Below are 57,289 nucleotides of genomic sequence, written 5' to 3'. Positions count from 1 at the left end.
GACCGGCTCGACCAGCTACCCGGGATCCGGCGCCAGGTCGACGGCGCGAGCCCCACCCCGCTCGACGTGATCGACGGCTACAGCGAGATCGCCGACGCCTCCTTCCGCATGTACGACGCCATGATCCTCATGCCCGACATGGCGCTCTACCGGCAGGCGCGGGCGGTCACCATGCTCGGCGAGGCCAAGGACCTGCTGTCCAGAGAGCGGGCGCTCATCATCGTGCTCCTGGCCAGGGGCAAGGTGAGCACCCTTGAGCGCCGGGAGTTCACCGGCATGGTCGCCACCAGGCGGCTCCTCTACACCCAGGCGCTGTCCCACCTCGACCCCGGGTTGCGCGGGCCGTACGAGCAGCTGATCTCCTCGCCCGCCTACCGCGAGTTCCTTGAGGCGGAGGACGCCATCACGGGCCAGGCCACCAAGAACGGCCTGCCCGCCACGGCGGCCACCTGGCCCATCGACGCGAGCAACGTGTGGACGGTCGTCGAGCGCGACCAGCTGCAGGCCGTACGGGGGATCACGCAGCGCGTCACACCCGCGGCCGTCAACGTGCTGATCAAGATCGGCGTGGCGGGCGGCGTCGGCCTGATCGCCGTACTCGCCTCCGTCCTGCTCTCGCTCCGCTTCCGCGGCCGCCTGGTCCGCGAGCTCGCCGGGCTCCGCGACGCCGCCACCGAGCTGGCGGAGGTACGGCTGGTGGCGCTGGTCAAGCGGCTGCGCACGGACGTCGGCCCGCCGACGCCCGACGAGCTGCCCACGCTGGAGGTGAAGGCGGAGACCAGCGAGGTGCATGACATCGTGCAGGCGTTCAACAACGTGCAGTCCACCGCCGTGGCGACCGCGCTGAGCCAGGCCAGGCTGCGGCACGGCGTCAGCCAGGTCTTCGTCAACCTGGCCAGGCGCAACCAGACCCTGCTGCACCGTCAGCTGCTGCAGCTCGACAGCATGGAACGCGGCGCGGAGGAGCCCGAGACGCTCGAAGACCTGTTCAAGCTCGACCACCTCACGACCCGCATGCGCCGGCACGCCGAGAGCCTCATCATCCTGTCCGACCAGGCGCCGGGGCGCGGCTGGCGCAACCCCGTGCCGATCCACGACGTGCTGCGCGCGGCGGTGGCCGAGGTCGAGGAGTACCCGCGGGTCGAGGTACTGCAGCCGCCGCCCGTCTCCCTGGTCGGCCAGGCGGTCACCGACGTCGCTCACCTGATGGCCGAGCTGATCGAGAACGCCACCCTCTTCTCGCCGCCGCAGACCCGGGTGGACCTGCGGACGACGATCACCCCGCACGGGGTGAACGTCGAGATCGAGGACCGCGGTCTCGGCCTGACCAGGGAGGAGCTCGACGAGCTCAACACGCGGCTGGCCGAGATGCCGGAGTTCGACCTGGCGCAGAGCGATCGGCTGGGGCTGTTCGTGGTGGCCAGGCTGGCCGCCAGGAACGGGATCAAGGTCGCGCTCGGCGCCTCGCCGTACGGGGGGCTGACCGCGATCGTCAGCCTCCCCGCCGACCTGCTGGCCGACCTGCCGGTCCCTGCCTGAGGCGAGACGCTCAGAGCTCCAGGAACGGGTCGCTGAAGTGCGCGGTGGCGAGCACCGCGCGCTCGGCCCGCAGCCCGCCGAGCACCTCGGCACGCGTGGCGGCCGCCTTCACGGGGTCGTCGTCGTAGAGGTAGTGAACGCTCGGATCGGCGAGCTGCGCCGGATGCAGCACCAGGTCGCCGGTCATCGCCAGCTCGCCCAGCCGGACGATCTGGTGACCAGGGGTGTGCCCCGCCGCCAGATGGACGTGCACGCCCGGCGCGACCTCGGCATCGCCGTCGACGACCTGTAGCTGCCCCTTGATCGGGGTGAGGATCTGATCGAGCATCGCGCCCTGGGCCGCGTCGGCCTCGGCCTGCTGCAGAACGTACCTGGCGTTCTCGAACAGCGGGCGGCCGTCCACGACCGCGCCACTGGCGTGGTCGCTGTGCAGGTGGGTGAGGATCACGGTGCCGATCTCGGCCGGATCCACTCCGGCGGCCGCCAGCTCACCGGGCAGAGTTCCCGGCACCGGCGCCCAGCTCGACGCCGGTGAGTCCGTGCCACCGATGCCGGTGTCGACGAGCGTGACCCGGCCCGCCGGGTCACGCAGCAGATAGCAGTGAAAGTGCAGGATCCACGGCCCGTCCGCGAGCCCTCCCCCCGGGAACATCTCGGTGAGCGGGCGGCGGATCGTCGGTCCCATGGGACCCACGGCGTCGCAGAGAGGCGTCACCTCGACGCCGGAGATCGTACGCGGCTTGTGCGGCATTCGCCCAGACTAGGCGGCCACGCGCTGGCGCGGAACGTACTCGTTCTCGAGGTCCGCGGCGTAGACGGCGCGGCAGCAGTGCGCGCACCGGTACATGATCGGGCCCTCGTCGAGCTCGTTGTCACACCGCGGGCAAAGGGTGCTGGTCTTCATCATCGTGATCCCCCAAGGAGTCGTGTCTCTATGAAAGCCTCATCGGATTGCAGTGGCCCTGCATCCCGCTTGACAGGATGCCGGTGCGTTGATGGGCGATCTATGTCGTCGTGCACACCAGCTGCGGTAATTCGCAGCACTCCGTGCCGAGAAGAACATTGTTACGTCGCGCTCCGCGCGCCGAGGCGGAAGACGCGAGAACCCCCCGGGAATAGCCCATGAGGGCTAGGTGTTGTATGGGCCGGAACGTGTGATACGTTGCCAGCGGCGTTGAGCTTCTTGCTCCGCCACTTCCCCCATCGCCCCGCCCGGATTCTCGGGCCAGGCTCATTCTTCACTCGCCGGTTTCTTCGGCGTTGCCCTCGAGGAGGGTTCATCATGTCTGTTCAAACCATTCCCAAACCGCGCGCCGCCGCGCCCACTCGACAGGTCACCGGCCTGCTCGACATCCGGGAGAAAGGCGCCTTCATTCGCGCGGGGCACCTGCCCGGCCCGGATGACACCCGCTTGCCGCCCGACCGGGTCAAGCAGTTCGGCCTGCGCCCCGGCGACCAGGTCGTCGCCACCGTCGCGGGTGGCAAGCTGATCGAGATCGAGTCCGTCAACGGCACCACCGAGTGGCGGCACCGTCCGCACTTCGCCGACCTGACGCCGATCCATCCCACCGAACGCCTCCGCATCGAGACGGAGTCGCTCAGCACTCGCGTCATCGACCTGTTCGCGCCCATCGGCAAGGGCCAGCGCGGGCTCATCGTGGCCCCGCCCAAGGCCGGCAAGACCATGGTCATGCAGGCGCTCGCGGCGGCCATCGCGCGTAACCACCCGGAGACGCACCTCATGGTCGTGCTCGTCGGGGAGCGCCCCGAAGAGGTCACGGAGATGCGCGCCTCCATCCAGGGCGAGGTCTTCTACTCCACCTTCGACCATCCCGACCGCGACCACACCGCGATCGCCGAGCTGGCCATCGAGCGCGCCAAGCGCCTCGTGGAGAACGGCCAGGACGTCGTGCTGCTGCTCGACTCGCTGACCCGGCTCGGGCGCGCGTACAACAACCTGGCCCCCAGCGGTGGCCGCGTGCTCACCGGTGGCATCGACGCCACGGCCCTCTATCCGCCGAAGCGCTTCTTCGGCTCCGCGCGAAACGTGGAGGGCGGCGGCTCCCTGACGATCCTGGCCACCGTGCTGGTCGACACCGGGTCGCGCATGGACAACAGCCTGTACGAGGAGTTCAAGGGCACCGGGAACATGGAGCTGCACCTGGCCCGTGACCTGGCCGAACGCCGCCTTTTCCCGGCCGTGGACCTGGGCATATCCGGGACCCGCCGCGAGGAGATCCTGCTACCGGCCGGTGAGCGGCAGGTGGTCTGGAAGCTCCGCCGGATGCTCACCGCACTGGACCGGCAGCAGGGACTGGAACTACTGGTCGGCAAGCTCCGCGAGACACCGTCCAACGCGGCCTTCCTGCTCCAGGCCAGCGCCTGACCCAGTGCCTGTGCCGGATCTTGCGTATATCGCCCGGCACCCATTCTTGTACGACATACACCTTCGGGCGTGACTCCACCGCCCACCCTCTCCTTTGTCAGCCCGTCCTACCGGTGGCGCGTCAAGTGCCCGGCGACCGTGAGAATGGGCGCATGCTGGCTGACATCGTCGAATACCTGGCCTGCCCGGTCTGTGCGCATGAGATGCGGTTGGCGGGTGACACGCTGCGCTGCGCCGAGGGCCACGCGTTCGACGTGGCCAAGCAGGGCTACGTGAGCCTGCTGGTCGGGTCGCGGACGCCGGGGACGGCTGACAGCGCGGCGATGGTGGCGGCACGGGCCGAGTTTCTGGGAGCCGGACACTACGCTCCGCTCGCCGACGCTCTCGCCGAGAGTGTTCGGTTGCGGATACAGAGCGCCAATGGCCGGGAAGGCGACGCTTTCCGTAGGGATAGGTTCTCAGCACTGCCGGACGCGGCGGCCGAGAAGGCGTACCGTAGTGCCGCAGTGGCTCGCGAGGCGAGGTCGGCGCGGCAGGAGGCCGGCCACGCGGAGGAGCCGGTGATCGTTGATGCCGGAGCCGGGACCGGTTACTACCTGGCGACGGTGCTGAGAGCGGTGGACCGTGGCATCGGGATGGCATTCGACGTGTCCAAACACGCTGTGCGGCGGGCGGCTCGGGCGCACCCGAGGGTGGGGGCCTTCGTGGCCGATGTGTGGCGGCCGTTGCCCATCAGGGACGGGGTGGCCGACATAGTGATCGACGTGTTCGCGCCCCGCAACGGCCCCGAGTTCCGCCGCATTCTGCGGCCCGGCGGCGTGGTGGTCGTCGTGACGCCCGCTCGGGCGCATCTGAGCCCGCTCGTCCAGGAGCTGGGGCTGCTCTCGGTTGACGAGGAGAAGGAACGGCGACTGGCCAGGAGCCTTGCGGGGTTCGAGGAGGCCGACCGGCGGATGGTCGAGTTCGACCTGGAGCTGGATCCCGGCGAGATCGCCGGGGTGGTGGGGATGGGGCCGAGCGCGTGGCACACTGAGGCGACCGAGCTGGCGAACCGGATTTCGAGCTATCTCTCTCGGGATACCGCGAAAAAGCGAGAAAAAGTGGTGGCTACGGCTGCGTTCCATCTGTCTATCTTCGAGGCGTCACCATGATCAAGGGCTGTTCCTTGACGGACATCTGGGACTCGTGTTAATGATGGGGCATTTAGTCCGAAATTCCCCCACATTCTCGGAGTATTTCCGCGAGACAGGCGCAATACTGGACGGCAACCCACGCCCAGAGGCGGGGTGAGAGAGGGAGGGGGGCGCGCCGGATGAAGGCCGAGGAACGCTGGCAGGCCAGGTTCCGGGCGTCACGCATGACGTTGCCGTCCTGGGCGCGGCTGGCCCCGAGCCGTTCCATCTATCGCTCCAACGCCACCGGCACCTGGGAGGTCTACGCCTGGGACCGCGCCAGCGGCGCCAACCGCCAGGTGACCGACAGACCGAAGGGCACCGCCCACGCCGCGATCGATCCCACCGGCCAATGGATCTACTGGTTCGCCGACACCGAGGGCGACGAGTTCGGCCTGTGGTGGCGCCAGCCGTTCACCGGCGGCGCCGACGAGCCGGTCGCCCACGACCTCGGCCCCGGCCAGCCGGGTGGCATCGCCCTGTCCACAGCGGGCGTCGCGGCGATCAGCCTGGCCAGTGAGGGTTCGTTCAGGATCCATCTGGTACGGCCCGGCGAGCCGTCCCGCCTGCTCTACGAGCACGCCGAGGCGGCCTGGGTAGCCGACATGTCCCTCGACGGCGCACTTATCGCGATAAATCATGCGGAGTACGGCGACTTCCGTCATCCGGCGCTCCGTGTCGTCCGCCCCAACGGCGAGGCCGTCGCCGAGCTCTACGACGGCCCCGACAAGGGCGTGATCGGCCTCAGGTTCGCCCCGGTGCCGGGCGACCGCCGCATGCTCGCCCTGCACGAGCGCCGCCAGCGCCAGGAGCCCCTGGTCTGGGACCCGGTGACCGGCGAGCAGCGCGAGATCTGGATGAAGGACTCCGGCGAGCTGACCGCGGACTGGTACGACGACGGCCGCGGCCTGCTGATCACCCGCGACAATCGCGCCCGCAGCTACCTGCACCGCTACGACCTCGCGGGCGGCGGCCTGACCCTGCTGGAGACGCCGCACGGCGTGATCGACGCGGCGGGCCCGCGCCCCGGCGGCAACGTCGAATACTCGTGGTCCAGCGCCTCCCGCCCGCCGGTGATCCGCTCCAGCAACGGCCAGGTCGTGCTCAACCCCAGCGGCCCCTCGGCGCCGCCGAGCGTCCCGGTCGAAGACCTCGACGTGCCCGGCCCCGGCGGCCGGATCCACGCGCTGGTCTCCCGGCCCGAGATCGGGGCCGCGCCCTACCCCACCGTGTTCCTGCTGCACGGCGGCCCGACGACGCACGACCGCGACGCCTTCTCCCCCGAGGTCGCGGCCTGGGTGGACGCCGGTTTCGCGGTGGTGCGGGTGAACTACCGAGGTTCGACCGGCTACGGCACGGCCTGGCGCGACGCGCTCCACAGCGACGTCGGCCACATCGAGCTGGCCGACGTCGCCGCCGTACGCGAGCACGTCGTCGAGCGCGGCATCGCCGACCCCACCAGGATGCTGCTGGCGGGCACCGCCTGGGGCGGCTACCTCACGCTGCTCGGCCTCGGCACCCAGCCCGAGCTGTGGACGGCCGGCATCGCGGCGGTGCCGATCGCCTGCCACCAGACCTCCTACGAGGACGAGGCCGAGAGCCTGCGCGCCTACCACCGTGCGCTGCTGGGCGGCTCGCCCGACGAGCAGCCCGAGCGCTACGCCGCCAGCTCCCCCATCACCTACGTGGACCGGGTGGAGAGCCCGGTGCTGATCCTGGCCGGCGAGAACGACAGCCGGTGCCCGCTACGGCAGATAGAGAAGTACGTGGCGAAACTGGCCGAGCATGGCCGGGAGCACGAGGTGTACGCCTACGACGCGATCCGCGGTTCCCTGGTCATGTCCGAACGGATCGCGCAAATAGCACTACAGCTTGAATTCGCCCGCAAGCACGTAAACCCGCTCTGATAATCGACTACTTGCAAAGTCACTTAGTCAACATCGGGAAATAGGTTCAGCGGGCCCGGAGGACGACGATCGCCAGGTCGTCCGCGCTCGGCTCCGTGGCGAAGTCGGCCGCCCCCCTGCGGATCCGCTCCGCCACGGCGCGGGCCGACAGCCCGGCGCACTCGGCGAGCAGCTTGGCCAGACCGCCGTCGTCGTCGAGCAGCCGCCCGCCCGAGCGCCGCTCCGTCACCCCGTCGGTGACCGCTAGCAGCACGTCACCGTGGTCGAGATGCAGCGTGTCGGCCTCGAACACCACCTCGTGGAAGACGCCGAGCAGCGACTGCGGGGTCGTCACCGTCTCGACCACGCCGCTCGGCTTCAGCCGCAGCGCCTCCGGATGGCCGGCCGACACGAGGCGTATCTCCAAGCCGGTCGCCACCGGCGTGATGTCGCCGTGCAGCAGGGTGAGGAACCTGGCCCGTTCGCCCTCCTCCAGGATCGCCTGGTTGAGCCGGCCGAGCACGGCCGCCACTCCGTAGCCCTCGCGGGCGAGCAGGCGCAGGGTGTGGCGGGCGAGGCCCGTCACGGCGGCGGCCTCCGGGCCGGTGCCGCACACGTCGCCGATCGCGAACCGCCACGAGTCGTCGCCGGCCTTGAACAGGTCGTAGAAGTCGCCGCCGACCTCGTTGGCCTCGCCGGCCGGCTCGTAGACGACGCCGTAGTCGAGGCCGGGCACCTCGGGCTCGTTCGGCGGCAGCAGGCTGCGCTGGAGCGCCCGGTTGGCCGCGGCCTGCTGCGCGTAGACGCGGGCGTTGTCGGTGGCCAGCGCCGCCCGCCGGCCGATGTCCTCGGCGAACTGGATGACCTCGTCGGTGAAGCGGTCGGGCCGGCCCAGGCACATCATGCCCAGGCCCCGGCCGCGCGCGGTCAGGGGGACCGCGAGCACCTGCGAGTCGGCCAGGTGGATGGTGGAGGTGACCCGGGCGTCGGCGATCATCGCATCCATGTCGCCGAGTTGCTCGCGCAGCCCGTCGATCCTGGCCTCGTCGGCGTGCCAGAGGTAGACCAGCCGCAGCGGACCGACAGCGGTGTCAGAGGTGTAGACGGCGCACCAGCTCGCCAGCCGCGGCACCACGATCTGGGCGATGATGGCGGGCACCATGTCGGGGTCGAGAGTGCCCGCGAGCAGGTCACTGGCGTCGGCCAGGAACCCCAGCCAATGCGGCCCCCTGGCGCTCTCCTCCAGCCACTCGGATGACACTTTGTCCGTAGAGCCGGGTAGCGTGAGTCTTGCCCAATGGACACGAGACTCGCCCGCGAAGGTGATGCCCCACTCCTCTACCCCCACGGACGGAGCCTTCGGGTCGCCGTGTGAGCTGCTCCGCTGTCTCAACTCGACCTGCACGGCATCGCCGAAGTGCTTCCAGATGACTTCGAACGGCTCGTCTATCGCCTGTTCGGCCAGGTCAGCGGCGACCTGCTCGGCCACATGCAGCACACTGCCGACTGCCCACGCGGTCAGGACCTCACGGGTGAACCTCATCGCAGCCGTCACAGCGGTGTCGCCGGGCGCGAACGTGGCGGCCAACACCGCATGGGGAGTACCAGTCATCGCAACGTGCCTACCACACTTCCTGGTGGCTTGGGGTAAATCCAAGGGACGGGACTAGGAGCTACTCATCGTGACAGACTTGTACCTACTCGCGGTGGCACCCCGGGAGTGAAGGAGGTCCCATGACAACGGCCAAGGCCGCATTGAGCTCTGAGGAGAGGACTTACACCGAGTCGGATCTCGTCCCGATCCTAGAGACCCTGTTCTCCTGGCGAGACGGCGATTTCCGCCGCCGGGTCCCCCATGCCCCGGCCGGCATCCTCAGTGAGGTGCGGTTGCTGCTCAACGAAGTGGCCGACCGTCGCGAACACCTCGCCAATGAGTTGGTGCGCGTACGCAAGGAAGTTGTCAAGGAGGGCCGGTTCGGCGAGCGACTGACGCCGGGGCCGGGGGTCGGCGCCTGGGCGGAGAGCGTCGAGTCGGTCAACATGTTGATCGACGCCCTGGTGAGCCCGGTGAGCGGCGCCGCAGACGTGATCGACGCGGTGGCCAAGGGCGACCTGTCGCGGCGGATCGATCTCGACCGCTCGGCCCGCGGCGAGGTACGCCGTCTGGGCAAGGCGATCAACGGCATGGTCGACCAGCTCGCGCTGTTCAACTCCGAGGTCACCAGGGTGGCCCGGGAGGCCGGCACCGAGGGCCGGCTGGGCGGCGGCGCCAACCTGCGCGGCATGTCCGGTAGCTGGCGCGACCTCACCGAGGCCGTCAACACGATGTCCTCCCGCGTGGCCGCGCAGGTGCGTGACATCGCGGTCGTGACCACCGCCGTGGCCAAGGGCGACCTGAGCCGCAAGGTGACGGTCGACGCCGTGGGCGAGATGTTCGAGCTGAAGAACACCGTCAACACGATGGTGGACCAGCTCTCCGGCTTCGCCGAGGAGGTCACCCGAGTCGCCCGCGAGGTCGGCACCGAAGGCCAGCTCGGCGGCCAGGCCCAGGTGACGGGCGTCTCCGGGGTCTGGAAGGACCTGACCGACAACGTCAACTTCATGGCCAACAACCTCACCAGCCAGGTACGCAGCATCGCGACCGTGGCGACGGCGGTGGCCCAGGGCAACCTGTCGAAGAAGATCACCGTCGACGCCGAGGGCGAGATCCTCCAGCTCAAGGACACCCTCAACACGATGGTCGACCAGCTCTCGTCCTTCGCCGACGAGGTGACCCGCGTGGCCCGCGAGGTCGGCACCGAGGGCAAGCTGGGCGGGCGCGCCGAGGTGAAGGGCGTGTCGGGCGTCTGGAAGGACCTCACCGACAACGTCAACTCCATGGCGTACAACCTCACCTACCAGGTACGCAACATCGCCCAGGTGACGACGGCCGTGGCCAACGGCGACCTCACCCGCAAGATCGACGTGGACGCCCAGGGCGAGATCCTGGAGCTCAAGTCCACCATGAACACGATGGTCGAGCAGCTGTCGTCGTTCGCCTCCGAAGTGACCCGGGTGGCCCGCGAGGTGGGCACCGAGGGACAGCTGGGCGGCCAGGCACAGGTACGCGGCGTCTCCGGGGTCTGGAAGGACCTCACCGAGAACGTCAACTCGATGGCCAACAACCTGACCTCCCAGGTGCGCCAGATCGCGGCGGTCTCGTCCGCGGTGGCCCAGGGCAACCTGTCGAGGAAGATCACCGTCGACGCCCAGGGGGAGATCCTCCAGCTCAAGGACACCCTCAACACCATGGTCGACCAGCTCTCGTCCTTCGCCGACGAGGTGACCCGCGTGGCCCGCGAGGTCGGCACGCAGGGCCAGCTCGGCGGCCAGGCACGGGTGCAGGGCGTGTCGGGCGTCTGGAAGGACCTCACCGACAACGTCAACTTCATGGCCAACAACCTGACGTACCAGGTGCGCAACATCGCCGAGGTGACCACCGCGGTCGCCAACGGCGACCTCACCCGCAAGATCGACGTGGACGCCCAGGGCGAGATCCTGGCACTCAAGACGACCATCAACCGGATGGTCGACCAGTTGTCGTCGTTCGCCTCCGAAGTGACCCGAGTCGCCCGCGAAGTGGGCTCGGAAGGCCGGCTGGGCGGCCAGGCGCGGGTCGAGGGCGTGGAGGGCACCTGGAAGCGGCTCACCGAGAGCGTCAACGAGCTGGCCGGCAACCTCACCACCCAGGTACGCGCGATCGCCACCGTGACCAGCGCCGTGGCCAGGGGCGACCTGACCCGCTCGATCGCCGTCGAGGCGCAGGGCGAGCTGGCGGAGCTCAAGGACAACATCAACTCGATGGTGGCCAACCTCCGCGAGACCACCCAGGCCAACCAGGAACAGGACTGGCTCAAGTCCAACCTGGCCCGCATCTCCCGGCTCATGCAGGGCCACCGCGACCTGTTCGAGGTGGCCAAGCTGACGATGAGCGAGCTGACACCGCTGGTGTCGGCCCGCTATGGCGCCTTCTACGGCGTCGATCCCGAGGGCGAGCACGAGCTGCTGCTGATCGGCGGCTACGGCGTACGCCCCGACCGCGGCCCGCGTCAGCGCTTCGCGGTCGGCGAGGGCATCGTCGGCCAGGCCGCGGCCCAGGGCCGGCACATCGTCCTCGACGACGTGCCGCCGCGGTTCATCACCATCGACAGCGGCCTCAGCCAGTCGACGCCCGCGCAGATCGTCGTACTCCCGATCCTGTTCGAGAACCGCGTCCTGGGCGTGCTGGAGTTGGCCTCGTTCACCCCGTTCGGCGAGGTGCATCTCGACTTCCTGACCCAGCTCGTCGAGACCATCGGCGTCACGATGAACACCATCATCGCCAACTCGCGCACCGAGGACCTGCTGACGGAGTCGCAGCGACTCACCCGCGAGCTGCAGGAACGCTCTGACGAGCTGCAGCGCCAGCAGGAGGAGCTGCGCAGGTCCAACGCGGAGCTGGAGGACAAGGCGGCGCTGCTGGCCAAGCAGAACCGCGCCATCGAGATCCAGAACTTCCAGATCGAGCAGGCCCGCCGCACGCTGGAGGAGCGCGCCGAGCAGCTGGCCGTGTCCTCGCGCTACAAGTCCGAGTTCCTCGCGAACATGTCCCACGAGCTGCGCACACCGCTCAACAGCCTGCTCGTGCTGGCCAAGCTGCTGACCGAGAACGCCGAGGGCAACCTGACCTCGCAGCAGGTCGAGTTCGCCAGGACGATCCACGGCGCGGGGTCGGCGCTGCTCCAGCTGATCAACGACATGCTCGACCTGTCCAAGGTCGAGGCGGGCCGGATGGACATCCATCCGATCCAGGTGTCTCTGCCGAAGATGGTCGATCTCCTGGAGGCGGCGTTCGCGCCGCTCGCCCAGGACAAGGGGCTGGCCTTCGCGGTCGAGGTGGACAACGACGTGCCGCAGGAGCTGCGCGCCGACGAGCAGCGGCTGCAGCAGGTGCTGCGCAACCTGCTGTCCAACGCGGTGAAGTTCACGCCGAAGGGCGAGGTCAAGCTGCGGGTCACGCCCGTGCCCGCCGGGGTCGAGTTCGACGACGACACCCTGCACGGCGCCCACGACCTGCTGGCCTTCCAGGTGATCGACACCGGCATCGGCATCGCGCCCGACAAGCGCGAGGTCATCTTCGAGGCGTTCAGGCAGGCAGACGGCACCACCAGCCGTAAGTACGGCGGCACCGGGCTGGGCCTGTCGATCTGCCGCAAGATCGCCCTGCTGCTCGGCGGTGAGATCCACGTCGACAGCGAGCTGGGCAAGGGGAGCACGTTCACCCTCTACCTGCCTGCCTCCTACACGGGCCCGCTCGCGGAGGTCGAGAGCGGCATCGAGCGCAGGCAACTGCTCTCCGTGCCGGTCGAGGAGCCGACGGCCGCGCTGCACGAGCCGCCGATCCCGCTCGACCTGCCGCTGCCCGAGCTGATCGAACCGCCCGCCGAGACCAGCCAGTGGCACGGCGACGACCCGCTCAACGGCGCGAAGATCCTCATTGTCGACGACGACATCCGTAACGTGTTCGCCCTGACCAGCGTTCTCGAACGGCACGGCTCCACCGTCGTCTACGCTGAAAACGGCCGCGAAGGAATCGAGCAGCTCGAACGGAACGAGGACGTCGCTCTCGTGCTGATGGACATCATGATGCCGGAGATGGATGGCTGGGCCACCACTTCGGCCATCAGGCGCATGCCCCAGTTCGCCGATCTCCCGATCATCGCGCTGACCGCCAAGGTCATGCGGGGCGATCGCGAGAAGAGCATCGCCTCGGGTGCCTCCGACTACGTGCCCAAGCCCGTCGACGTCGACCGGCTGCTCGAACGCCTGCGCGGCTGGCTCGGCCGAGGGCGATCCACTGGCGAGTCATCAGCCGAAGGGGCGTGATCGATGCCTGATCGTGCCAAGATCCTCCTGGTCGACGACCGCGAGGAGAATCTGATCGCCCTTGAGGCCATCCTCAGCTCGCTCGACCTGGTGCCCGTACGCGCCAGGTCCGGCGAGGAGGCGCTCAAAGCGCTGCTCAACACCGAGTTCGCGCTCATCCTGCTCGACGTACGGATGCCGGGCATGGATGGGTTCGAGACCGCCGCCCACATCAAGCGGCGGGAGCGGACCAGGAACATCCCGATCATCTTCCTCACCGTGGTCGACAGCGCGCCCGACTACGCCTTCCGCGGCTACGCGGCGGGCGCCGTCGACTACCTGACCAAGCCGTTCGACCCGTGGGTGCTGCGGGCCAAGGTGTCGGTCTTCTCCGAGCTGTACAACATGAACAAGCGGCTGGCCGAGCAGGCTTCGATGCTGCGCGAGCGGCTGACCGCCGAGCTGCCGCCGGGCGCGGGCGACCAGTCGGCGATCCTGCCCGAGCTGTCCCGGCGGCTGACGGCGGCGGAGGACGAGCTGGCCAGGGTACGGGAGTTGGCGCGCAAGTCGCCGGACCCGGGGGTGGCGGCCCCGCTCTCCGACCTCGCCGACCGGCTCGCCCACCTCCGCGCCGGTTTCGACGCCCTGTCGTGAATTCGCCCCACGGCCGGTCAACAGGTTGTGGATAAGAGGGCGCTCCGGATGTGGCGGTCGTCGCCGGGGCGCGCCCTGCCGTCCGTACCGGAGCGCTGAGGCGGGCTGTCCGTGTACGAGGCGTCTCAGGCCGGCGGCGCGGGCGCCAAGTCGTCCGTACGAGGCGCGGAGACCAGTACGGCAATCCCACCGGCCCCTCCAGCCGCATGGGCCTCAGGCTGGTGCCTGGCCGCGCCTGGCTAGTGCCTGGCGCGCTCCAACGCGTCCCAGAAGCCGCGACGCAGCGCGTGGCGTACCTCGTCGTGCAGCAGGAAGTCGATCGGCAGCGACGAGCCCTGCAGCAGGCGGGCCTCCAGATCGGAGGGCATCCGTGGCTTGCGCGCCAGCACGGCTTCCAGCCACAGGGCCGGAGCGTCGCGGGCCACGGACTCGCCGAAGTCGTGCCCTTCCCGGTGGGCGGCCTTGACGGCGTCGGACAGCGTGGTGGCCCCGCCCGTGGCGGCCGGGGGCTGCTGGGAGACGGGCGCGGGCTGCGGGCCGGTGTAGGCGCCGAGCTGCGAGGGCTGGTAGGTGCCGTTGGACGGCGAGTTGAACTGCCCGGTCGTCGGCGCCTGCGACTGCTGCGGGATCGGCCCGGTCACCGGAGCCGCCGACGGCGGGTCGGGCTGGTAGTCGGAGTAGGCGGGCAGCGACGGCTGTGGCGACTGACGGCGCCCCACCGACGGCGGCATGCCGTTGGCGCGCGTCGAGTTGGCGGAGTGGCCGCCCCCGCTCGACTCGGCGGGCGGCAGCTCCCGCTGCGCGTGGCCGCCGTGGCCGTTGCTGACCGGCTGGTGGTGGCCGTTGGTCACCTCGATGGCGCCGGTCACCAGGTTGACGTAGGGGCGCAGGTGAACGCCGCCCAGCTCGATGAGGTCGTCGCTCTCCTGGGTGAGCGAGCGGGCGACGGCCCAGCCGCCGTCGGTCGCGATGTGCACGACGGTCACCCTGATGCCGAGGTCCTGCGCGTCGCAGACCACCTGGGCCAGGTCCTCGTCACCGCTGACCACGACGGCGTCGCAGATGGCGCTGTTTCGGGCGAGCGTCATCAGGTCGCGGTGAACCTGGGCGTCCACGCCTTCGCGCCGTCCTGGACGGATGCGCGAGAGGCGGAGCTTGAGACCGGGGATGTCGGCGAGCACGTCGTGCTCTGGCGTGCGACGTCCTTCGACGGTCGCCTCGTACCAATAGCACCGCAGCAGCGGCAGCCCGGTGCGTTCGCGCGAGAGGCTTGACATGAGCTGCAACAGCCCTGGATAGTCCCAGGCCACGGCTTCACGATGGCGGGTCCCATGCACGGCCATCGCGCCGTCGGCCAGCAGATAGCCAGCGTCCACGAACAGCGCGCAGCGATCCACTGACACGGCCCCTTTCCTGGTGGTCCGACCTAGCAGACTCGTGCACCGTCAGAGCCGGACGCGGCGGCCCTGTCTCAGGGTAATGAAAGCAGGTGATCGCGCGAGGGTTAATCCCGACGATTCGCCCCTGCCCCGACCATACGCCGGTGCATTCGGGCTGACCGTACCAATATGTCGGACTTTGGTCACGACCGGGCACGAACGCACACAGCGGCAATCGCGAACAGCACCACATCCTCCCGCGTCGCGATCGCCAGTGCCGGGTCATTGCCGAGTTCGGCACCGAAAGTATCGACGTCGACACCGAACGTCATTCCCTTGGCGCCGTTGGACGAGCCGTCGAAGACGTTACCCGAGTCTCGATCGCCCCCCACCGGAGTGAGCGCCCCCGACCCCAGCGAGAGCCGATCCCCGTCGAGGTCGGCATCGCCTTCCCAGGTCACCATCTCGATCCGCGCGGCCGAACTCCTGCGGTCCGCCCGCCCCAACGCGATCCGCCCGGCCGACCCCGTGGAAACCGACCCACCCCGACGGCTCCGGGCCGCCGACCCCGTGGAGACCGGGCCGGCGGTGGGCGATCCCGTGGGAACCAGGCCGCCCTGCGGCATCCGGGCGGCCGAGCCTGCCGAGACGAGGCCGCCCAATGGGATTCGCACCTGATCGGCCTCGCCGCCGACGACCGTTGCCGTGTCGAGCACGACGGCGTGGCTGTACGGTCCTGCGGGATCGGTCACGATCATCACCAGGCTCCATCCGGCGTGGCGCGCGGCCCCCTCCCGCATCGGGAGGTCGGCCGCCCACCACATGCCGTCCCGCCGGGCGCTCCCGACCAGCCCGGTCACGTCGGCGAACGCCTGGTAAGCGGACCCCGAGGGCAGCTCGCTGACCGTCACCTGCTCGGGCCTGATGGACAGGTAACGCCGACGACCCGGCGGTCGCAGACTGATCGGCCCCGCGCTCTCCCCACCGGCCGACCAGTAGAGACCCGCCCACACGACCCGCCCACCCGGGGGCCGCCGCAGAGTGGCGCCGCTGGAGGCGTACGTTCCCGCCACCCGGTCCTCGTCGACGGCTTCCATGGGCCACACCTCGCCGTCGCGCCCATCGCCCCGCCGCTGCCCGGCCTCCGCACAACCGTCACGCTCCGCCGGGCAGCTCAGCAGCGAGTTGCCGATCGCCCTGACCGTCACCTTTCCGTCGGCGGCGAACCTGGCGGACGCGCCCACCTGCCGTACCCCGGCCGCGGAGTGCGCCGCGGCGCGCAGGGAGCCGGACGTGATCCGGACAGCGGGACCGCCCCCCTGTGGCGCTTGAGCGGCCACCTGGACGCGCAGGAAGACCGTGCTGCGGCGAGCCGCCTTGAGCGGCCCCCTGACGCACGTCGCACCCCGCCTGGCCGGACGACAACTCCAGCCGCCCCCGGCCCCAACGGGCGTGACCACGGCGACACCGCGACCCTTGTCACCTGGCGGCACGGCTCCCGCAGCCACGTCCCGGCCGTAGCCGCCCGACCGCTCCAGCGCGACACTCGCAGCCACACCCCCGCCATGAGCGGCCGACGGCCTGAGGCCCGCAGCCACACCCCCACCGTGACCACGCGACCGCTCCAGCGCGACGCCCTCGGTGTGGCGGCCTGGGGGGATCAGCGTGACGCCTGTGGGCAGGTCTACGGCGGCCTCTATTTCGCTGGTCGGGGCGGTGCCCGAGTTGCGGAGGCGTATCGCGATGATGCCGGGCCGGGCGCGGACCAGTGCGCCGAGGGCGCCGATCGTGGCGTGCAGGCGGGGTCCGTGCGGCCTCCGTCCCGGGGGTGCCGCCAGACGTTCGGGGGCCGGCCGCGTGGGTTCTTCGAGCGGCCGTACAGGTGGCGGTCCGGCTGACGCGACGGGCTTGGCGACCGGCCTTCTTACCGGATCCTCGGCCGTGACCAGCGCGAACATAGCAGCGGCCGCCACGGCGGCGGCGGTACCGCCGGCGACCGCCGCCCGCGCGTACGTGGGCACCCGCCGGACCCAGCCGAGGACGCGCCTGGACACCCGCCCGCCCCCACCGCGCACGCACGTGGATACCTGCCGGACCCACCTGAGCACGCACGTGGACACCTGCCGGACCCGCCCGAGCACATGCCTCGACGCCCGCTCGACCCAACCGACCAGGCGCCCGAAAACCCGCCCGGCCCAAGCAACCACGCCGCTGGACGCCCACCCGACCCGACCGATCACGTACGTGGGCCCGCGCCCGATCCCACCGAGCGCATGCCAGAACCAACCGAGTGGCGACCGCCGGATCCAATCCAGCCCGCCCGAACCGCAGCTCGCGGTTCTCGTCTTGGCCAGTGCCGCCGCGTACCCGGCGAAGACCGGTCCGGCGATCATCGGGCCGATGATGACGCGCAGGCCCCGTTTGACGTCGGTCAGTTCCAGCAGGACGGCGCGGCATTCGGGGCAGTCGCTCACATGCTCGTCCACCGCCTTGGAAACGCGCCTGGCCAGCCCGCCCTTGATGTAGCGGCTCATCGTGCCGAGCACCGGCCGGCACGCATCGCGGGTCGGTGCGGTCAGGCGGATCCGCAGGTACGCCTGGCGCAGGCCCGCGAGGGCGCGGCGGGTGAGTTCGGTCACACCGTTGGCCGGCAGGCCGAGCAGGAAGGCCACGTCGGCGGGTGGGGAGTGCTCGACCTCGGTGTGCCAGAGCACCGCCCGCCACCGCTCGGGCAGCGACAGGAACGCCCTGGCGATCAGCGACTGCTCCAGGCCGATGAGAGCCGGGTCGACGAAGGGCACATCGGGATCGAAGCTCTCGTCCGCGGGCACCGGGCAGCTCGCCACCCGCGACCGGTCATGGACGGTGCGCCGAACCACGGTCAGCAGGTAGGTACGGAACCCGGCCTGGGGGCCGCCGCCGCGGCCGACGAGGTCGAGGATCTTGGTGAACGACTCGGCGACCACGTCCTCGATCTCGGCCTCGCCCCTGACGAGCTGGCGGGCCAGCGAGCGCGCGGCGGCTACGTGGCGCTCGTGGAGTTCGTGATAGGCGGTGGCGTCGCCGGCTCTGACCGCGTGAAGAAGATCCGCATCGCTCTGCGGAGATGGCGATACACCACTCATAGTTACCTCGCGATTACCTTAAGTTGCCTCCCCGAGCATTCCGCAGCCGCCGCCATGGTTAAACCGAAGGGCCGTCTTTACCTTCCGACCGGACCGGCTCTCATCCTGGCCAGGACCCTAAGCTTGGTGCCATGACAGATCGCGACAACCTGCTGGCCGAGATCAAGAAGAAGGCCGTGGTGCACGGCAAGGTCGTGCTCTCCTCGGGTCAGGAAGCCGACTTCTACCTCGACCTGCGCCGGATCACGCTCGACGGCGTGGCCGCGCCCCTGGTCGGCAGGGTGATGCTCGACCTGACCAAGGATCTGGAGTTCGACGCCGTGGGCGGGCTGACGCTGGGCGCCGACCCCGTGGCGAGCGCGATGATGCACGCGGCCGCGGCGCAGGGGCGGCTGCTCGACGCGTTCGTGGTGCGCAAGGCGCAGAAGGCGCACGGCATGCAGCGCAGGATCGAGGGCCCGGAGGTCAAGGGCCGCCGGGTGCTCGCCGTCGAGGACACCTCCACGACCGGCGCCTCCCCGCTGACGGCCGTCGAGGCGCTGCGCGAGGCGGGCGCCGAGGTGGTCGCGGTGGCCACGATCGTCGAGCGGGGCGCCGCGCCCCGGATGGCCGAGGAGGGGCTCGACTACCGCTCCGCGTTCACGCTCCAGGACCTCGGACTGTGAACGCCTCCCGCGCACCGGCCTTGCCCGGCGCGCGGGCCTTGCCGTTCTCGGTCACCAGGACCGTGGCCGCGTCGGTGAGCACCACGTCGAGCTCCGGCTCGAAGTAGCTGACCTCCTCGCCCCTGCTCATGTCGCGATATTGCAGCACATCGCCGCCCGGTACGCGCACCGTGACAAGGGGGCAGGTGTCGGCCACGCACTCGATGCGGACAGTCGGCACCTGGGCACTGGCCTGCGGCTGGGCGGCGACGTTCGCGCGCTCGGGCTGCTGCTGTCGCGTGTCGAGCGAGGTGAGCAGCGCGCGACCGCCGACGACCAAGAGCGTCACCACGGCCACCGCCGCCAGGACGGCGAGCGCGAGGCGGGCGAGGCCCATCGGATCTGACCTGTGGCGTCCCACAAGGGGGAGCGTACTCGTAGGCGGAGGCGATCTCGATCATTGCCGCCCACCGGCAGGAATCAACCCACGCGGTGGTGCTTACCGTTGGGCTCCGGCACCTGCTTGGCGGCCCTGCGGGTCTTGATCACCTCGACGATGATCGGGATCACCGAGATGAACACGATGAGGAAGACACCGGGCAGGATGTACTTGTCGATCTTGGTGGGGTCGACCTGGCCGCCGAGGAAGTGGCCGATCAGCAGCATGCTCTCGACCCACAACACGCCGCCGACGGCGTTCCACAGGAAGAACGTACGGGCCGGCATCTCCAGGACGCCGGCGACCGGGTTCATGAAGGTGCGGACGATCGGCACGAAGCGGGCGATGATCACCGCTCTGGCCGGGCCGAACTTCACGAAGAAGTGCTCGGCCTTCTCCACATATTCTCTCTTGAACAGCCGCGAGTCGGGCTTGTCGAACAACCTCCCGCCGACCTTGGCCCCTATGAGATGCCCGAGCTGGGCGCCGGCCACCGCGCACAGCGGTGTGGCGATCAGCAGCACGGGGAAGGACAGCGGCTCGATGCCGATCCCCTTCGCCGCGGCGGCGGAGCTGAAGATGCCCGCGGCGACGAGCAGCGAGTCACCGGGCAGGAAGAACCCGACGAGCAGGCCCGTCTCGGCGAAGATGATCGCCAGGACGCCGACGGTCGCGAAGGCGCCGAGTATCGTCAGCCACCACGTCGGGTCCAGGAGGTTGGAAAGCCAGTCCACGAGGCGAGCCTACCCGGCATGAACGCTCTTGGCCGCCGCGCGTTGTCTCTACCACGCGGGGTAGCGGACCGGGATACTGGGCTGCGCGAAGCCGTACTTCTCAGGGAGATGAAGCATGCCTATAGCAACCCCAGAGGTCTATGCCGAGATGCTCGACCGCGCGAAGGCGGGCGGATTCGCCTACCCGGCGATCAACGTGACCTCTTCCCAGACGCTCAACGCCGCGCTGCGCGGGTTCGCCGAAGCCGGGAGCGATGGCATCGTCCAGGTGTCGACCGGCGGCGCGGAGTTCCTGTCCGGCGCCACGGTCAAGGACATGGTGACGGGCGCGACGGCGCTGGCCGAGTACGCCAGGGTGGTCGCCGCCAAATACCCGGTGACGGTCGCGCTGCACACCGACCACTGCCCCAAGGACAAGCTCGACGGCTTCATGCGGCCGTTGATCGACATCTCGCTGGAGCGCGTGGCCAAGGGCCTCGACCCGCTCTTCCAGTCGCACATGTGGGACGGCTCGGCCGTACCCCTGGAGGAGAACCTGGAGATCGCCAAGGAGCTCCTCGACAAGTGCCACCGCGCCAACATCATCATGGAGATGGAGATCGGCGTCGTCGGCGGCGAGGAGGACGGCGTCGTCGGCGAGATGAACGAGAAGCTCTACACCACGCCCGAGGACGCGCTGGCCACGGCCGAGGCCGTGGGGCTCGGCGAGAAGGGCCGCTTCCTGCTGGCCGCCACGTTCGGCAACGTGCACGGCGTCTACAAGCCGGGCCACGTCAAGCTGCGGCCCAGCGTGCTGAAGGACATCCAGGAGGCCGTCGGCGGGAAGTACGGGAAGGACAAACCGTTCGACCTGGTCTTCCACGGCGGTTCCGGATCGGCGATGGAGGAAATCCACGAGGCGATCTCCTACGGCGTGGTCAAGATGAACGTCGACACCGACACCCAATACGCCTTCACCAGGCCGATCGCCGACCACATGTTCCGCAACTACGACGGCGTGCTCAAGGTCGACGGTGACGTCGGCAGCAAGAAGGCGTACGACCCGCGCGCCTACGGCAAGTCGGCCGAGGCCGGGATGGCGGCCCGCGTCGTCGAGGCGTGTGAGCACCTCAAATCAGCTGGGACCAAGATCTCCTAGCCACGTCGGCGGCTCGGCGGGTATGACTTGTCCTATGGATAACCTTCTCGCCGGGCCGCCCCCGACTCAACTGCCGGACCTGCCCGAGGCCAGGGAGGCGCTGGAAGCCGGCGCCAAGGCCGCCGACGTGGCAGCCCGTTTCCCCGCCTATCCGGGGGCCTGGGCCACGCTCGCGGAGGAGTACTTCGCGCAGGGCCACGCCGTCACCTCCTACGCTTTCGCGCGCACCGGCTACCACCGCGGGCTCGACCAGCTCCGCCGGAGCGGCTGGAAGGGGCACGGTCCCATCCCTTGGGAGCACGAGCCGAACCGCGGCTTCCTGCGCTGCCTCTACTCGCTCGCCAGAGCCGCTCAGGCGATCGGCGAGAAGGACGAGGCCGAGCGGTGCATGCAGTTCCTCAAGGACAGCAGTGAGGCGGCCTACGACGCACTTACCAAGAACTAACACTTGGGACGAATAGGCAGACTCGGGTAGTCTCTCTACGCAAGAGCCCCTGTCGCACTTGCGCCAGGGGTTTCGTTTTGTGCTCAGGAGACTGAACCATGCCGGCTGTCGTTCTCGTTGGTGCCCAGTGGGGCGATGAGGGCAAGGGCAAGGCCACCGACCTGCTCGGTGGCGACGTCGATTACGTCGTCCGCTATCAGGGTGGCAACAACGCGGGTCACACCGTGGTCATCGGCGACCAGAAATACGCCCTGCACCTCCTGCCCACCGGAATCCTGTCGCCGCACGTGGTGCCGGTGATCGGCAACGGCGTCGTCATCGACCCCGGAGTGCTGCTCAGCGAGATCGACGGGCTGGCCGCGCGCGGCATCTCCGCCGAGCGCCTGCTGATCTCGGCCGACGCGCACCTGATCATGCCCCACCACAAAGCACTCGACAAGGTCACCGAGCGCTACCTGGGCAAGGCCAAGATCGGCACGACGGGCCGGGGCATCGGACCCGCCTATGGCGACAAGATCTACCGGATGGGCGTACGGGTCCAGGACCTGCTCGATCCCGGCATTCTGGCCAAGAAGATCGAGGTCGCGCTGACCGAGAAGAACCAGGTGCTCACCAAGGTCTACAACCGGCGCGGCATCGAGGCCCAGGCCGTCGTGGAGGAGTACCTGGGCTACGCCGAACGCCTCAAGCCGCACATCGCCGACACCTCGCTGGTGCTGAGCCGGGCGCTGGACGAGGGCAAGTTCGTGCTGCTGGAGGGTGGTCAGGGCACGCTGCTCGACATCGACCACGGCACCTACCCGTTCGTCACCTCCTCCTCGCCGACCGCCGGAGGCGCCTGCGCCGGGTCCGGCATCCCGCCGATGCGGCTCACGAAGGTGATCGGCATCCTCAAGGCGTACACCACCCGCGTCGGCTCAGGCCCGTTCCCCACGGAGCTCGAGGACGAGATGGGCGAGTGGCTGCGCCAGACCGGCGGCGAGTACGGCGTGACGACCGGCCGCAACCGGCGCTGTGGCTGGTTCGACGCGGTCATCGCCCGCTACGCGACCCGGATCAACGGGGTCACCGACTTCTTCCTCACCAAGCTGGACGTACTGTCCGGGCTGGAGCGGATCCCGGTGTGCGTGGCCTACGAGGTCGACGGCACGCGGCACGACGAGATCCCGATGACGCAGACGGACTTCCACCACGCCAAGCCGATCTACGAGGAGCTGCCCGGCTGGCAGGAGGACATCACCGGCGCCAAGACCTTCGACGACCTGCCGCCCAACGCGCAGTCGTACGTGCGGGCGCTGGAGGAGATGAGCGGCGCGCCGATCTCCGCGATCGGCGTCGGCCCCGGCCGCGACCAGACGCTGGTGCTCCGCTCTCTCGTCTGACCTTCCAGGTTCACGGGTACGGCCGGCACCGCGTCGCCGGCCGTACCCCGGTGCCAGAAAGCCCCCAGAGCGTTAGAAAGCCCCCAGAGGCGTCAGGAAGCCGCCAGGACGGCGGCGGTCATCGGCGTGCGGGTCGTCCAGCCGATGGTCCTGTAGAGGGCCTGACCGGCGGGCGTGGCCACCAGGATGCCCGTCCTGGCGCCGCGGGAGGCGGCGAGGTCGGCCAGGGCCGTCATGACCACTCTGCCCAGGCCGCGACGGCGGTGCTCCGGCGCGGTCTCGACCTGGTCCACGACCGCGGTACGGCCCGTGACGGCGATCTGCCCCCGGGCCGCGATCTCGCCCGCCGCCGTGAGCAGGCGGGCCACGGTCACGTCCGACCGGGTGGTGACGGCCAGCGTGTAGCCGTCGGGAGCCGTGGCCAGGCCCCGCGACAGCGGCCCCGTCATCATGAACTCCGGCTCGTCGATCGACCACGCCGGCGTGAGCCAGGGGACGACCGCCTCGGCGGGGGCGCAGAGCTTGAGCCAGGTGCCGGGGGTGCTGATCGTCTCGGCCAGCAGGCGCAGGTCGCCGGGGTTGGGCGCGGGCAGGATGTGGCGGCTGACGTGGCCGGGCCGGCCGACGTCCACTCGCAGGCCCCACGGCTCCCGTACGGGCAGCGGGGCGCTGCGCGAGACCACCCAGCCGTCGACCCAGGCCCGGACGATTTCCGGCCGGACCGTTTCGAGTGCCTCCATCATGAGCGCCAGCTTATTGCCACAGAGTCGCATTTATCGACCTAATAAATGGCGCGCGTGGCGCGCCGACCTGCGCTTACGCTCCGGACATGGACATCCGTCGTGCCACCCGGCCCGAGGCCGTCGAGGCGGCCGGTCACCTCTTCGACGCCGCTCCCCTGCCGGCGGCCACCGCGAGGTTCCTCGCGGATGAGGGGCACCACCTGCTCATCGCCTATGTGGACGAGACTCCGGCCGGGATGATCACCGGTGTCGAGACCACCCACCCCGACAAGGGGACCGAGATGTTCCTCTACGAGTTCGGCGTGGACGAGCGTTTCCGCGGCCAGGGCATCGCCGGGGCGCTGGTCGCGGCCCTGGAACGGCTCGCCCGCGAACGCGGCTGCTACGGCATGTGGGTGGCCACCGGTGAGGACAACAAGGCGGCCCAGGCCACGTACGGCGGAGCGGGCGGAATACCCGAGTGGGACCAGATGGTCTACGTATGGACGTTCAACCAGGAATAGTAATACTCACCACAAAAAGGGCGCGGCGTGGCACGTCGTGATCGCGGCACGGGGCACGGTAGTGTCCCCGGTGTGCGCGTTGAGATTCACGGTCATCGGGGAGCGAGGGGCCTCTGGCCCGAGAACACGCTTCCCGGGCTGAGCCGCACGATGGAGCTCGGGGTGCACGCGCTCGAGTTCGACGTCGCGCTCACCGCCGATCGGCGCCTCGTGTTGACCCACGACCTCACGGTCTCGGCCGTGACCAGTGCCGACACGCGGCCGATCGCGAAGGACGACCCCCACTTCCCCTATGTCGGCAAGCCGATCAACTCGCTCGGGCTGGCCCAGTTGCGCACGCTCGACGTGGGCGTGCGGCTGCCCCGGCATGCCGACGATCCGTTCGCGCTGACGCAGCGGGCGATGCCCGAGACCCGGATGCCCACGCTGGGCGCGGTGCTCGGCCTGGTCAACGCCTACGAGGCCGAGGACGTACGGCTGCACGTCGAGCTCAAGTCCGACCCGACCAGGCCGGAGCTGACGGCCGACCCCGAGATGTTCACCGAGCTCGTGCTGGAGGAGTTCGACCGGCACCGCAGGCTGGACAACACGGCGATTCTCAGCTTCGACTGGCGGATCATCGGCCACGCCGCCAGGCTGGCGCCGGGCACGCGGCGCTTCGCGCTGATCGAGCTCGACACCCTGCACTGGAACGGCCCGCTGGGCGACGACATCCCGGCCGCCGCCCGCGAGGCGGGGGCCACCACGCTGTCGCCCGAGCACGTGATGGTCGACGAGGACCTGATGGCCCAGGTGGCCGCGGCCGAGCTGGACGTCGCGGTCTGGACCGTCAACGACAAGGCGCTGGCGGCCCGGATGCTGGACCTGGGGGTGTCGGGGATCGTCACCGACTACCCCGATCGGATGCGCGAGCTGTGGCGGGAGCGCGGGCTGCGACTGCCCGACCCCGTCGGACCGCTCAGGCGGCCCGTGGGAGTCTGAGCACCGTCTAGAGCCAGCCGTTGCGGCGGAAGCCGCGGTGCAGCAGAACGCAGGCCGTGATCATCACGGCGAGCACGGCCGGATAGCCCCATACCTGGTTGGTCTCCGGCATGAAGTCGAAGTTCATGCCGTAGATCCCGGCGATCATCGTGGGCACCGCCATGATGGCCACCCAGGACGAGATCTTGCGCATGTCCTCGTTGGCCAGCGCGTTCGAGCGGGCCAGCGCCGCCTGCAGGATCGAGCTGCACAGCTCGTTCGACGACTCGACCTGCTCGCACACGCGGGAGAGGTGGTCGCCGACGTCGCGGAAGTACTCCCGCATCTCCGACGGGATCACCCGGCGCTGCGGCAGCGCGGCCAGCGGCGCCTGGAGCGGTGTGACCGCCCGCTTCAGCTCCAGCATCTCCCGCTTGAGCTGGTAGATGCGGTTGATGTCGCGGGAGCTGACGTCGGCGAAGACGGTCGCCTCTACCTCTTCGAGTTCGAGCTGCATGAGGTCGGCGACCTGGAGGTAACGGTCGACGACGTGGTCGGCGATGGCGTGCAGCACGCCCGCCGGGCCGCGGTCCATCAGCTTGGGCTTGTCTTCGAGCCGCTCGCGCACCTCGGTGAGGGGGCAGTGCCGGCCATGCCGTACGGTCACCACGAAGTCGACGCCGAGGAACACCATGATCTCGCCCGTGGCGATGATCTCGCTGGTGGCGGTCAGCTCGTCGTGGTCCAGGTAGGCGATGGACTTGAGCACCATGAACAGGGAGTCGCCGTAGCGCTCGACCTTGGGGCGCTGGTGGGCCTTGACCGCGTCCTCGACGGACAGCGGGTGCAGGCCGAACACGCCGGCCAGCCACTCGACCTCGGGGGCGGCGGGCTCGTGCAGGCCGACCCAGACGAACGCCTTGGCGCCGTCGAACTGGCTGTTGTGCTCGCGGACCAGCTCGAGCGACTCCTCGATGCCCGCGGCGTCGACCTTCTTGCCCTTGATGTAGGCGCCGAACTCGACGATGGAGTCAATGGGAGGCACGCAGCTCTCACGTACCGGCTTGGTGAGCTGGCGCGTGACATGCGGCTGTACGGGGTGACGGGTGGTGCGACGGAAAATCGTGGACGAGCGCATGGCAGTCCCTTTCCGCCCGACCTGGCACGCTCCACGCGCGACGAAAAGTCACCTCAATCAAGGAAAAAGCGTGGAGGCACGATCAGGCTGCCGGATTGGAGTGGTCGGGGGCATACAGGGTGTACGTGGGTGAGCACGTACTGCTGGGATCACCAGGTTTCATCCCGGACCACCTCCAATCACAAGAGATGCCACAAAGCCGCCCTAAGTTACCACAGGCGGGATGGACCAGACCGACGATACTCCCTGACCCGTCGTCAGATCAGGTAGAACTCCACAAAGATTCCCGGCTATTCCCACATTTCGAGTGCCCGGGCCGGTCTGTCGCGGGTGCGACGGGAAGCCGTCCGGCCGTCCCTGCCACAATGGGGCGGTGCGCGTTCTAGTCATCGGATCCGGCGGGCGTGAACACGCCCTGTGCCGCTCACTCATGCTCGATCCCCAGGTCACCGAGCTCCACAGCGCCCCCGGCAACGCGGGCATGGCGGAGATCTCGACCACGCATCCGGTCACGGCCACCGACCCCGGCCAGGTGACCGAGCTGGCCGTGCGGCTCGCCGCCGACCTGGTCGTGGTGGGCCCCGAGGCGCCCTTGGTGGCGGGCGTGGCCGACGCGGTGCGCGCCGCGGGCATCGCCTGCTTCGGGCCCTCGGGCGAGGCCGCGATGATCGAGGGCTCCAAGGCGTTCGCCAAGGAGGTCATGACGGCGGCCGACGTCCCCACGGCCAAGGCGCGGGCCTGCGTCACGCCCGAGGAGGCGGCCCAGGCCCTCGACGAGTTCGGCGCTCCATACGTGGTCAAGGACGACGGGCTGGCCGCCGGCAAGGGCGTGGTCGTCACCGGCGACCGGGAGCAGGCGCTCGCGCACGCGGCGGCGTGCGAGCGGGTGGTGATCGAGGAGTTCCTCGACGGACCCGAGGTCTCGCTGTTCGCGCTCTGCGACGGCACGACGGCCGTTCCGCTGCAGCCCGCCCAGGACTTCAAGCGGGCCTACGACGGCGACGAAGGGCCCAACACCGGCGGCATGGGCGCCTACACGCCGCTCACCTGGGCGCCGGACGGGCTCACCGAGCAGGTGATGCGCGAGGTCGTCCAGCCCACGATCGCCGAGCTGGCCCGGCGCGGCTGCCCGTTCCAGGGCGTGCTGTACGTGGGCCTGGCCCTGACCGCGAAGGGGCCGAAGGTGATCGAGTTCAACGCGCGCTTCGGCGATCCGGAGACCCAGGTGGTGCTCGACCGCCTGGAGACGCCGCTGGCCGGGCTGCTGGCGGCGTGCGCCACCGGGCGGCTGAGCGAGCATCCGGTGCCGGTGTTCCGCGGGGGGTCGGCGGTCGCCGTGGTCGTCGCGGCCGAGAACTACCCGGACACCCCGGTGAAGGGCGACGTCATCGAGGGGCTCGAACCCACCGCCGACGCCTACGTCCTGCACGCCGGCACGAGACTGGCCGACGGCAAGGTGCTCTCCGACGGCGGACGGGTGCTCAACGTGGTCGGCACCGGCCCCGACCAGGAGACGGCCCGCCGCAACGCCTACGAGCTGGTCTCCCGGGTACGCCTGCGCGGCTCGCACCACAGGACGGACATCGCCCGATGAAGCATCTGCACTCCGGTAAGATCCGCGACCTCTACCAGACCGACGACGGGCTCCTGCTGATGGTCGCCTCCGACCGGATATCGGCCTTCGACCACGTGCTGGAGCCCGCGATCCCCGACAAGGGGGCCATCCTCACGCAGATGTCGCTGTGGTGGTTCGACCGGCTCGCCGACGTGGTGCCCAATCACATCGCGGGGCCGGGGCCCGACTCCCGCAGCATGCTGTGCAAGCCGCTGTCGATGGTGAGCGTCGAGTGCGTGGCGCGCGGCTACCTGACCGGCTCGGGCCTGATCGACTACCGGCGCGACGGGGCGGTCTCGGGGGTACGGCTGCCGCCGGGCCTCGAAGACGGGTCCCGGCTGCCCGAGCCGATCTTCACCCCCTCGACGAAGGCCCCGGTCGGGCAGCACGACGAGCCGATCTCCTTCGAGCGGGTGGTCGGCGACGTGGGCGCGGAGACGGCCGAGGCACTCCGCCAGATCACGCTCGCCGTCTACACGCGCGGCGCCGAGATCGCCCGCGAGCGGGGCATCATCCTGGCCGACACCAAGATCGAGCTGGGTCGCGACGCTGATGGTGTGCTCACCCTGGGGGACGAGGTACTCACGCCTGACTCGTCACGATTCTGGCCCGCTGACGGGTGGCAACCCGGACGCTCACAACCGTCCTTTGATAAGCAATATGTAAGAGATTGGTTGCTATCGCCCGAATCGGGATGGGACAAAGACTCCGGAACTCCCCCACCTCGCCTTCCGGATAAGGTAGTGGAGCAGACCAGACAGCGTTATCTGGAAGCTTACGAGCGCATCACCGGAGCCCCCTTTAGCGGATGATTCGGCTGGGGCAGGTGTGGTTAGCGGCTACTCTTGGCCGGTCTAGCCAGACCGAGACCTCCGAGGAGCCGCACGAATGGTCCGTTACCGCGTGCGCGGTGGCAACCCACTGCGTGGAACCGCCTTCATCCAGGGCGCGAAGAACGCCGTGCTGCCCATGATCGGTGCGGCTCTGCTGGCCGCCAACGGCCGCACCGTCCTGCGCAATGTGCCGATCATCGAGGATGTGCGGCGGGCTGTCGAGCTGGCGGAGTCCGTCGGCGCCTACGTCGAGCTGCACGAGGCGGAGCGCACGCTGGTGATCGACGCCTCCCGGCTGACCAGCGCGGTGCTGCCCGCCGACATCGCCAGGCGCTTCCGCGGCTCGGTCCTGTTCACTCCCGCCCTGCTGCATCGGCTGGGCGAGGCGATCGTGGAAGGGGTCGGCGGCTGCAATCTCGGCAGCCGCAACCTCGACTTCCACTACCTGGGCTACAAGCGTCTGGGCGCGGTCGTCGACGAGGGCGAGACGGTCATCCACGTCAAGGCGTCCGGCCTGACCGGCGCGACCCTCTACCTCGACACCCCCTCGCACACCGGCACTGAAAACCTCATCATGGCCGCCGCCCTGGCCAAGGGCATCACCGTGATCGAGAACGCGGCGCTGGAGCCCGAGGTGCTCGACGTCATCGACATGCTCACCAAGATGGGCGCGCGCATCAGCGGCGGCGGCACCGGCTTCATCACCGTCGAGGGCGTCGACGAACTGCACGCCGTCGAGCACACCGTGATGCCCGACCGGCTCGACGCCGGCGTGTTCGCGATGGGCGCGGCGATCACCGGCGGCGACCTCAGCCTCGTCGGCACCGGCCTCGACCTGGGCGTCGTCCGCTACAAGCTGGAGCAGATGGGCGTCGACTTCGCCCGGCCCGGAGCGGTCCTGCACGTACGGTGCGAGCGGCCGCTGCGGCCGATCAACATCATCACCGACACCTACCCGGGCTTCGCCACCGACCTCCAGTCGCCGATGATGACGGTCGCCGCCCTGGCCGACGGCACCAGCTACATCCACGAGCGCATCTTCGACGGCCGCTTCGCGCTGGCCGGCGAGCTGAACAAGATGGGCGCCGACGTGGAGGTCGAAGGCAGCAGGGCCATCGTCAGGGGCGCGACCCCGCTCAAGGGCACCCGGGTGACGGCGCACGACCTGCGTTCCGGAATCGCGCTGGTGCTCGCCGGACTGGCCGCCGAAGGCGAGACCGTCATCGAGTCGGGTTACCTCATCGACCGCGGGCACGCGCATCTCGCCGAGCGAATGCGGGCACTGGGCGCGGACATTACACAAGAGATTTCCGATCGCTAAAAAGCGTTAGGAATACCTCGTTGAGCTGCTGATATACCTTCTCAGCCAGTCAAGCAGAACGGCTTTCCGGAAAAGTCGGGCGTGACATTATGGTCCCCGCGAGCGATCGTTCCAAAAGAGAGCACTGCAACAGACAGCTGGATGGGACGAACATTGGTCGAGAGGGCCGAAGAAACTCCCCGAGTGTCACGCCCGGGTGCCATGACACCGGACCTCACCATTGGTGTGGTCGGACCCCACGATCTGGTCGAGCGGGTCATGTTGATGGGACACGCTGCTGCGCCACTTCCGTGCCGTCTTGTGGCGGCCGCCTACCGCGATGAGCAGGAGGCGCCCGACAAAGTGACGCGGCTCGGTCCCGGCGTGGACGCATGTCTTTTCGCCAGCCCGGTCCCCTACGACCTGGCCAGGCGATCAGGCGTGCTGACGATGCCCGCGACCTACGTGCAGCTCGGCGGGGCGGCGCTGGTCGCCGCCCTGGCCAAGGCGGCACTGGATCCGCGCATCGACCCGCAGCGGGTGAGCATCGACGTGGTCGCCAGGGCCGACGTGGAAGAGGCGTACACAGACCTCGGGATTGCCGCTACAGAAGTGCACAGCCGCGACGAGCCGGGCGCCACCGGCACGATCGCGGCTTACCACGAACGCCTGGCCCGGCAGGGATCCACCACCGGCGCGCTCACGTGCCTGCCGGCGGTCGCCGAACGCCTTCAGGCGTCCGGTGTCCCGGCCATCAGGATCAGGCCGACCTCAGCGGCCGTGCGCACCGCGCTGCACACCGCAGCGCTGCTCGGTGCACACCACCGCCTGGAGGAGTCACAGCTCACCGTGGTCCTGGTCGAGGTGCCGACGCTACGCGAGCCGGTACGCCGCGCCGCGCCACGTTACTGGCGCGACGAGCTCCGGCTCTCGCTGCACCGGCTGCTCGTCCAGGAGGCGAACCGCATCAACGCCACCGTCTGGCCGATCGACGATCACAGCTATCTGGTCACCGCGACCAGGGGCTCGATCGCCGCCGCGACCGACGGGTTCAGGGTGTTGCCGTTCGCCGCCAGGATCCGCGACGAGCTGGGTCTGGCGGTCGAGGTCGGCGTGGGCATGGGACGCACCACCCACGACGCGGAGTCGCACGCACGGGCGGCGCTGGCGCGTACGCAGGCGGGCAAGCAGGCCCAGGGCTTCGCCGTGGACCGCGAGGGCAGAGCCCTCATCCCGGCTCCGCGGATGCCGCCTCAGGGCTCCACCGCGCTCAAACCCAAGGGCGTGGAGGTGCTGGCCCGGCTGGCCGCCAAGCTGGAGGGCGGCGACACCGTGGTGGACGCGGAGGGCGCGGGCAAGATGCTCGGAGTGACGCCGCGTACGGCTAGGCGATTGCTGCGCACGTTGGTCGACGAGGGACTCGCGTGGCCGCTGCCGCCCAACCGTACGCCTCAACCGGGCCGGCCACGCCAGCTTTACCGCCTCATCGTGGAGAAACTCGGGCCACGCTGACCGCCCCCTGATACGGGTCCGCCGTCCCCCCTTCCCCTTTCCTGGGGCGGCGGGCCCCCGACCCGTTTATCCGGCGTTTTTGACGTGGGTGAACTTGGGATTGACTGCGATCGAAGGGGGTATGTATTGCGTCGCCCCCGATCGACGGGATTCGGACGGGGGCACCAAAATTTCCTCGTTCAGCAGCCGCAGGCGATGCCTTCCGCCGGGGCGGTGAGCGGGTCCACGCGGTGGCGGGTGACGCCCGACGCGGTCTCCACCGGGAAGCCTTCCCTGGCCCAATACTCGAAGCCGCCCAGCATTTCCTTGACCCGGTAGCCGAGCCTGGCGAATTCCAACGCCGCTCGGGTGGCGCCGTTGCAGCCGGGGCCCCAGCAGTACGTCACCACTGTCGCGTCCTTGGGGATCGTCGCAGGCGCGCGGGTGGCGATCTCGGCGGTGGGAAGATGGACGGCGCCCTGGACGTGGCCCTGGTCCCAGCTCTCCTGGCTGCGGGAGTCGATCACGACGACGGCCTGGGCGGCCAGGTCGGTGGCCACGTCGGAGACGTCGGTCTCGAAGGCCAGGCGGGCGGAGAAGTGGGCCACGGCGGCTGCATTTCCTGACATTTCATCCCCTCGTACGGCGAGCTGATGCGACAGATGTTGCCAGGCGGCCAGAAGGCTAGATAGTGGCGTGAAAGCCCACTATCGTTAACATTCCGCCACCCCCCGAGCGAGGTCCGAAACCCGCAGGCGTTTTGTCGGGAGCGACCGCTATTGTCAGGAGCTATGTCATCGAACACCCCTGACCACCGCTCTCCGCTCCTTGTCTGGGGCGCACTGGTCATCGTGTACGTGGTCTGGGGATCGACGTACCTCGGCATCAAGATCACCGTTGAGTCCGTGCCGCCGATGCTCAGCGGGTCTCTGCGGTTCGTGACGGCGGCGCTGATCCTCGGCGGGGTGCTGATCGTCCGCAAGGGCTGGGCTCCGTTCCGGATGACCCGGGCCCAGTTCGGCGGCGCGGCGCTGGTGGGGCTGCTGCTCCTGACCACCGGCAACGGCATGCTGGCCATAGCGGAGCAGCACGTGTCCAGCGGGCTGGCCGCGCTGCTCGTCGCCTCCGTGCCGCTCTGGCTGGTGGTGTTCCGGATCGTGGTCAGGGACCGGCCGAAGGTGGCGACACTGGCCGGCGTGCTGGTCGGGTTCGGCGGCGTGGCGGCCCTGTCGCTGAACGGCGGCGGCGGGCCGACGAGCACCACCGGGATCGTGGTGGTCCTGGTGGCGTCGCTGTCGTGGTCGATCGGGTCGTTCCTGTCGGCACGGATCCCGATGCCGGCCAACCCGTTCGCGGCCAGCACAATCGAGATGCTGGTCGGCGGGGCCGGGCTGGCCGTCACAGGGACGTCGGTGGGCGAACGACTCGACCTCACGGCCGTCTCCGGGCGGTCATGGGCCGCGCTGGCCTACCTGATCCTGGTCGGGTCGCTGGTCGGATTCACCGCCTTCACCTGGCTGCTCACCAACGCGCCGATCTCGCTGGTGTCGACCTACGCGTACGTGAACCCCGCTGTGGCGGTGATACTCGGCGCGCTCGTCGTGAACGAGCACGTGAGCTCCCAGATCGTGCTGGGCGGGGTGGTGATCCTGCTGGGCGTCGCCCTCGTGGTGTCCACGGAGCGACGACCCAAAGCAGCACGGCTCACGCCGGAAGAGGTCAGAGTCTAGAAGCCGTTGAGGATCGGGACGAGATACTCCTCCTCGTAGTCGAGGTGCGCCTCCAGCTCGGTCGTGAGCCGTTCCACCTCCGCGAGCACCAGTTCGGCGGCCACCTCCGGCTCGCCGTCCGCCAGGAGTCGCTGGAGCTCGTCGAGGAGCCGGGCGACCGTCCGGTGCTCTTCCCGCAGCCGGTCCATGACCGGGCCGAGCTCGGGATACTGCCCTTCGAGCCCCGGGAACATCCGCGCGTCCTCGATGGAGTGATGGTGATGGAGGCCCTGGCACAGGGTCAGGCAGTTGACGCGCAACTGCACGCCCAGCCCGCCGGTCCCGGACGCGGCGACCTCCTTGCGGATCAGCCGCAGCTCCCGGCGGAACGCGTCGTGGACCGCCACCAGCATGTCACCCCCTCGGCCGGCGTTCGGACCGCCGCCGAGCGGGGTCAGCGCGACCACGGGGATGACCCGGCTCGTCTTCGCCTGGTAGGCGGCCCAGCCCGGATCCAGCTCGACCGCGCGGGCGAAGGCGCTGTCGCGCTCCTCGCCTTCCAGGACGACCGCCTCCGCCTGGTAGGTGAAGACGCCGTCCTCCACCTTCACCCTCGGCTCGGCGAGCAGGTTGTGGTACCAGGCCGGGTGCCTGGGCGACCCGCCGGCGGAGGCGATGATCAGCATCCGCCCGCCGTCCGGCAGGTAGCCGACAGGGGTGGTGTGGCTTGCGCCGGTCCGGGCGCCGGTGGTCGTCAGAAGGAGCAACCGGGCGCCGTCGAACATGGCGACCTGTCCCTGGTTGGCGCGGAACTCGTCGATGATCTGCTGATTGAAGTCTTGGGGCATGCTCTGCTTGCTCTCCAGATGTGAAAGTGACGGGGTTGACCATGCGAGGGCGCACGGCACGCCGTACCGGCCTCGGGCGGAGAGCCTCGATGAGCACGCGGAAAGGAGCGGTCAGGCGATCGCCGGACCGTCGGGCAGCACAGGATTTCGCGTGCGGCGGTGATGCGGGGCACCACCGGGCGCGGGGACGACGCGCGGGCGCGCGATCAGATCAGGCGCTGCCTGTGAAGTGAGAAGTCACGACATCATCCCCTACAACCGGTGCCTCCATGCCGCCGACGTCCTCCGGCCGGCGACACGCGACAAGAGGCCCATTAGAGGGCCTTGCCCCACGAACTGTCAACTCGCCTTGAAGGCCGCCGCAGCCGCGAGGAACACGTCGTTCGCCTCAGGATCGCCGATCGACACGCGGGCGCCCTCACCCGCGAACGGCCGCACCGCCACGCCCTCGGCCGCGCACGCCGCCGCGAAGTCGAGCGTGCGGTCGCCGAGACGCAGCCAGACGAAGTTCGCCTCGGTCAGGGGGACCGTCCAGCCCTGGGCGATGAGCGACTCGCGTACCCGGGTCCGCTCCTTGACCACCGTGTCGACCCGCTCCAGCAGCTCATCCTCGGCGCGCAGGGAGGCGATCGCCGCGACCTGCGCGAGGTGGTTGACGGCGAACGGGATGATCGTCTTCCGTACGGTCGACGCCACCGCCTCGTGCCCCACCAGGTAACCGACCCGCAGCCCCGCCAGCCCGTACGCCTTGGAGAAGGTCCGCAGGACGCAGACGTTCGGCCGGTCGCGGTAGAGGGTGAGGCCGTCGGGCACGTCCTCGTCGCGCACGTACTCGCGGTAGGCCTCGTCCAGCACCACCAGCACGTCGTCGGGCACCCGGTCGAGGAAGGCCACCAGCTCGGCCTCGCGGATCGCGGTGCCGGTGGGGTTGTTGGGATTGCAGACGAAGATCATGCGCGTCCGGTCGTTGATCGCCTCGGCCATGGCGTCCAGGTCGTGGTCCTCACCGGCCAGCGGCACCCTGACGGACTCCACCCCGGCCAGGTCGGCCAGCAGCGGGTAGGCCTCGAACGACCGCCACGCGTAGATCACCTCACCGCCAGGCTCCCCCACGGCCTCGAACAGCTGCTGCGCCACGGTGACGGACCCCGCGCCGAGCGCGACGTGCTCGGCCGGCACCCCGAACCGCTCCGCGATGGCCTCCGTCAACTTGACCGCCCCCGGGTCGGGGTAGCGGTTGACCTGCCTCGCCCCCTCGGCGATCGCCTCGACCACGGACGGCAACGGGTCGTAGGGCGACTCGTTGGAGGAGAGCTTGTACGAGCGGCCGTCGGCGGAGGTCACGGCCTTGCCAGGCTTGTACGCCGGCATGGTGTCCAGAATCGAACGGAAACGAGGCATGGCCTCACCCTAAAAGAAGCCGCCCGGCAAGGCAGCACCGGGAGGTCCGGTCGTCACTCCTTCAGGGAGCGCAGCATCGGGGGGTGGAGGAGTTCGGCGGGGCCGCGGCGGTGGAGTTTGGCCGGGCGGCCGCCGTCGCGGGTGGTGGTGGCGCCGGTCTCCACCAGGAAGCCCTCCGCCTTGGTGACCTTGCGGTGGAAGTTGCGGGGGTCCAGGGGGCGGCCCCAGACGATCTCGTACACGCGCCGCAGGTCCGCCACCGTGAACTCCGGGGGACAGAAGGCGGCGCCCAGCGAGGTGTACTCCAGCTTCGCCCGCGCCCGTTCGATGCCGTCCTGCATGATGCGGCGGTGGTCGAAGGCCATCACCGACAGGGTGTCGACGGGCTGCCAGCTCATGTGGGCCTTCTCCGAGGCCGGGAGGTCGGGGGCGAGGCCCAGGTAGGCGACGCTGACCACGCGCTGGCGGGGGTCGCGGTCCGGGTAGCCGTACGTCTGGAGCTGCTCCAGGTGCACCGGAGCGCCGGGGAGGCCGGCGCGTTCGTCCAGGATGCGCTGGGCGGCCGCCGGGAGGTCCTCATCGAGCTGGATGAAGCCGCCGGGCAGCGACCAGCGGCGCAGGAAGGGTGGATTGTCCCGGCGCCACACGAGCGCGCTCAGGGCCTGGCAGCGTACGGTGAGCACGACCAGGTCGACGCTGACCGGGATGCTCGGGACCATGGCAGGCACGTTACACGCCAGGCGGTCCGAGGCGTTCGAAGCGCCGGGAGCGATCACGCCACGATGCGGACATGGAGCGGCTCGGTGGTGGCCTTGCCCGAGGGCAGCTTCACGCCGATCTTGACCCACTCGTCCGGCGGCACCTGCGCCCAGTCGAACGGCACCCACGCCGTCTGCATGCCCTCCGGCAGGTCCTCCAGCGGGTCCTCGTCGAGCCAGCCCACCGCGGAGACGACCAGCTCCTTCAGCTCGTCCCCGTACTGGACGGTGATCGTGCCGTCCTTGAGGTGGTAGCCGCGCACCTCCATGCCGTCCTGGATGTCGCGGGAGCGCCGGATGGCGTCCACCGCGATCGGCCGCTGCCAGTCCTTGGTGATCTCCGTCTCCAGCGAGGGGGAGCCGCAGGTCATGAAATCGCTCCACATGTAGGAGACGATTTTCTGAACGTAGCGGCCGGCCATCGTGACGGCCTGGTCGAGGCGTTCCTTGTCGGTCTTGCCGCGGGTGCCCTGCGGGGCGCACGGGCGGTCGCCCGAGGGCTCGAACGCCTCGACGTTCGCCCAGAGCTGCACGTCGTAGCCGGCCTGGAGCATCTGTTCACGGGCCGCCGACATCTCGCGGTAGTAGTCGCGCGTCGAGCCGTGGTAGGCCGTGCCGTACGTGGTCTCGCCGACGACGGGGCGCAGCCGCGCATCTACCTCGGTCTCGCGCTGGTCGGGCCAGAACAGGCCGACCTTGCCGGTGCCGCGGCTGTCCTGCGGCGCGATGATGCCCACCCCGGTCTTGGCCAGCGCCACGAACGCCTCGGCCACCTGCTTGGGCGTCTGCCCGAAGGGGACGCGCTTGCGGGCGTCGAGGTAGGGGCTGATGAGGATGGGTTTGCCGGGCAGCTCCTGCTCCACGATCTGGTGCTGCTCGGCGTACACCGTGAGGGTGGGGTTGTCGGCGAGCGTGTCGGCCATCTGCACCTCGAACGGCTGGTAGACGCCGCCGAGCGAGGCGCGGTCGGCGAAGCGCGCGCCGTAGTCCTGCAAAATGCGGCGGGTCAGCGTCCTGAGCGTGTTCATGTGCTTGTCGTTGGCCCGGGTCGGGGTCTTGGGGTCGCGCGGCGCGAGTGGCAGCGCCGGGAAGACCTGCACACCGAACTGCTCGCCGAGGTCGAGGAGCTGCGTCAGGCTGTCAGTGTCCGAGCCGGCGACGAGGATCATGTCGTACGGCTTGGGCTTGGTGAAGTCGCAGGTGGCGTCGTCGGAGCCGTCCATCGGGGTGAGCATGCGGAAGTACACCCGATTGCCCACGGTGATCTTGTGTTCCATCTGGGGGCAGCGGAACAGGCCTGGCCCGAACGACTCGTCGGTGCGGTAGACGTACATGCGGGAGACGCGGTTCTTCGGGTTGGCCTGCCGCAGATCGCGTTCGGCCGCGTCGCGGCAGCTCAGGCCGTCTTCCACGCAGTCCTTGTAGAGCGGGTCGAGCTGGCCGTCCTTGGTCTGGACGCGCCCCTCGTCGTCGGGCTCGCGGAACTGCAGGCCGTAGCCGATCCTGATGACCGTGTCGCCACCGAGGTTATGGATGTCCTCCAGCTGGTGGCGCCAGGTGCAGCGGTTCGACTTGGGGGTGATCCAGTAGCCGGTGACGGCGTACGGGGCCTTCTCCTTGGTCTCGAACGTTCCACAACTGTCGGTGATCTCGCTCACCTTCGGCGTGGGCTCCGTACGGGTCGGCGTCGCCTTGACCTGCTGGCTGGCCTTCTTGGGAGGTTCGTCCTTGGGGAGCACGACGATCACGGCCGCGACGGCGGCCAGGATCACAGCGCCGAGGAGCACGAGGAGCCAGCGCACGATGAGGAACCTACCGCCCTAGTGATCTGCCGAAGATAAACCGCTCGCTAGTTCTTGACGCCTAGTTCTTGACGCCGGCCCACGATTCGAGCTGGGCCACGAACCGCTTGGCCGAGTTGGGCCAGTGGTGGTTCGCCCGGGCCGCCGCGTAGCCGCGCGCGCCCTGCGCCCGCCGCTCCCGCACGTCGTCCCTCAGCGTCAGCACGGCCTGCGCCACGGCCTTCGGGTCCTCCCACGGTACGACGACGCCGCTGTCGTACCGCTCGACCAGCTCGACCGCGCGCGGGGACGGGGTCGTGATGACCGGGATGCCGTGGGCCATGTACTCGACGATCTTCGTGGGCATCGAGTGGCGGTAGTTCGGCTCGTCGTGCAGCAGGGAGAGCCCGGCCAGCGCGCCGTCGAGCCGCTTCAGCGCCTCGTCGTTCGGCATGAAGTCGCGCCACTCCAGCAGGCCCTCCGTGACGGCCTGGTTGAGCACCGGACGGCTCTGCGGGTCGGCGTAGCCGATCAGCTCCACCGCCACCCGGTACGGCTGGAGCAGCCGGGCCACTTCGACGGCGTCCATCACGCCCCGCGCCCTGGACAGCCAGCCCAGGTACACCACCCGGTCGTCGCCGGGCGGCGTGACCGAGTCGGGGACCCAGGTCTCGTTCGGCACGATCAGGTGGGCGTGCTTGAACCGGCCCGCGTAGGCCGTCTCGGCCAGCAGCAGGTGCAGGTGGCGCTCCGCCATGCTCTCCAGCATCCGGGCGAGGAAACGCATCGGAGGACGCAGCAACGACGGCAGCCACGGCTTGAGCGAGAGCGTCGCCGGGGTGTCCTCATGCACGTCCCAGACCACGGGCGGGCGGTTGCGCACGCCCCAGATCGCGAACAGCAGCTCGGGGTCGTGCACCATCACGAGATCGACCTTGCGCCGCATGCGCTTGAACAGCTTGCGGGCGGCCCAGACCGCGGCCACGCGTCTACGCTGCGCGGCCCTGGGCAGATCGACGCCGTTGACCCAAGGACGAGGAACGACCCCGTGGGCGGTGAACGAGGCGGCATACGTGACCTCATGACCGGCATCCACGAGGGCACGAATCTGCCTATGCAGAATCCTCGCGTCCTCGGGGTTATGCACCACCGTCATGACGAGCACGTGCACTGCGCGCAACCCTCCGTCGCTACAGCCGCTCGACGCGTTCACCCTCGGTGAGAACACCGCGGGTGTCGAGCACGAGCCTGGCCTTCGCCTCGACCATGTCGAGGTCGAACGCGGCGTGCTGCTGCAGCAGCAGCGTCACGTCGGCATCGACCACGGCCTCGGCCAGATCTTCTTCCCGTGGCACCGGGGTGCCGTCTACTGACCACTCCAGAACATACGGGTCAATGAACGAGAGCTCGGCGCCCAGTTCCAGCAGCGCACGCGCCACCGGCAGGGCCGGGGTCTCCCGCTCGTCGGCGATGTCCGGCTTGTAGGTCACGCCGAGCATAACCACCTTGGCGCCGTTTACGGCCTTTTTATGCCGGTTGAGCAGACGCTGTACCCGTGCCACCACATAGGACGGCATCCGCTCGTTGATCTCCTGGGCCAGCTCGACGAACCTGAACGGGTAGCCGAGCTTGCGCACCGTGTAGGACAGGTACGACGGGTCGACGGGGATGCAGTGACCGCCGACGCCGGGACCGGGCAGGAACTTCTGGAAGCCGAACGGCTTGGTGGCCGCGGCCTCGATCGACTCCCACAGGTCGATCCCGAGCTCGTCGCAGAAGATCGCCATCTCGTTGACGAGGGCGATGTTGACGTGCCGGTAGGTGTTCTCCAGCAGCTTGGCCATCTCGGCCTCGCGGGTGCCGCTGACCGGCACGACCTGCTCGATGAACTGGCCGTAGAACGCCGTCGCGCGATCGCGGCAGTTGTCCGTGTAGCCCCCGACCACCTTGGGCGTGTTGCGCAGCCCGAACTTGGGGTTGCCCGGGTCGATCCGCTCGGGCGAGAAGGCCAGGTGGAAGTCTTCCCCCGCCACCAGACCAGAGCCCTCGAGGATCGGGCGGGCCACCTCGTCGGTGGTGCCCGGCCACGTCGTGGACTCGAGCACGACCAGCGTGCCCTTGCTCAGGTTGCGCGCGACCGACCCGGTGGCGCCCTCGACGGAGGAGAGGTCCGGACGGTGGTCCTCGTCCAGCGGGGTGGGCACGCAGATGACGATCGTGTTGCTCCGGGCCAGCACGGTTTCGTCGAGCGTGGCGCTGAACCCGTTGGCCAGCATGTGCTCGAGGTCGGCGTCGGTCAGGTCATCGATGTAGGACTGTCCGGCATTGAGCGCCTCGACCTTGCGGGCGTCGACGTCCACGCCGACGACCCGCAGACCGGCGGCGACAGCCTCCTTGGCGAGAGGCATGCCGACGTAGCCCAGACCGATGACAGCCAAGTCGATTTCTGTCACAGCTGTGCCTTAGGGAGCCGGAAACAACACTTCATGGTCGCAAAGGTTATCTCAAGTCCACCTAGCTCACGCCTAATGCGACCGAACCCGTCAGAACAGACAGCCAATTCCAAGGTCATGATTCGGTAATGGATCGGTAAAGAGCCTGGTAGGTTTCGGCAACGCGGCCCCAAGTACGCTTGGCGGCCACCTCGGCCCGGCCCGCCTCACCCATCGCCGCACGCCTGGCCGGGTCCTCCCTGAGCCCGGCGAGCGCCTTGGCCAGCGCGGCCGGATCGCCCGGCGGCACCAGCAGCCCGGCGCCGTCGGAACCGACCAGCTCGGACAGCGCGGGCAGGTCGCTCAGCACGACCGGCTTGCCAAGCGCCATCGCCTCGACGGGCTTCAGCGGCGTGACGAGCCGCGTCACCCGCAGGTCCTCGCGCGGGCAGGAGAAGATGTCGATGGCCGCCTGGGCCTGCAGGGCCTCGTCGGGGCCCACCCGTCCTGGCAGGAGCGCGTCCGTCAGCCCCAGCTCCTCGACCAGCTCCAGCAGGGCAGGACGCTCGGTGCCGTCGCCCACGATGAGCACCCGCACCGGCGAGCCCTCGTCGCGCAGCAGCGCCGCCGCCCGCAGCAGCGTCGCGAACCCCTCGTAGCCCACGATGCTGGACACCGAGCCGACGACGATCTCGTCTCTCGCGATGCCCATCGCCGACCTGAACGTCTCGCCGTCGTAGGAGGCCGTGAGCAGCGAGTCGTCGACCGCGTTGGGCGCCAGGAAGATCCGCTCCCTGGGCACGCCCCGCTCGACGATCTCCGTGGCCATCGTCTCGGCCAGCGTGACGACCGCGTCGGCCTCACGCATCAGGAACGCCTCGCGTTCGCGCTGGAGCACGTGCCGCTGGCTGCCGATCCGGCCGGGGTCGCGGGAGGCCCAGGTCTCCTCCAGGAAGCCGCGGACCTCGTAGACGAACGGCGTGCCCGTCCGGTCTCGTACGGCGTGCGCGATGGAGCCGTTGCGGTGGTCGGTGGCGGCGTGCAGGACCTGGGGCCGGAGCTGCTTGACGAGCTTGGTGACGCCCTCGGCGCCCCTGATGATCCGCCCCTGGGTCTCGAACGGCATCTCACCGTGCCCGTCGGGCAGCAGCCGGTGGTAGGGAATGCCTTCGAGCTCCTCGAACGGCGCCGCGTCGGCGTGCCCCTGCAGCATCGGCCAGCCCCAGCTGGTCACCACGTGCGGATCCAGGCCCTTGGCCTGCTGCGCCATGACGATGCGGTGCGTACGGACCGTGTAGCCGGCCTGCGTGTACGGCAGGGCGTTGGTGACGCAGTGGAGGACCCGCCCGGCCACCCGGTCCACGACGGCCACCTTGGGGCCCGGCGGGATCGGGTCGGGGCTGATCGCGGCCAGCTCGCCCCGGTAGTAGGCGGCCCTGCGCTTGACGAAGGGGTATTTGGTGTGCGCTTCGAGCACGGCCGCGGCCTCGGTGATCCGGCCCTGGTCCCAGTGCTCCTTGGCCTCGTTCCACGGCCCCTTGAGCACCCGCATGCTGAACTTGCGGACCGCGCGCCTGGCCCTGCGGGCGACCGGCCAGGCGACCTTGCCCACGACGGGGCGGAGCGCCGGCGGGAGGGACTCGGCCGCCGCCTGCGCGACGCGCACCGGATCGGCCTTCACCTTCGTCATGACGACGCGGGAGACGATGATCGGATGCTGTACGAAGCCCCTGATAAGGCCGCCGACACCGGCACGAGCGGACTTGGCGGATACCTTGCCGTCAGGTCTGGGAGAGTCTTCACGACTGGCGTCGGATGCCACGCGGTGACCGTACCATAGGCAGCGTTTTTTCCCTTCCGCTATGAAAGGCGAGGTCAATGAGGGAGAACCCCCTGGTCCTGCACGTTCTGGGCGCCCGTCCCAATTTCGTGAAAGCGGCCCCGGTGGTGCGAGCACTCGGTGAACTCGGCGTGCGGCAGGGCATCATCCACACCGGTCAGCACTATGACGCGCTGATGTCCGACGTGTTCTTCGCCGATCTGGGGCTCCCGGAACCGGTGGCCAACCTCGGGGTCGGCTCGGGCAGCCACGCGAAGCAGACCGCGGCGCTCCTCGTCGGCCTGGAGGAGGTCGTCCTTGAGCACGATCCCGACCTGGTGGTGGTCTACGGCGACGTGAACTCCACGCTGGCCGCGATCCTGGTCTGCGCCAAGCTGGGGATCCGCACCGCGCACGTCGAGGCGGGCCTGCGCTCGTTCGACCGGGGCATGCCGGAGGAGGTCAACAGGATCGTCACCGACTCCCTGTCGGACCTGCTCTTCGCCACCTCGCCCGACGCGCTCTCGCATCTGGCGGCCGAGGGCGTGCCCGCCGGCAAGGTGCACCTGGTGGGCAACCCCATGATCGACAGTCTCTTCTCCGCGCTGCCCTCGCTGGACCCGGCGCCCGTGGTGGCGCGGCTGGGCCTACCGGCTCGTTATGCGGTGGCGACCCTGCACCGCCCGGCGAACGTCGACACCCCCGAGGCGGCCAAGGAGCTGGTCTCGGCCGTGCTGGACGTCGCCCGCCAGATCCCGATCGTGGTGCCGATCCACCCCAGGGGGCGTACCCGGCTGGCCGAGGCGGGCCTGGTCGACGGCCCCTCGGTCAAGGTCATCGAGCCGCTGGGCTACGTGGACTTCCTCTCGCTCGTCCGGGGGGCCGCGCTGGTGGTCACCGACTCGGGCGGCGTGCAGGAGGAGACGACGATGCTGGGCGTGCCGTGCCTGACGGTCCGGCCCAACACCGAGCGGCCGATCACGATCACCCACGGCACGAACCGCCTCGTCACCCCGGCCCTGCTGCCGGCCGCCGCCGGGAAGGCCCTGTCCGATGGCGCCGCGACGCCGTCGGGCGAGCTGCCGCCGCTGTGGGACGGCGCCGCCGGGCCGCGCATCGCCCGCGTCATCTCGGCCTGGCTCAAGGGGGACAACCTCTCGCCCGCCGCACAAGGTGTGCGTTCCGAATAAGCCCCTCATTCCGTACGGTCTCCGCCGTACCATGACATACCTCCGCTAAGTGATAAGGCCCGTACATGCCCGAGACCCCCGAAGAGCCCACGTACCAGCGACTCGGTCCGGTGAACTGGCTGCCCGAGGAGCGCAAGCTCGTCGAGCGCTACGAGGCGGAGGTCAGGGAGCTGCGCCGCAGGCTGGAGATAGCCGAGGCCAAGGCCGCCTACGCCACCTGGAAGCTGGCGGCCACCCAGGCCAAGCGGACGTTCAAGCTGGGTGAGGCGCTGGGGTCGAAGAGCCCGGGCAAGGTGCTGGAGGCGGTCAGGTCCAAGGACCGGGCGCCCGCGGCGCCGACCCCGGTCACCGAGGCCGTCGAGACGGCCAACCACCGGCCGCCGCTGGTCGAGGTGCCGACGGTGAAGTGGCCGACCGGGCCGGTGAACCGGCCCGACCTCAAGGTGGCCGTCATCCTGGACGACTTCTCGCGGATGGCGTTCAAGTACGAGTGGGACCAGATCGAGTTCGGACTCAAGGACTGGCCGGAGATCTTCGCCGAGAAGCGGCCCGACCTGCTGTTCTGCGAGTCGGCCTGGCACGGGAACCAGGGCCGCTGGCGCTACCAGATGACCGGGACGAACGCCCCCAAGGACCCGCTGCGCGACCTCGTGGCGTGGTGCCGGGCCGAAGGGATCCCGACGGTCTTCTGGAACAAGGAGGACCCGCCGAACTTCGACTTCTTCATCGACACGGCCAGGCTGTTCGACTACGTGTTCACCTGCGACGGTGACATGCTGCCGAAATATCGTGAAACTCTGGGCCACGACCGGGTGGACGTGCTCCAGTTCGCCGCCCAGCCGCGCGTGCACAACCCGATCCAGCAGCGACAGGGCCGCCTGCACGACGTCGTCTTCGCCGGCATGTACTTCCGCGACAAGCATCCCGAACGGCGCGAGCAGATGGAGACGGTCGTCGACCCGATCCGCGAGCTGGGCCTGCACATCTTCGCCCGCAACGGCGAGGTCGACGAGAAGTACGCCTGGCCGGAGAAGTACCGGCCGCACATCGTGGGTGAGCTCCCCTACGACCAGATGCTCGCGGCCTACCGCATGTACAAGGTCTTCCTCAACGTCAACTCGGTGCTCGACTCGCCCACGATGTGCGCGCGCCGCGTGTTCGAGCTGTCGGCCTGCTCGACGCCGGTCGTCTCGGGCTGGTCCCGGGCGATCGAGGAGACGTTCGGTGAGCTGCTGCCGATCGCCCGCGAGCCGGTCGAGTCGTACAACCAGGTGCTGCACCTGATCAACAGCCCGGAGCTGCGGGCCCGGATGGGGCACCTGGCGATGCGCGAGGTGTTCGACAAGCACCTGTTCACGCACCGGGTGGACCAGATACTCCAGTTCCTCGGGCGGCCCGTCTCGACGCGGCCCCGGTCGATCTCCGTGGTGCTGCCGACCAACCGGGCCGCGCAGATCGAGCACGCGATCTCCTCGGTGGCCAAGCAGATCCACCGGCCGCTGCAGCTCGTCATGGTCCTGCACGGCCTGGACATCGACCCGGTGGTGGTGGCCGACAAGGCTCGCATGGCGGGCATCTCCGACGTCGTCGTGCTGCCCGCCTCGGCCGAGCTGTCGCTGGGCGCCTGCATGAACCTGGGCATCTCCGCCGCCGACGGCGACCTGATCGCCAAGATGGACGACGACAACCTGTACGGCGAGCACTACCTGTCGGACCTGGTCAGGTCGTTCGACTACACCGACGCGGAACTCGTCGGCAAGGGCGCCCACTACTCCTACTTCGAGGGTCTCAACACCACCATGCTGCGGCTGCCGGGGCTGGAGCACCGGTACTCCTTCCTCGTGCAGGGCGGGACGTTCCTCGGCAAGGCGGACATGTTCCGGTCGTACGGCTTCGCGGACATCACCCGGGGCGAGGACACGCACCTGGTCCGCAGGCTGAAGGAGGACAGCGTCAAGATCTACTCGGCGGACCGGTTCAACTTCGTCTACTGGCGCAGCGCCGACGCCGCCATGCACACCTGGCAAGCCGACCACATCAAACTCACTAGAAATGCGCAGTTTTCCTTTGTGGGTCGGCCGGACGCGCACGTGCTTATCTAGCTTTTCTTTTACGGCCGGCCCGGTGGGCCCCAAGCGCCGTACGGGGTTGGGGCCTGTCCAGGGGCACGCTTCTCCGGTGGAGCGTGCTTGTCGCCGTGACGTGCGTCTTCTTGGCCGGTGGAGTTGTCGCCGCTCTCCGTCACACTGGGTAGTCCTTCAGCTTGATGGCGTTCGCTGCCTTGGTGGTCATGTTGTTCAGCAGGCCGATGAAGGCCTTGGTCGTGAGGATCTTGTGGGCAGCGTCACGGATGGTGATTCCCCTGCGTGTCTTCGGGGCGAAGAAGCTGCCCGCGTTGCCGGCCACACGTTGGCAGGCTTTGGCGTAGGGGCGGATCGCCGTTTCGTAGGCGGCGAAAGCCGCTTCGTGGTCTGCGTTCATGGCCAGTTCGCCGGCCAGGACATAGGAGGCGATCAGCGACATGCCCGCGCCCATGCCGCCCATCGTGGCGCCGTAGCCCGCGTCTCCCACCAGGGCCACTCGGCCCTTGGTGAAGTGGTCCATGTGAACCATGCTGATCGAGTCGAAATAGAAGGTGCTTGACCCTTCGAGTGCCTTCAGGTGGGTCGGCATTTCCCAGCCCATTCCCGCGCAGGCCTTCGCCACGAGGTGTTTCTGCTGGGCGATGTCCCTGTAGTGGTAGGCCAACGGCGGAGACGCGAAGACCACGGTGACGCCGCCGCCCTCTGGGGTGGCGTGGACCACGGCGCCGCGGCCGGGCTCGCTGTAGAGGACGGAACGGTTCACGGGGTTCAGCAGGTCCGGCACGCTGTAGAGGGCGACGTAATAGCCCGAGGACTTGACGTAGTCGTCCTCGGGGCCGAAGGCGAGGCGCCTGACGTTCGAGTGCAGGCCGTCGGCGCCGATCACCAGGTCGTAGGTGCCCTTCCTGCCGCTGTCGAAGGTGATGTCCACGCCGTCCGCGGTCTCGGTGAGCGTGGCGATCGAGTCGTCGAAGATGTACTCGGCGCGGTCCTTGGTCAGGTTGTACAGCAGGCGGCTCAGGTCGCCTCGGGCGATCTCCACGGCGCCGCCGGTGAACGAGGCGGGCAGGGACGCCTTCGTGGCGCCGGTGCCGTCGATGATCTCCAGGGGGCCCGGGGCGGTCTGCCAGCGGCGGATCTCCTCCAGGATGCCCATCCGCTTCAGCATGGTCAGGTGGGCCTCGCCGCGGAAGTCGACCGCCTGGCCGCCCTCGCGCAGGGCCGGGGCGCGCTCCACAACCGTGACCCGGTGGCCGGAGCGGGTCAGCCAGTAGGCGAGCGCGGGGCCCGCCAGGCTGGCGCCGGAGATCAGGATGTTCTTGCTGTTCATGGGGGTGCTCCCTCGTCGTCTTCCGATGACAGGAAGCCTCGGCGAGGGCGCGCACCGCGCACGCACCGGCCACGCACCGGCCCACCGCCCACCGGTGACCGGCCGTCACCTCCGGGCCGGTGACCGGCGGTCAGTGCGGTGTCATCGGGTGATGCGGGCCAGGTTCTGGTCGGCCAGGCCGGCGAGGTCGAACAGGTCGGCGGGCGCCACCTGCTGCCCGACGACGAGCATGCTCATGATGACCTTGCCGCGCCGGATGACCACCGAACCGACCTGCGCGTCGCTGTGGCCGCCCGACGCGGTGGTCAGGTAGGCGCGCGACTCGTCGCCCCGCCTGGGCATGTCCAGCGCGCGCGTGCGGTAGGTCACCCGGGTGCCGTGCACGACGGCCCCGTAGGCGGCGCACTGCGCGGGCAGCGGCGCGGGGAAGGCGGAGGCGGGCATCGACACCAGCGCCTGGGTGATCGAGCCGTCGTCGGAGGAGAACGCGACCACGGCGGCGGGCGCGCGGCCGACCTCGGGCTTGGCGGCGTCGAGCCGGGCGGCCCCGGCGCACTCGGGCCGGTCGAGCTTGGCCTGGCGGACGGCGTCGAGCCCCTGCTTGGTGGACTTGAGCGAGCCGAACGCCCCGATCTCCGGCCCGTACGCCAGGGTCATGCCCTTGGGGGTGGGCAGCAGGCCGGCCCGGAGCCTGGCCGCGCCGGGCGCGGGCCGGGACGGGGACGGAGCGGACGTCGGGGGCGCGGACGGCATCGGGGGCGCCTCCACGACCTCGTCGGCGGCACATCCCGATATGACCATCATGCTCAGACAAAGGATGGAAAAGGCCTTAAGCATGAATTCTCCACCTCACTCAAGCGACTTACCATAAAACGCTAGAGGAAGTGCGGACTAACGAGCTGAGTAACGGCGCTATTCGCGGAATTCAGGGGTTTCGCGAACGACCTCGGAGTTTGCTCCATTGGGTGTGGGTGGCGAGGCTACGGCTTGCTCCGATGCGGGCCGGTTGAGCAGCGTCCTGGCCAGGCCCAGACCGGCGCCGCCGAGCGTGAGCGCCTTGGCCAGCATCTCCTCCACGCCCTGAGCACCGTTGAGCACCACCATGTGCTCGACGTTGCCGAACGCCTTCGCGCCCGCCTCGACCACCTCGGGCCAGCGCTCTGCGAGCTGCTGGGCGACGACCGCCTCCTGGTTGCTGGCCAGCGCTTCGGCGCGGGCCTTGATGGCGTCGGCCTGCGCCAGGCCCTTGGCCCGTGCCGCGTCCGCCTCGGCCATGCCGCGCAGCCTGGTCGCCTCGGCCTCGGCCTCCCCGCGCAGCCGGATGCTCTCCGCCTCGGCCTGAGCCCGTGACACGGCGGCGCGCCGGTCCGCGTCGGCGAGCGTGACCTGCTCGTAGGCCCGCGCGTCGGCCGGCCTGCGCACCTCTCCTTCCAGGCGCTTCTCCGCGAGCTGCGCCTCCAGCTCGGCGGCCGTCGTCTGCTGGACCACGACCTCCTGGCGCGCGGTGGCGTCGGCGAGCGGCCCGGCCTGCTTCGCCTTGGCCGCGGCCCGATCCATCTCCGCCTGGTAGCCGGCCTGCTGGATCTTGGCCTCACGGATCGCGGCGGACTTCTTGATCTGGGCCTCCTGCTCGGCGGCGTTGGCCTCCTGGTCGCGCTGTGCCTCGGCAGTTCTGGCCAGCGCCGACACGGCGGCGGCGTGCGGGCGGCCGAGGTTGATGATGTAGCCGGTGGCGTCCTCGATCTCCTGGACCTGCATCGAGTCGACGATCAGGCCCAGCTTGCTCATCTCGTCGGAGGAGGAGGTGCGGATCTCGTTGGTGAGCGCGTCGCGGTTGATGATCAGGTCCTCGACCGTGAGGTTGCCGATGATCGAGCGGAGGTGGCCGGAGAAGAGCTGGTGAGTCTTGTCGTCCACGGTCTTCTGCTGATCGAGGAAGCGCCGGGCCGCGTTGGCGATGGAGGCGAAGTCGTCGCCCACCTTGTAGATGACCACCCCGCGTACGTGTACGGGAATGCCTTGCTTGGTCACGCACTTGACTTCGAGCGCGGAGACCCGGCTGTCGAGCGAGATGCGGCGCGCGGTCTGGAACCCGGGGACGACCAGCGCGCCCTTACCCGTGACGATCTTGAAGCCGAGCGTCTCCCTGCCGCGCGCGCCTAAGCCGGAGATGATGATCGCCTCGTTGGGCTCGGCGACGCGCCAGATCAGTTTGAAGGCGACGATGGCGACGAGGACCAGAGCGGCGATGATGCCGGTGGGGATCAAGTCCATGGCTACTCCCAGGAAGAAGTCACTGCCGACCAGACTTCCCGGCTCACCTGTTTGCGATGGTACGCCGGGTTATTGCGCTTTTCCAGAAGATTCGGAGCCGTTCGGGGCCGCGCCGTTGAGCAGCGCCCGGGCCAGGCCGAGCCCGGTGCCGCCGAGGGTGAGCGCCTTGGCGAGCATCTCCTCGACGCCCTGAGCGCCGTTGAGCACGACCATGTGCTCGATGTTGCCGAACGCCTTGGCGCCCGCCTCGACCACCTCGGGCCAGCGCTCGGCGAGCTGCTGGGCGATGACCGCCTCCTGGTTCTCCTTCAGCGCCTGCGCCCGCGCGCTGATGGCACTCGCCTCGGCCAGGCCCTTGGCCTGCGCGGCCTCCGCCTCGGCGAGCCCGAGCGCCTTCGCCGCCTCGGCCTGGGCCAGCCCGCGTGCCTTGGCGGCCTGGGCCTCGGCCTCTCCTGCCACCTTGGTGGCCGCGCCGGCCGCCTCGCCGCGCAGCCGTACGGACTCGGCGTCCGCCGCGGCCGCCTGCTTGACCTGGGAGGCCTGCGCGACGGCGCGCAGCTCGGTCTCCTTGGCCTCCGCCTCGGCCTGGGCGATGCGGGCGTCGCGTTCGGCCTGGGAGAGCGTGACGGTCTCGTACGCCTTGGCGTCGGCGGGCTTGCGTACCTGCGACTGCAGCCGCTGCTCCGACAGTTGCGCCTCCAGCTCGGCGGCCCTCGTCTCCTGGACGACGACCTCCTGCCTGGCGGTCGCCTCGGACAGCGGACCCGCCTGCCTGGCCTTGGCCGCCGCCTGGTCGATCTCGGCCTGGTAACCGGCCTGCTGGATCTTGGATTCGCGTACGGCGGCCGCCTTGCGCGCGGCGGCGGCCTGCTCGGCCTCGGTGGCCTCCTGGTCGCGCTGGGCCTCGGCGATGCGGGCCACGGAGGCGACCTTGGCGGCGTGCGGCTTGCCCAGGTTGACGATGTAGCCGGTCTCGTCGTCGATCTCCTGGATCTGCAGCGAGTCGACGATCAGGCCCAGCTTGCTCATCTCGTCGGCGGCCGACGCCCTGGTCTCGCTGGTCAGCCGCTCCCTGTTGAGGATCAGGTCCTCAACGGTCAGGTTGCCGATGATCGAGCGCAGGTGGCCGGTGAACAGCTCGTGGATCGCGCCGGTCATGAAGTCCTGCTGGTCGAGGAAGCGCCGGGCGGCGTTGGCGATCGAGGACAGATCGTCGCCGACCTTGTAGATCACCACGCCGCGGATGTGCACGGGGATGCCCTGCTGGGTGACACAGGAGACCTGGAGATTGGCCGCCCTGGTGTCCAGGCGCAGCCTCCTGGCCGTCTGGAAGCCGGGCAGCACGGCCGCACCCTTGCCAGTAATGATCTTGAAACCGAGGCTGTCCGGGCCCTCGCCGCGCCTGCGCGCGGCGAGACCGGAGATGATCAGGGCCTCGTTGGGCTCGGCGACCCGCCAGACGGCCTTGAAGAGCAGGATCAGCACGATGACGGCGGCGAGGATGCCACCGCCGAGAATGTAGGGCTCGGGGGACATCGGAGCCTCCCTATACGAGTGCTCGGGCGACGTAGACCGTCCGCGGTGGGAAGTAGTCCACCACGATCACGATCGTTCCGACGGGGAACTCCTCGTCAGGCACGGTCGGATGAGCGTAGAACGCCTCGACGCCACCCCTGACCGGCACCATGACCTCGCCGACGAGACCAGGGCCGATCTTGCCAGTGACCCTGCCCTGCTTGCCGACCACCGGACTCCCCCCGTCGTGATATTTCGGACGCTACTCCAAACAGGCATTCGCGGTAATAGGTCACGCAAAATGTTTCTCGAAGCACTGCGCGGGAGGACGCGGCTTTTACCCGGAGTCGTGATGATCAGCGCATGAGTGACATGAACTCGCACTCGGCGCGCGACCTCGGGATGAACCGGCCTATTACCCGCCGGGACTTCTTGGACGGCGTCGCCGTGGTGGCAGGGACGATGGCCCTGGGCGCGTCGGCGGGCTGCGCGCCGCGGCCCGGCGGATCGACCGTCATCGGGACCCAGGCGCTGCTCGTCCCCCAGGACGTGGGCTCTCCGGCGAGCCTCACCGGCCTCCGGGGCGGCACTCCGGAGGCGCTCAGCGTCCCCCACGCGCTCCGCGACGGCCGCTTCTGGGAGCACGCGGGCTCCCCTGTGCCCACGGGCGAGCACTACGACCTGGTGGTGGTCGGCGGGGGCATCAGCGGGGTGAGCGCGGCCTTCGAGTGGCGCCGGCAGAGTCCGGAGGCGCGCATCCTGATCCTGGACAACCACGACGAGATCGGCGGGCAGGCCCGGCGCAACGAGTTCCGCCCCGCCGGGCGCGACGGGGTCCTGGTCGGCTGCGGCGGTTCCCGGTCGATCAAGACGCCCTCGGTGTGGACGCCCGAGGGCAAGGAGTTGCTCGACCTGCTCGGCATCAAGCTGGAGAGGTTGGGCGGGTACCTCGACCGGCACCTGTACGCCGGGCTCGGGATGCACCGCAGCGTGATGTGCGACCGGGAGACGTTCCGGGCGGACCATCTCGTCCGCCTCACCCCGGGCGTGGAGCCCAGGCAGTGGGTCACCCGGCTGCCGGTCGCCGAGCAGGCCAAGAAGGACCTCGTCATGCTGCACGAGAACCCGCCGGACTGGTTCCCCGGCCTGTCGCCGGAGCGTAAGGAGGAGCGGCTGGCGGAACTGACCTACTCCGACTTCCTGCTGAAGGTCTGCCGCGCGCACCCGGACGTCGAACTGTTCTTCCGGACCATGCCGAGCGTCGCATGGGGGTACGGCACGCAGGCGTTCGGCGCGATCGACGCCTGGGGCAGCGACTACCCCGGGTTCGGCGGGCTGGGGCTGGACGCCGGCAAGCCGTCGAGGTTCAGCTCGCCCAGCCTGAAGAAGGAGTGGAAGGTCGCCGACCCGAACGTCTACCACTTCCCCGAGGGCAACCAGGCGCTGGTCCGCATGATGCTGGGCCGGATGATCCCCGGCTTCGCCGGCTCCACCACCATGGACGGCATCACCACCGCCGCCTTCGACTACGCCCGGCTCGACCTGCCCGCGAACCGGGTCCGCTTCCGGCTGTCGAGCCCCGTCGTCTTCGCCCGTAACGACGGCTCACCCGACACCGCGACCACCGCGACCGTCGGCTACTTCGACGGCCACCGGGTCAGCACGGTCCAAGCCGGAGCGGTCGTCCTGGCCTGCTGGAACATGGTCATCCCCTACCTCGTCCCCGAGCTGCCCGACGACCAGAAGCAGGCGCTGCGCGACGCGGTCAAGATGCCGGTGCTGGACGCGGCGGTGCAGCTGCGCAACTGGGAGGCGTGGCGGCGCCTCGGCATCGACCGCACCCGCTGGACCGGCGCCTACTGGTGCCTGTCGGAGCTCGACCACCCGGTCGGCATGCCCGGCTACGACCACCCGAAGGACCCGGGCGAGCCGATCAACCTGCGCATGCTGGCCGCGCCGTGCCAGTCGGAGCTGGGTCCTGGGCCGGGCGCCGCCGTGGGCAGGCAGGAACTGCTCAACACGCCCTACAGCCGGCTGGAGTACACCATCCGCGACCAGCTCGCCCGGCTGCTCGGCCCGGGCGGCTTCGACCCGGCCAAGGACGTCGAGGCGATCACGGTCAACCGGTGGGGCCACGGGTACGCCCCGGAGTACTGCCGCCCGTGGCACTCCTTCTACCCCGACGGCCCGTTCCCAGCCGACACCGCGCGCCGGCGCTTCGGCAGGATCGCGATCGCCAACTGCGACTCCGTGCCGTCCGCCCGCGCCGACGCGGCCATCTCCGCCGCCCATCTGGCCGTCGCGGAGCTGCGGACGTGAGGCTGTTACCTCAAACCGTGCTTCAGCGTGTCGAGGCTGGACTGCCAGAGCCGCTCCGCCAGGCCGGGGTCGGACATCGTGTCCGGGACCCGCTCCGGGGCCTGCTTCGCGAAATAGCGCCCGGCCCCTTTCTCGCCGTCGGCGTGCGTCGCCAGGTGCACCAGCGTTCGCGCGCCGTACTCGGGCGGCTTGGCGTATCCGGGCACCGCCAGGAACATCCGCATGATCCACGTCTCCGCCGCGAACCCGCTGCGGATCACACCCGGATGGAAACAGGTGGCCGCCACCCCGCGGGCCGCCAGCGCGACGGTGAACAGGGCATTCGCCTGTTTCGTATCGCCGTACTGGAGCCAGCCGTTCCATCGTCGCTGCTCACGCGACAGGTCGGCCGGATCGAGCCGGCCGCTTCTGCCTGCCCGCGAAGAAGTGGTGACTACCCTGTCAACCCGATCTGTTAGAGAATGGGTCAACAGAAAGGGGGCCAGATGGTTGACCTGAATCATCAGTTCGTGACCGTCCACCGTAATCTGGCGCCGCGGACTCATCACGCCCGCGTTGTTGGCCAGCACGGCAATGCGCTCATAACGCTCACGCAGCACCGCCGCCAACCTACGAACATCGTCAAGCGATGTGTAATCGCAGGTCAAAACATCGGCTTCGGATCCGCTCAACCCGTCGGCCACGGCCTTGAGCCGAGACTCGTCCCGGCCGACGAGCACCACCCGGTGTCCCCGTCGTGACAGCTCGCCCGCCGCCGCGGCGCCGATGCCGGCACTTGCCCCAGTAATCACGCTAATCAACGCGTTCCTCCCCCTGCGCCGGAAGCATAATCGGTGCTAGTCTCCTGTGCGATCTTCCGGAGGTGTGTTTACACAGAGTGTGGAAATGCCCCTCGACTCCGAGGTTGGGACATGGGCTCGCAAAACCGGTCAATTCGGTTCAAGATCTTCTTATTGCTGCTGCTACCCCTCCTGTCTCTGAGTGCGCTCTGGGGCTTTGCCCTCAATCTCACCGTGGGTGACGGTCAAGCCCTCCTAAGAGCTAACACGCTTTATCAGACTATTGGTGTCACCTCCACCGACCTGGGCTTACAGCTCCAAGCCGAGCGGGCCCAATCGGCCGTGGCGGTCACCACCCGTCAACTCACCCAGGAGCTCGGTGCGCAGCGCGCCGCCACCGACAAGTCCGTCGCCCGCTTCCAGAAGTCCGCTGTCGAGGCCGGCGACGCGATCATGCCCGACCTGCGCGGCTCCCTCGACACCCTCAACGGCGAGCTCAACCGGCTCGGCTCCATCCGCGCCGACATCGACGGCGGCAACAGCTCCCGGCTGACCAGCCTCAACGAGTACAACGGGGTCCTCGACGCCATCTTCCGGCTCTATGACCACCTCATCTCGCTGCCCGACCTGCAGATCTTCCAGCAGGCGTCGTCGCTGCAGGCCATGGGCAACGCCCGGGAGATCATCGCCAGGGAGCACGCGCTCATCAGCGGCGCGCTCATCGACCACCGGCTGACCGAGCCGGAGCTCACCGAGTTCACCGAATACGTCGCGACCCGCAAGTTCCTCAGCGCCCGTGGCCAGGCCGGGCTCGACACGGCGCTCCGCAAGCCGTACGAGCAGATCTTCGCCGGTGAGCCGTTCCGGGACTTCACGGCGATGGAGACGCGCATCATCGCGACCGGCGCCCCACCCGCCGACGGCACGGATTGGAACGCGACCGTGGACCGGCTCGCGGCGCAGCTCGACCGGCTGGGCGTGTCGTCCTCCGAGGTGCTGAGCGGGCGCGCGCTCGACGCGGCCGGCGCGACCATGGTGAAGATCGGCAGCGCTGGCGGTCTCGGGCTGATCGCCGTGCTCGCCTCGATCATCATCTCCGTACGCTTCGGCCGCCGCCTCGCCGGCGAGCTGGCCGCGCTCAGGTCCGCGGCCGTGGAGCTGTCCGACGACCGGCTGCCCGGCCTCGTCGACCGGTTGAGCCGGGGCGAAGAGGTGAACGTCAAGGAGGAGGCCAGACCGCTCGAGGTCAGCGGTGCCGCCGAGATCGTGGACGTGGCCAAGGCGTTCGGCTCCGTGCAGCGCACCGCCGTACGGGCCGCCGTGAGCCAGGCCGCGATGCGGCGCGGCATCGGCCAGGTGTTCCTCAACCTGGCCAGGCGCAAGCAGGGCCTGCTGCACCGCCAGCTCGCGCTGCTCGACGGCATGCAGCGCCGTACGCACGACCCGGACCGCCTGGAGGAGCTCTTCCGCCTCGACCACCTGACGACGCGCATGCGGCGCCACGCGGAGAGCCTGATCATCCTGTCCGGCGCCGCCCCCGGCCGGGCCTGGCGCAAGCCGGTGCCCGTGGTCGACATCGTCAGGGCGGCGATCGCCGAGGTCGAGGACTACACCAGGGTCACCGTCGAGGCCATGCCCGGCAGCGCGCTCGACGGCGCCACCGCCGCCGACCTCACCCACCTGGTCGCCGAGCTGGTCGAGAACGCCACGATCTACTCGCCGCCCAGCACGACCGTGGTGGTGCGCGGCGACCTGGTAAGCAACGGCTACGCGATCGAGGTGGAGGACCGGGGCCTCGGGCTGTCGGCCGGCGAGTACGCCACGTTCAACGCGCTGCTGGCCAACCCGCCGGAGTTCGACCTGGCCGACAGCGACAGGCTCGGCCTGTTCGTGGTGGCCAGGCTGGCCGAACGGCACGGCATCCAGGTGCTGATGCGCCGTTCGCCGTTCGGCGGCACCACCGCGATCGTGCTGGTGCCGCGCAGTCTGGTCAACGACCAGCCCGCACTGACGGCAGGCAGCGGTGAGACGCCCGCGCTGCCCAGCCGTACCAAGAAGAAAGCGCTCGCGGTGGTGAACGGCACACACGCCGGGCTGCCAAGGCGAGTGAAACAGGCCAACCTGGCACCCCAGCTCAAGACGGACGAGCCGTCGGAGCCGGATCCGGAAGAGAAGACAGAACGCTCTCCCGATGAGGTACGGGACCTGTTCTCCGCCTTCCAGCGGGGAACCCAACGCGCCCGAGAAGAAGCGAATGAAGAGGGGGAGGCATGAGTGTGCCGACGACCAACACCGGTGAGCTGAACTGGCTCCTTGACGACCTGACGACCAGGGTCGGAGCAGTACGGCAGGCGGTCATCCTGTCGACCGACGGCCTGGCGGTCGGCTACTCCAAAGGGCTGACCCGCGAGGACGCCGAGCACCTGTCGGCGGTGGCCGCCGGGTTCCAGAGCCTGGCCCGCGGCACGGGACGGCATTTCGGCGGTGGCGACGTACGTCAGACCATCGTCGAGATGGAGTCGGCGTTCCTCTTCGTGACGGCGGCCGGGCAGGGCACCTGTCTGGCCGTGCTGGCCGACGCCAACGTGGACGTCGGGCACATCGCGTACGAGATGGCGATGCTCGTCAAGCGGGTGGGCCAGCACATATCCACCAACCCCCGGGCGACATCGTCATGAAGGAACCCCCGCGGTGGCTTGACGAGGACGCGGGGCCGATCGTCCGGCCCTACGCCCTCATACGCGGGCGCACCAGAACTTCCGGAGAGGTGTTCGACCTCATCGCGAGTGTCTCGGTCGTCGGCGACCCGGCGCACCACGACCTCGAACCCGAGCAACAACTCATCCTTCGGGCCGCACGTAACCCGATCTCGGTGGCCGATGTGGCCGTCGAACTCGATCTGCCCGTAGGCGTCGTCCGAGTGCTTCTCGGCGACCTGCGTGACCACGGCCTCATCTCGGTGACGTCGCCCTCAGAGACAGGCCCGCGCCCGAATGAGCGCATTCTCAAGGAAGTGATCAATGGACTCCGTGCTCTCTGAGGACCCAGTCGCGCTGAAGATTCTCATCGCCGGGGGGTTCGGCGTGGGCAAGACCACGCTGGTCGGATCGATCAGTGAGATCAGGCCGCTACGCACGGAGGAGGTGCTCTCCGATCGCGGCGTCGGCGTCGACGATCTCGACGGTGTGGAGACCAAGACCACCACCACCGTCGCGATGGACTTCGGCCGCATCACGATCCGCGAGGGGCTGGTCGTGTACCTGTTCGGCACCCCCGGGCAGGAACGGTTCTGGTTCATGTGGGACGAGCTGTCCTACGGCGCGCTCGGGGCCGTCGTGATCGCCGACACCCGCCGGCTGACCGACTGCTTCCCGTCCGTCGACTACTTCGAGCAGCGCGGCACCCCGTTCGTGGTGGCCGTCAACTGCTTCGACGGCGCCGACCGGCACAGCGTGGACGACGTGCGGATCGCGCTCGACCTGGACGAGGACGTGCCCGTGCTGCTCTGTGACGTACGGCGGCGCACCTCGGCCAAGGAGGTCATGGTCACGCTGGTCGAGCACTCGCTGAGGACGCTGACGTCGGCGAACTAGCAGCGGGCTAGAGCGCCCGCAGACCGTCGATCACTTCCCTGAGCAGGCTCTCCGTAGGCGTCGTGGCC

General features: G+C 69.4%; 48 protein-coding genes (2 of these 48 only partly in view). 24 read left to right on the top strand and 24 right to left on the bottom strand.

Annotation, left to right across the window (positions count from 1 at the left end; all coding sequences use genetic code 11):
- Positions 1-1,539, top strand: partial view of a nitrate- and nitrite sensing domain-containing protein gene (locus AB0B91_RS53990; protein WP_358339205.1) — the 3' portion only. Its footprint begins 354 nt before the window's first position; only the last 1,539 of its 1,893 coding nucleotides appear in the window; the start codon falls outside the window, past its left edge; it ends in the stop codon at positions 1,537-1,539.
- 10 nt (positions 1,540-1,549) lie between these two features.
- Here AB0B91_RS53990 and AB0B91_RS53985 read toward each other — a convergent pair whose 3' ends face one another.
- Positions 1,550-2,290 carry an MBL fold metallo-hydrolase gene (locus AB0B91_RS53985; protein WP_358339203.1) on the bottom strand — a complete coding sequence of 247 codons (741 nt, stop codon included), beginning with the start codon at positions 2,288-2,290 and terminating at the stop codon, positions 1,550-1,552.
- A 9-nt stretch (positions 2,291-2,299) separates the two neighbouring features.
- Positions 2,300-2,446: a hypothetical protein gene (locus AB0B91_RS53980; RefSeq protein ID WP_358339200.1), complete on the bottom strand. Its 147-nt coding sequence runs from the start codon at positions 2,444-2,446 to the stop codon at positions 2,300-2,302.
- A gap of 375 nt (positions 2,447-2,821) precedes the next feature.
- Here AB0B91_RS53980 and rho point away from each other — a divergent pair, with 375 nt between their 5' ends.
- The 3 genes from rho (at position 2,822) to AB0B91_RS53965 (ending at position 7,004) form a co-directional block, all read left to right on the top strand.
- A complete protein-coding gene (gene rho, locus AB0B91_RS53975; RefSeq protein ID WP_358339197.1) occupies positions 2,822-3,925 on the top strand; it encodes a transcription termination factor Rho in 1,104 nt (367 codons plus the stop codon).
- Positions 3,926-4,077: 152 nt separating this feature from the next.
- Positions 4,078-5,076: a putative RNA methyltransferase gene (locus AB0B91_RS53970; protein ID WP_358339194.1), complete on the top strand. Its 999-nt coding sequence runs from the start codon at positions 4,078-4,080 to the stop codon at positions 5,074-5,076.
- 161 nt (positions 5,077-5,237) lie between these two features.
- The gene (locus AB0B91_RS53965; protein WP_358339191.1) at positions 5,238-7,004 is read left to right on the top strand and encodes a prolyl oligopeptidase family serine peptidase; all 1,767 of its coding nucleotides are present in this window, start codon (positions 5,238-5,240) and stop codon (positions 7,002-7,004) included.
- Between the two features lie 46 nt (positions 7,005-7,050).
- On the opposite strand, the gene AB0B91_RS53960 is transcribed toward AB0B91_RS53965, so the two are convergent.
- A complete protein-coding gene (locus AB0B91_RS53960) occupies positions 7,051-8,595 on the bottom strand; it encodes a GAF domain-containing SpoIIE family protein phosphatase (protein WP_358339188.1) in 1,545 nt (514 codons plus the stop codon).
- Positions 8,596-8,717: 122 nt separating this feature from the next.
- Between AB0B91_RS53960 and AB0B91_RS53955 the strand changes: the two genes are divergently transcribed.
- Both AB0B91_RS53955 and AB0B91_RS53950 read left to right on the top strand, forming a co-directional pair.
- On the top strand, positions 8,718-12,887 hold the full coding sequence (locus tag AB0B91_RS53955) for a HAMP domain-containing protein (protein WP_358339185.1): 4,170 nt from the start codon (positions 8,718-8,720) through the stop codon (positions 12,885-12,887).
- Positions 12,888-12,890: 3 nt separating this feature from the next.
- Positions 12,891-13,520, top strand: a complete 630-nt coding sequence (locus AB0B91_RS53950) for a response regulator (RefSeq protein ID WP_358339183.1) — start codon at positions 12,891-12,893, stop codon at positions 13,518-13,520.
- A 239-nt stretch (positions 13,521-13,759) separates the two neighbouring features.
- Here the strand turns inward: AB0B91_RS53950 and AB0B91_RS53945 are convergent, their stop codons facing one another.
- Together AB0B91_RS53945 and AB0B91_RS53940 are read right to left on the bottom strand one after the other, a co-directional pair.
- Positions 13,760-14,917 (bottom strand): NYN domain-containing protein, encoded by a 1,158-nt coding sequence (locus AB0B91_RS53945; protein ID WP_358339411.1) that lies wholly within the window; start codon positions 14,915-14,917, stop codon positions 13,760-13,762.
- Positions 14,918-15,102: 185 nt separating this feature from the next.
- A complete protein-coding gene (locus AB0B91_RS53940; RefSeq protein ID WP_358339180.1) occupies positions 15,103-18,024 on the bottom strand; it encodes a sigma-70 family RNA polymerase sigma factor in 2,922 nt (973 codons plus the stop codon).
- 131 nt (positions 18,025-18,155) lie between these two features.
- Between AB0B91_RS53940 and pyrE the strand changes: the two genes are divergently transcribed.
- A complete protein-coding gene (pyrE, locus tag AB0B91_RS53935; RefSeq protein WP_214634845.1) occupies positions 18,156-18,689 on the top strand; it encodes an orotate phosphoribosyltransferase in 534 nt (177 codons plus the stop codon).
- On the opposite strand, the gene AB0B91_RS53930 is transcribed toward pyrE, so the two are convergent.
- Together AB0B91_RS53930 and AB0B91_RS53925 are read right to left on the bottom strand one after the other, a co-directional pair.
- Positions 18,664-19,065 (bottom strand): hypothetical protein, encoded by a 402-nt coding sequence (locus AB0B91_RS53930; RefSeq protein WP_358339177.1) that lies wholly within the window; start codon positions 19,063-19,065, stop codon positions 18,664-18,666. The genes pyrE and AB0B91_RS53930 overlap by 26 nt on opposite strands.
- 83 nt (positions 19,066-19,148) lie before the next feature.
- Positions 19,149-19,841 carry a VTT domain-containing protein gene (locus AB0B91_RS53925; protein WP_358339174.1) on the bottom strand — a complete coding sequence of 231 codons (693 nt, stop codon included), beginning with the start codon at positions 19,839-19,841 and terminating at the stop codon, positions 19,149-19,151.
- 115 nt (positions 19,842-19,956) lie between these two features.
- Here AB0B91_RS53925 and fbaA point away from each other — a divergent pair, with 115 nt between their 5' ends.
- The 3 genes from fbaA to AB0B91_RS53910 all read left to right on the top strand — a co-directional run bounded on the left by fbaA (position 19,957) and on the right by AB0B91_RS53910 (position 22,806).
- Complete coding sequence (fbaA, locus tag AB0B91_RS53920; RefSeq protein WP_358339171.1) at positions 19,957-20,979, top strand: class II fructose-bisphosphate aldolase; 1,023 nt, start codon at positions 19,957-19,959, stop codon at positions 20,977-20,979.
- 34 nt (positions 20,980-21,013) lie between these two features.
- Positions 21,014-21,424, top strand: a complete 411-nt coding sequence (locus AB0B91_RS53915; protein WP_214634848.1) for a DUF3151 domain-containing protein — start codon at positions 21,014-21,016, stop codon at positions 21,422-21,424.
- 98 nt (positions 21,425-21,522) lie between these two features.
- Positions 21,523-22,806: an adenylosuccinate synthase gene (locus tag AB0B91_RS53910; protein ID WP_358339167.1), complete on the top strand. Its 1,284-nt coding sequence runs from the start codon at positions 21,523-21,525 to the stop codon at positions 22,804-22,806.
- A gap of 92 nt (positions 22,807-22,898) precedes the next feature.
- On the opposite strand, the gene AB0B91_RS53905 is transcribed toward AB0B91_RS53910, so the two are convergent.
- A complete protein-coding gene (locus tag AB0B91_RS53905) occupies positions 22,899-23,549 on the bottom strand; it encodes a GNAT family N-acetyltransferase (RefSeq protein ID WP_358339164.1) in 651 nt (216 codons plus the stop codon).
- Positions 23,550-23,635: 86 nt separating this feature from the next.
- On the opposite strand from AB0B91_RS53905, the gene AB0B91_RS53900 reads away from it, so the two are divergent.
- Together AB0B91_RS53900 and AB0B91_RS53895 are read left to right on the top strand one after the other, a co-directional pair.
- Positions 23,636-24,052: a GNAT family N-acetyltransferase gene (locus AB0B91_RS53900; protein WP_358339161.1), complete on the top strand. Its 417-nt coding sequence runs from the start codon at positions 23,636-23,638 to the stop codon at positions 24,050-24,052.
- Positions 24,053-24,124: 72 nt separating this feature from the next.
- Positions 24,125-25,033 carry a glycerophosphodiester phosphodiesterase family protein gene (locus AB0B91_RS53895; RefSeq protein ID WP_358339158.1) on the top strand — a complete coding sequence of 303 codons (909 nt, stop codon included), beginning with the start codon at positions 24,125-24,127 and terminating at the stop codon, positions 25,031-25,033.
- Positions 25,034-25,040: 7 nt separating this feature from the next.
- On the opposite strand, the gene corA is transcribed toward AB0B91_RS53895, so the two are convergent.
- Positions 25,041-26,057 carry a magnesium/cobalt transporter CorA gene (gene corA, locus AB0B91_RS53890; protein WP_358339155.1) on the bottom strand — a complete coding sequence of 339 codons (1,017 nt, stop codon included), beginning with the start codon at positions 26,055-26,057 and terminating at the stop codon, positions 25,041-25,043.
- Positions 26,058-26,523: 466 nt separating this feature from the next.
- On the opposite strand from corA, the gene purD reads away from it, so the two are divergent.
- The 4 genes from purD (at position 26,524) to AB0B91_RS53870 (ending at position 31,410) form a co-directional block, all read left to right on the top strand.
- Positions 26,524-27,744 carry a phosphoribosylamine--glycine ligase gene (gene purD / locus AB0B91_RS53885; protein WP_358339152.1) on the top strand — a complete coding sequence of 407 codons (1,221 nt, stop codon included), beginning with the start codon at positions 26,524-26,526 and terminating at the stop codon, positions 27,742-27,744.
- The gene (locus AB0B91_RS53880) at positions 27,741-28,577 is read left to right on the top strand and encodes a phosphoribosylaminoimidazolesuccinocarboxamide synthase (protein WP_358339149.1); all 837 of its coding nucleotides are present in this window, start codon (positions 27,741-27,743) and stop codon (positions 28,575-28,577) included. The genes purD and AB0B91_RS53880 overlap by 4 nt, the downstream gene beginning before the upstream one ends.
- A gap of 76 nt (positions 28,578-28,653) precedes the next feature.
- Complete coding sequence (gene murA / locus AB0B91_RS53875) at positions 28,654-29,919, top strand: UDP-N-acetylglucosamine 1-carboxyvinyltransferase (RefSeq protein ID WP_358339147.1); 1,266 nt, start codon at positions 28,654-28,656, stop codon at positions 29,917-29,919.
- A gap of 201 nt (positions 29,920-30,120) precedes the next feature.
- Positions 30,121-31,410 (top strand): GTP cyclohydrolase IIa, encoded by a 1,290-nt coding sequence (locus AB0B91_RS53870; protein WP_214634856.1) that lies wholly within the window; start codon positions 30,121-30,123, stop codon positions 31,408-31,410.
- Between the two features lie 179 nt (positions 31,411-31,589).
- Here AB0B91_RS53870 and AB0B91_RS53865 read toward each other — a convergent pair whose 3' ends face one another.
- On the bottom strand, positions 31,590-32,018 hold the full coding sequence (locus AB0B91_RS53865; RefSeq protein ID WP_358339144.1) for a rhodanese-like domain-containing protein: 429 nt from the start codon (positions 32,016-32,018) through the stop codon (positions 31,590-31,592).
- A 162-nt stretch (positions 32,019-32,180) separates the two neighbouring features.
- Between AB0B91_RS53865 and AB0B91_RS53860 the strand changes: the two genes are divergently transcribed.
- Complete coding sequence (locus AB0B91_RS53860) at positions 32,181-33,119, top strand: EamA family transporter (protein WP_358339141.1); 939 nt, start codon at positions 32,181-32,183, stop codon at positions 33,117-33,119.
- Here the strand turns inward: AB0B91_RS53860 and AB0B91_RS53855 are convergent.
- From AB0B91_RS53855 to AB0B91_RS53825, 7 genes are all read right to left on the bottom strand, one after another.
- Positions 33,116-33,946 carry a nitroreductase/quinone reductase family protein gene (locus AB0B91_RS53855; RefSeq protein ID WP_358339138.1) on the bottom strand — a complete coding sequence of 277 codons (831 nt, stop codon included), beginning with the start codon at positions 33,944-33,946 and terminating at the stop codon, positions 33,116-33,118. The two genes, AB0B91_RS53860 and AB0B91_RS53855, sit on opposite strands and share 4 nt — an antisense overlap.
- Positions 33,947-34,285: 339 nt before the next feature.
- The gene (gene hisC, locus AB0B91_RS53850; RefSeq protein WP_358339135.1) at positions 34,286-35,347 is read right to left on the bottom strand and encodes a histidinol-phosphate transaminase; all 1,062 of its coding nucleotides are present in this window, start codon (positions 35,345-35,347) and stop codon (positions 34,286-34,288) included.
- 53 nt (positions 35,348-35,400) lie between these two features.
- Positions 35,401-36,066 (bottom strand): NUDIX domain-containing protein, encoded by a 666-nt coding sequence (locus AB0B91_RS53845; RefSeq protein WP_219534478.1) that lies wholly within the window; start codon positions 36,064-36,066, stop codon positions 35,401-35,403.
- Positions 36,067-36,119: 53 nt separating this feature from the next.
- Positions 36,120-37,907 carry a DUF4434 domain-containing protein gene (locus AB0B91_RS53840; RefSeq protein WP_358339131.1) on the bottom strand — a complete coding sequence of 596 codons (1,788 nt, stop codon included), beginning with the start codon at positions 37,905-37,907 and terminating at the stop codon, positions 36,120-36,122.
- A 61-nt stretch (positions 37,908-37,968) separates the two neighbouring features.
- The gene (locus tag AB0B91_RS53835) at positions 37,969-39,057 is read right to left on the bottom strand and encodes a glycosyltransferase (RefSeq protein WP_358339409.1); all 1,089 of its coding nucleotides are present in this window, start codon (positions 39,055-39,057) and stop codon (positions 37,969-37,971) included.
- Positions 39,058-39,076: 19 nt separating this feature from the next.
- Positions 39,077-40,339: a nucleotide sugar dehydrogenase gene (locus tag AB0B91_RS53830; protein WP_358339126.1), complete on the bottom strand. Its 1,263-nt coding sequence runs from the start codon at positions 40,337-40,339 to the stop codon at positions 39,077-39,079.
- 115 nt (positions 40,340-40,454) lie between these two features.
- The gene (locus tag AB0B91_RS53825; protein ID WP_358339123.1) at positions 40,455-42,008 is read right to left on the bottom strand and encodes a glycosyltransferase; all 1,554 of its coding nucleotides are present in this window, start codon (positions 42,006-42,008) and stop codon (positions 40,455-40,457) included.
- A 188-nt stretch (positions 42,009-42,196) separates the two neighbouring features.
- Between AB0B91_RS53825 and wecB the strand changes: the two genes are divergently transcribed.
- Together wecB and AB0B91_RS53815 are read left to right on the top strand one after the other, a co-directional pair.
- On the top strand, positions 42,197-43,327 hold the full coding sequence (gene wecB / locus AB0B91_RS53820) for a UDP-N-acetylglucosamine 2-epimerase (non-hydrolyzing) (protein WP_358339121.1): 1,131 nt from the start codon (positions 42,197-42,199) through the stop codon (positions 43,325-43,327).
- Between the two features lie 65 nt (positions 43,328-43,392).
- Complete coding sequence (locus AB0B91_RS53815; protein ID WP_358339118.1) at positions 43,393-45,429, top strand: glycosyltransferase; 2,037 nt, start codon at positions 43,393-43,395, stop codon at positions 45,427-45,429.
- Between the two features lie 139 nt (positions 45,430-45,568).
- Here the strand turns inward: AB0B91_RS53815 and AB0B91_RS53810 are convergent, their stop codons facing one another.
- From AB0B91_RS53810 to AB0B91_RS53790, 5 genes are all read right to left on the bottom strand, one after another.
- Positions 45,569-46,741 (bottom strand): FAD-dependent monooxygenase, encoded by a 1,173-nt coding sequence (locus tag AB0B91_RS53810; protein WP_358339115.1) that lies wholly within the window; start codon positions 46,739-46,741, stop codon positions 45,569-45,571.
- 141 nt (positions 46,742-46,882) lie between these two features.
- Entirely contained in the window at positions 46,883-47,545 is a 663-nt protein-coding gene (locus tag AB0B91_RS53805) for a hypothetical protein (RefSeq protein ID WP_358339112.1), read from the bottom strand.
- 108 nt (positions 47,546-47,653) lie between these two features.
- The gene (locus AB0B91_RS53800; RefSeq protein ID WP_358339109.1) at positions 47,654-49,015 is read right to left on the bottom strand and encodes an SPFH domain-containing protein; all 1,362 of its coding nucleotides are present in this window, start codon (positions 49,013-49,015) and stop codon (positions 47,654-47,656) included.
- A 69-nt stretch (positions 49,016-49,084) separates the two neighbouring features.
- On the bottom strand, positions 49,085-50,551 hold the full coding sequence (locus AB0B91_RS53795; protein WP_358339106.1) for an SPFH domain-containing protein: 1,467 nt from the start codon (positions 50,549-50,551) through the stop codon (positions 49,085-49,087).
- Between the two features lie 10 nt (positions 50,552-50,561).
- Positions 50,562-50,762 carry a hypothetical protein gene (locus AB0B91_RS53790; protein ID WP_214634871.1) on the bottom strand — a complete coding sequence of 67 codons (201 nt, stop codon included), beginning with the start codon at positions 50,760-50,762 and terminating at the stop codon, positions 50,562-50,564.
- Positions 50,763-50,893: 131 nt separating this feature from the next.
- Between AB0B91_RS53790 and AB0B91_RS53785 the strand changes: the two genes are divergently transcribed.
- Positions 50,894-52,849, top strand: a complete 1,956-nt coding sequence (locus AB0B91_RS53785; protein WP_358339103.1) for an NAD(P)-binding protein — start codon at positions 50,894-50,896, stop codon at positions 52,847-52,849.
- A gap of 5 nt (positions 52,850-52,854) precedes the next feature.
- Here AB0B91_RS53785 and AB0B91_RS53780 read toward each other — a convergent pair whose 3' ends face one another.
- Positions 52,855-53,640 carry an SDR family NAD(P)-dependent oxidoreductase gene (locus AB0B91_RS53780; RefSeq protein ID WP_358339407.1) on the bottom strand — a complete coding sequence of 262 codons (786 nt, stop codon included), beginning with the start codon at positions 53,638-53,640 and terminating at the stop codon, positions 52,855-52,857.
- 120 nt (positions 53,641-53,760) lie between these two features.
- On the opposite strand from AB0B91_RS53780, the gene AB0B91_RS53775 reads away from it, so the two are divergent.
- From AB0B91_RS53775 to AB0B91_RS53760, 4 genes are read left to right on the top strand one after another with little or no spacing between them, the layout of a single operon-like run.
- Complete coding sequence (locus AB0B91_RS53775; protein ID WP_358339100.1) at positions 53,761-55,902, top strand: nitrate- and nitrite sensing domain-containing protein; 2,142 nt, start codon at positions 53,761-53,763, stop codon at positions 55,900-55,902.
- Complete coding sequence (locus tag AB0B91_RS53770) at positions 55,899-56,306, top strand: roadblock/LC7 domain-containing protein (RefSeq protein ID WP_358339097.1); 408 nt, start codon at positions 55,899-55,901, stop codon at positions 56,304-56,306. The genes AB0B91_RS53775 and AB0B91_RS53770 overlap by 4 nt, the downstream gene beginning before the upstream one ends.
- A complete protein-coding gene (locus tag AB0B91_RS53765) occupies positions 56,303-56,668 on the top strand; it encodes a DUF742 domain-containing protein (RefSeq protein ID WP_219534491.1) in 366 nt (121 codons plus the stop codon). Before AB0B91_RS53770 ends, AB0B91_RS53765 begins: the two co-directional genes overlap by 4 nt.
- Positions 56,649-57,221 carry an ATP/GTP-binding protein gene (locus tag AB0B91_RS53760; RefSeq protein WP_214634877.1) on the top strand — a complete coding sequence of 191 codons (573 nt, stop codon included), beginning with the start codon at positions 56,649-56,651 and terminating at the stop codon, positions 57,219-57,221. The genes AB0B91_RS53765 and AB0B91_RS53760 overlap by 20 nt, the downstream gene beginning before the upstream one ends.
- Before the next feature lie 7 nt (positions 57,222-57,228).
- Here the strand turns inward: AB0B91_RS53760 and AB0B91_RS53755 are convergent, their stop codons facing one another.
- Positions 57,229-57,289 carry the final stretch of a DUF742 domain-containing protein gene (locus AB0B91_RS53755; RefSeq protein WP_358339093.1) on the bottom strand. It continues 320 nt past the right edge of the window, so the window shows 61 of its 381 coding nt (coding positions 321-381); its start codon lies off the right edge, out of view; the stop codon is at positions 57,229-57,231.

This window comes from Nonomuraea sp. NPDC049141 (genome assembly GCF_040648415.1).
Taxonomy (GTDB): Bacteria; Actinomycetota; Actinomycetes; order Streptosporangiales; family Streptosporangiaceae; genus Nonomuraea.
The sequence above is the reverse complement of the archived record's forward strand: the minus strand, read 5'-3'. Positions and strand labels throughout refer to the sequence as shown.

Bases quoted from the DNA above. Each gene is read 5' to 3' on its own strand.
- pyrE (WP_214634845.1), top strand. From the start codon at position 18,156: ATGACAGATCGCGACAACCTGCTGGCCGAGATCAAGAAGAAGGCCGTG.
- AB0B91_RS53760 (WP_214634877.1), top strand. From the start codon at position 56,649: ATGGACTCCGTGCTCTCTGAGGACCCAGTCGCGCTGAAGATTCTCATC.
- AB0B91_RS53785 (WP_358339103.1), top strand. From the start codon at position 50,894: ATGAGTGACATGAACTCGCACTCGGCGCGCGACCTCGGGATGAACCGG.
- AB0B91_RS53860 (WP_358339141.1), top strand. From the start codon at position 32,181: ATGTCATCGAACACCCCTGACCACCGCTCTCCGCTCCTTGTCTGGGGC.
- AB0B91_RS53980 (WP_358339200.1), bottom strand. From the start codon at position 2,446: ATGATGAAGACCAGCACCCTTTGCCCGCGGTGTGACAACGAGCTCGAC.
- AB0B91_RS53870 (WP_214634856.1), top strand. From the start codon at position 30,121: ATGACACCGGACCTCACCATTGGTGTGGTCGGACCCCACGATCTGGTC.
- AB0B91_RS53805 (WP_358339112.1), bottom strand. From the start codon at position 47,545: ATGATGGTCATATCGGGATGTGCCGCCGACGAGGTCGTGGAGGCGCCC.
- AB0B91_RS53960 (WP_358339188.1), bottom strand. From the start codon at position 8,595: ATGACTGGTACTCCCCATGCGGTGTTGGCCGCCACGTTCGCGCCCGGC.
- AB0B91_RS53950 (WP_358339183.1), top strand. From the start codon at position 12,891: ATGCCTGATCGTGCCAAGATCCTCCTGGTCGACGACCGCGAGGAGAAT.
- AB0B91_RS53845 (WP_219534478.1), bottom strand. From the start codon at position 36,066: ATGGTCCCGAGCATCCCGGTCAGCGTCGACCTGGTCGTGCTCACCGTA.
- AB0B91_RS53800 (WP_358339109.1), bottom strand. From the start codon at position 49,015: ATGGACTTGATCCCCACCGGCATCATCGCCGCTCTGGTCCTCGTCGCC.
- AB0B91_RS53880 (WP_358339149.1), top strand. From the start codon at position 27,741: ATGAAGCATCTGCACTCCGGTAAGATCCGCGACCTCTACCAGACCGAC.
- AB0B91_RS53985 (WP_358339203.1), bottom strand. From the start codon at position 2,290: ATGCCGCACAAGCCGCGTACGATCTCCGGCGTCGAGGTGACGCCTCTC.
- AB0B91_RS53915 (WP_214634848.1), top strand. From the start codon at position 21,014: ATGGATAACCTTCTCGCCGGGCCGCCCCCGACTCAACTGCCGGACCTG.
- AB0B91_RS53930 (WP_358339177.1), bottom strand. From the start codon at position 19,065: ATGGGCCTCGCCCGCCTCGCGCTCGCCGTCCTGGCGGCGGTGGCCGTG.
- AB0B91_RS53775 (WP_358339100.1), top strand. From the start codon at position 53,761: ATGGGCTCGCAAAACCGGTCAATTCGGTTCAAGATCTTCTTATTGCTG.
- AB0B91_RS53905 (WP_358339164.1), bottom strand. From the start codon at position 23,549: ATGATGGAGGCACTCGAAACGGTCCGGCCGGAAATCGTCCGGGCCTGG.
- AB0B91_RS53815 (WP_358339118.1), top strand. From the start codon at position 43,393: ATGCCCGAGACCCCCGAAGAGCCCACGTACCAGCGACTCGGTCCGGTG.
- AB0B91_RS53765 (WP_219534491.1), top strand. From the start codon at position 56,303: ATGAAGGAACCCCCGCGGTGGCTTGACGAGGACGCGGGGCCGATCGTC.
- fbaA (WP_358339171.1), top strand. From the start codon at position 19,957: ATGCCTATAGCAACCCCAGAGGTCTATGCCGAGATGCTCGACCGCGCG.
- AB0B91_RS53810 (WP_358339115.1), bottom strand. From the start codon at position 46,741: ATGAACAGCAAGAACATCCTGATCTCCGGCGCCAGCCTGGCGGGCCCC.
- AB0B91_RS53855 (WP_358339138.1), bottom strand. From the start codon at position 33,946: ATGCCCCAAGACTTCAATCAGCAGATCATCGACGAGTTCCGCGCCAAC.
- AB0B91_RS53865 (WP_358339144.1), bottom strand. From the start codon at position 32,018: ATGTCAGGAAATGCAGCCGCCGTGGCCCACTTCTCCGCCCGCCTGGCC.
- AB0B91_RS53955 (WP_358339185.1), top strand. From the start codon at position 8,718: ATGACAACGGCCAAGGCCGCATTGAGCTCTGAGGAGAGGACTTACACC.
- AB0B91_RS53970 (WP_358339194.1), top strand. From the start codon at position 4,078: ATGCTGGCTGACATCGTCGAATACCTGGCCTGCCCGGTCTGTGCGCAT.
- AB0B91_RS53795 (WP_358339106.1), bottom strand. From the start codon at position 50,551: ATGTCCCCCGAGCCCTACATTCTCGGCGGTGGCATCCTCGCCGCCGTC.
- AB0B91_RS53910 (WP_358339167.1), top strand. From the start codon at position 21,523: ATGCCGGCTGTCGTTCTCGTTGGTGCCCAGTGGGGCGATGAGGGCAAG.
- AB0B91_RS53940 (WP_358339180.1), bottom strand. From the start codon at position 18,024: ATGAGTGGTGTATCGCCATCTCCGCAGAGCGATGCGGATCTTCTTCAC.
- AB0B91_RS53825 (WP_358339123.1), bottom strand. From the start codon at position 42,008: ATGACGAAGGTGAAGGCCGATCCGGTGCGCGTCGCGCAGGCGGCGGCC.
- AB0B91_RS53900 (WP_358339161.1), top strand. From the start codon at position 23,636: ATGGACATCCGTCGTGCCACCCGGCCCGAGGCCGTCGAGGCGGCCGGT.
- hisC (WP_358339135.1), bottom strand. From the start codon at position 35,347: ATGCCTCGTTTCCGTTCGATTCTGGACACCATGCCGGCGTACAAGCCT.
- rho (WP_358339197.1), top strand. From the start codon at position 2,822: ATGTCTGTTCAAACCATTCCCAAACCGCGCGCCGCCGCGCCCACTCGA.
- murA (WP_358339147.1), top strand. From the start codon at position 28,654: ATGGTCCGTTACCGCGTGCGCGGTGGCAACCCACTGCGTGGAACCGCC.
- AB0B91_RS53770 (WP_358339097.1), top strand. From the start codon at position 55,899: ATGAGTGTGCCGACGACCAACACCGGTGAGCTGAACTGGCTCCTTGAC.
- wecB (WP_358339121.1), top strand. From the start codon at position 42,197: ATGAGGGAGAACCCCCTGGTCCTGCACGTTCTGGGCGCCCGTCCCAAT.
- AB0B91_RS53965 (WP_358339191.1), top strand. From the start codon at position 5,238: ATGAAGGCCGAGGAACGCTGGCAGGCCAGGTTCCGGGCGTCACGCATG.